At 73.4% G+C, this 55,119-nt stretch carries 54 protein-coding genes, 2 tRNA genes and 1 riboswitch (2 of these 57 cut by a window edge); of the genes, 33 read left to right on the top strand and 23 right to left on the bottom strand.

Going from position 1 to position 55,119, the window contains the following annotated elements:
- Positions 1-1,368, top strand: partial view of a DNA polymerase Y family protein gene (locus J2X49_RS02125; protein ID WP_310121962.1) — the 3' portion only. It extends 189 nt beyond the left edge of the window; only the last 1,368 of its 1,557 coding nucleotides appear in the window; its start codon lies beyond the left edge, outside the window; its stop codon occupies positions 1,366-1,368.
- Positions 1,369-1,546: 178 nt separating this feature from the next.
- Positions 1,547-4,942 carry an error-prone DNA polymerase gene (locus J2X49_RS02120; protein ID WP_310121960.1) on the top strand — a complete coding sequence of 1,132 codons (3,396 nt, stop codon included), beginning with the start codon at positions 1,547-1,549 and terminating at the stop codon, positions 4,940-4,942.
- 131 nt (positions 4,943-5,073) lie between these two features.
- Here J2X49_RS02120 and J2X49_RS02115 read toward each other — a convergent pair whose 3' ends face one another.
- Positions 5,074-7,566, bottom strand: coding sequence for an ExeM/NucH family extracellular endonuclease (locus tag J2X49_RS02115; protein ID WP_310121959.1), 2,493 nt, complete (start codon positions 7,564-7,566; stop codon positions 5,074-5,076).
- Between the two features lie 100 nt (positions 7,567-7,666).
- Positions 7,667-8,518, bottom strand: a complete 852-nt coding sequence (purU, locus tag J2X49_RS02110; protein ID WP_310121956.1) for a formyltetrahydrofolate deformylase — start codon at positions 8,516-8,518, stop codon at positions 7,667-7,669.
- A gap of 197 nt (positions 8,519-8,715) precedes the next feature.
- On the opposite strand from purU, the gene J2X49_RS02105 reads away from it, so the two are divergent.
- Entirely contained in the window at positions 8,716-9,930 is a 1,215-nt protein-coding gene (locus J2X49_RS02105) for an MFS transporter (RefSeq protein ID WP_310121953.1), read from the top strand.
- Positions 9,931-9,936: 6 nt separating this feature from the next.
- Here J2X49_RS02105 and J2X49_RS02100 read toward each other — a convergent pair whose 3' ends face one another.
- On the bottom strand, positions 9,937-10,827 hold the full coding sequence (locus J2X49_RS02100) for a LysR substrate-binding domain-containing protein (RefSeq protein ID WP_310121951.1): 891 nt from the start codon (positions 10,825-10,827) through the stop codon (positions 9,937-9,939).
- Positions 10,828-10,965: 138 nt separating this feature from the next.
- Between J2X49_RS02100 and J2X49_RS02095 the strand changes: the two genes are divergently transcribed.
- Positions 10,966-14,475: a proline dehydrogenase family protein gene (locus J2X49_RS02095; protein ID WP_310121949.1), complete on the top strand. Its 3,510-nt coding sequence runs from the start codon at positions 10,966-10,968 to the stop codon at positions 14,473-14,475.
- A 132-nt stretch (positions 14,476-14,607) separates the two neighbouring features.
- Here J2X49_RS02095 and J2X49_RS02090 read toward each other — a convergent pair whose 3' ends face one another.
- Genes J2X49_RS02090 through J2X49_RS02080 form a run of 3 tightly spaced genes read right to left on the bottom strand, consistent with a single transcriptional unit; the run spans position 14,608 to position 16,291 of the window.
- Positions 14,608-14,967: a DUF5655 domain-containing protein gene (locus J2X49_RS02090; protein WP_310121947.1), complete on the bottom strand. Its 360-nt coding sequence runs from the start codon at positions 14,965-14,967 to the stop codon at positions 14,608-14,610.
- Between the two features lie 11 nt (positions 14,968-14,978).
- Positions 14,979-15,491, bottom strand: a complete 513-nt coding sequence (locus J2X49_RS02085) for a DinB family protein (RefSeq protein ID WP_246990402.1) — start codon at positions 15,489-15,491, stop codon at positions 14,979-14,981.
- A gap of 29 nt (positions 15,492-15,520) precedes the next feature.
- Positions 15,521-16,291, bottom strand: coding sequence for an SDR family oxidoreductase (locus J2X49_RS02080; RefSeq protein ID WP_310121942.1), 771 nt, complete (start codon positions 16,289-16,291; stop codon positions 15,521-15,523).
- Between the two features lie 102 nt (positions 16,292-16,393).
- A riboswitch (ZMP/ZTP riboswitch) is annotated at positions 16,394-16,472 on the top strand.
- A gap of 38 nt (positions 16,473-16,510) precedes the next feature.
- On the opposite strand from J2X49_RS02080, the gene glyA reads away from it, so the two are divergent.
- On the top strand, positions 16,511-17,842 hold the full coding sequence (gene glyA / locus J2X49_RS02075; protein ID WP_310121939.1) for a serine hydroxymethyltransferase: 1,332 nt from the start codon (positions 16,511-16,513) through the stop codon (positions 17,840-17,842).
- Positions 17,839-18,726, top strand: a complete 888-nt coding sequence (locus tag J2X49_RS02070; RefSeq protein WP_310121937.1) for a bifunctional methylenetetrahydrofolate dehydrogenase/methenyltetrahydrofolate cyclohydrolase — start codon at positions 17,839-17,841, stop codon at positions 18,724-18,726. Before glyA ends, J2X49_RS02070 begins: the two co-directional genes overlap by 4 nt.
- On the opposite strand, the gene J2X49_RS02065 is transcribed toward J2X49_RS02070, so the two are convergent.
- Positions 18,723-19,223 (bottom strand): SRPBCC domain-containing protein, encoded by a 501-nt coding sequence (locus J2X49_RS02065; protein ID WP_310121933.1) that lies wholly within the window; start codon positions 19,221-19,223, stop codon positions 18,723-18,725. The genes J2X49_RS02070 and J2X49_RS02065 overlap by 4 nt on opposite strands.
- A gap of 65 nt (positions 19,224-19,288) precedes the next feature.
- Positions 19,289-19,828: a gamma carbonic anhydrase family protein gene (locus J2X49_RS02060; RefSeq protein ID WP_310121931.1), complete on the bottom strand. Its 540-nt coding sequence runs from the start codon at positions 19,826-19,828 to the stop codon at positions 19,289-19,291.
- Between the two features lie 42 nt (positions 19,829-19,870).
- On the opposite strand from J2X49_RS02060, the gene J2X49_RS02055 reads away from it, so the two are divergent.
- The 3 genes from J2X49_RS02055 (at position 19,871) to J2X49_RS02045 (ending at position 22,236) form a co-directional block, all read left to right on the top strand.
- The gene (locus J2X49_RS02055) at positions 19,871-20,242 is read left to right on the top strand and encodes a hypothetical protein (protein ID WP_310121928.1); all 372 of its coding nucleotides are present in this window, start codon (positions 19,871-19,873) and stop codon (positions 20,240-20,242) included.
- Positions 20,243-20,362: 120 nt separating this feature from the next.
- Entirely contained in the window at positions 20,363-21,268 is a 906-nt protein-coding gene (locus tag J2X49_RS02050; protein WP_164877176.1) for a carbohydrate ABC transporter permease, read from the top strand.
- Positions 21,265-22,236: a carbohydrate ABC transporter permease gene (locus tag J2X49_RS02045; protein ID WP_310121922.1), complete on the top strand. Its 972-nt coding sequence runs from the start codon at positions 21,265-21,267 to the stop codon at positions 22,234-22,236. Before J2X49_RS02050 ends, J2X49_RS02045 begins: the two co-directional genes overlap by 4 nt.
- 68 nt (positions 22,237-22,304) lie before the next feature.
- Here the strand turns inward: J2X49_RS02045 and J2X49_RS02040 are convergent, their stop codons facing one another.
- The gene (locus J2X49_RS02040) at positions 22,305-23,663 is read right to left on the bottom strand and encodes an extracellular solute-binding protein (protein WP_146355540.1); all 1,359 of its coding nucleotides are present in this window, start codon (positions 23,661-23,663) and stop codon (positions 22,305-22,307) included.
- 159 nt (positions 23,664-23,822) lie between these two features.
- On the opposite strand from J2X49_RS02040, the gene J2X49_RS02035 reads away from it, so the two are divergent.
- Together J2X49_RS02035 and J2X49_RS02030 are read left to right on the top strand one after the other, a co-directional pair.
- Positions 23,823-23,896, top strand: a tRNA-Leu gene (locus J2X49_RS02035).
- Between the two features lie 104 nt (positions 23,897-24,000).
- Positions 24,001-24,432 (top strand): hypothetical protein, encoded by a 432-nt coding sequence (locus J2X49_RS02030; RefSeq protein ID WP_146355537.1) that lies wholly within the window; start codon positions 24,001-24,003, stop codon positions 24,430-24,432.
- Here the strand turns inward: J2X49_RS02030 and J2X49_RS02025 are convergent.
- Positions 24,429-25,217: a helix-turn-helix transcriptional regulator gene (locus J2X49_RS02025; protein ID WP_310121917.1), complete on the bottom strand. Its 789-nt coding sequence runs from the start codon at positions 25,215-25,217 to the stop codon at positions 24,429-24,431. The two genes, J2X49_RS02030 and J2X49_RS02025, sit on opposite strands and share 4 nt — an antisense overlap.
- Before the next feature lie 108 nt (positions 25,218-25,325).
- On the opposite strand from J2X49_RS02025, the gene J2X49_RS02020 reads away from it, so the two are divergent.
- Together J2X49_RS02020 and J2X49_RS02015 are read left to right on the top strand one after the other, a co-directional pair.
- Entirely contained in the window at positions 25,326-26,258 is a 933-nt protein-coding gene (locus J2X49_RS02020) for an aldose 1-epimerase family protein (protein WP_310121914.1), read from the top strand.
- 112 nt (positions 26,259-26,370) lie between these two features.
- Positions 26,371-26,952: a PepSY domain-containing protein gene (locus J2X49_RS02015; protein WP_310121911.1), complete on the top strand. Its 582-nt coding sequence runs from the start codon at positions 26,371-26,373 to the stop codon at positions 26,950-26,952.
- Between the two features lie 4 nt (positions 26,953-26,956).
- Here the strand turns inward: J2X49_RS02015 and J2X49_RS02010 are convergent, their stop codons facing one another.
- Positions 26,957-27,604 carry a GyrI-like domain-containing protein gene (locus tag J2X49_RS02010; protein ID WP_310121908.1) on the bottom strand — a complete coding sequence of 216 codons (648 nt, stop codon included), beginning with the start codon at positions 27,602-27,604 and terminating at the stop codon, positions 26,957-26,959.
- Between the two features lie 123 nt (positions 27,605-27,727).
- Here J2X49_RS02010 and J2X49_RS02005 point away from each other — a divergent pair, with 123 nt between their 5' ends.
- From J2X49_RS02005 to J2X49_RS01995, 3 genes are all read left to right on the top strand, one after another.
- A complete protein-coding gene (locus J2X49_RS02005; protein WP_310121905.1) occupies positions 27,728-28,501 on the top strand; it encodes an ATP-binding cassette domain-containing protein in 774 nt (257 codons plus the stop codon).
- Complete coding sequence (locus tag J2X49_RS02000; protein WP_310121903.1) at positions 28,498-29,169, top strand: methionine ABC transporter permease; 672 nt, start codon at positions 28,498-28,500, stop codon at positions 29,167-29,169. Before J2X49_RS02005 ends, J2X49_RS02000 begins: the two co-directional genes overlap by 4 nt.
- Positions 29,170-29,250: 81 nt before the next feature.
- Positions 29,251-30,081 (top strand): MetQ/NlpA family ABC transporter substrate-binding protein, encoded by an 831-nt coding sequence (locus tag J2X49_RS01995; protein ID WP_310121901.1) that lies wholly within the window; start codon positions 29,251-29,253, stop codon positions 30,079-30,081.
- Positions 30,082-30,157: 76 nt separating this feature from the next.
- On the opposite strand, the gene J2X49_RS01990 is transcribed toward J2X49_RS01995, so the two are convergent.
- A tRNA-Lys gene (locus J2X49_RS01990) sits at positions 30,158-30,233 on the bottom strand.
- Between the two features lie 121 nt (positions 30,234-30,354).
- Between J2X49_RS01990 and J2X49_RS01985 the strand changes: the two genes are divergently transcribed.
- The 8 genes from J2X49_RS01985 (at position 30,355) to pstB (ending at position 39,273) form a co-directional block, all read left to right on the top strand.
- Positions 30,355-32,904: an HAD-IC family P-type ATPase gene (locus tag J2X49_RS01985; protein ID WP_310121899.1), complete on the top strand. Its 2,550-nt coding sequence runs from the start codon at positions 30,355-30,357 to the stop codon at positions 32,902-32,904.
- Between the two features lie 65 nt (positions 32,905-32,969).
- The gene (locus J2X49_RS01980; protein WP_310121897.1) at positions 32,970-33,554 is read left to right on the top strand and encodes a hypothetical protein; all 585 of its coding nucleotides are present in this window, start codon (positions 32,970-32,972) and stop codon (positions 33,552-33,554) included.
- Between the two features lie 32 nt (positions 33,555-33,586).
- Positions 33,587-34,216 (top strand): DNA-directed RNA polymerase subunit beta, encoded by a 630-nt coding sequence (locus J2X49_RS01975; protein ID WP_310121895.1) that lies wholly within the window; start codon positions 33,587-33,589, stop codon positions 34,214-34,216.
- A 107-nt stretch (positions 34,217-34,323) separates the two neighbouring features.
- Positions 34,324-34,908: a hypothetical protein gene (locus tag J2X49_RS01970; protein WP_310121890.1), complete on the top strand. Its 585-nt coding sequence runs from the start codon at positions 34,324-34,326 to the stop codon at positions 34,906-34,908.
- A 342-nt stretch (positions 34,909-35,250) separates the two neighbouring features.
- Positions 35,251-36,354 carry a phosphate ABC transporter substrate-binding protein PstS gene (locus tag J2X49_RS01965; RefSeq protein ID WP_310121887.1) on the top strand — a complete coding sequence of 368 codons (1,104 nt, stop codon included), beginning with the start codon at positions 35,251-35,253 and terminating at the stop codon, positions 36,352-36,354.
- A 110-nt stretch (positions 36,355-36,464) separates the two neighbouring features.
- Positions 36,465-37,397, top strand: coding sequence for a phosphate ABC transporter permease subunit PstC (gene pstC, locus J2X49_RS01960; protein ID WP_310121884.1), 933 nt, complete (start codon positions 36,465-36,467; stop codon positions 37,395-37,397).
- 3 nt (positions 37,398-37,400) lie between these two features.
- A complete protein-coding gene (gene pstA / locus J2X49_RS01955) occupies positions 37,401-38,486 on the top strand; it encodes a phosphate ABC transporter permease PstA (RefSeq protein WP_310121881.1) in 1,086 nt (361 codons plus the stop codon).
- Positions 38,487-38,493: 7 nt separating this feature from the next.
- Positions 38,494-39,273 (top strand): phosphate ABC transporter ATP-binding protein PstB, encoded by a 780-nt coding sequence (pstB, locus tag J2X49_RS01950; RefSeq protein ID WP_146355510.1) that lies wholly within the window; start codon positions 38,494-38,496, stop codon positions 39,271-39,273.
- 247 nt (positions 39,274-39,520) lie between these two features.
- Here pstB and J2X49_RS01945 read toward each other — a convergent pair whose 3' ends face one another.
- The 5 genes from J2X49_RS01945 to J2X49_RS01925 form a co-directional block, all read right to left on the bottom strand.
- A complete protein-coding gene (locus tag J2X49_RS01945) occupies positions 39,521-39,892 on the bottom strand; it encodes a GIY-YIG nuclease family protein (protein ID WP_310121876.1) in 372 nt (123 codons plus the stop codon).
- A 203-nt stretch (positions 39,893-40,095) separates the two neighbouring features.
- On the bottom strand, positions 40,096-41,043 hold the full coding sequence (locus tag J2X49_RS01940; RefSeq protein ID WP_310121873.1) for an NUDIX domain-containing protein: 948 nt from the start codon (positions 41,041-41,043) through the stop codon (positions 40,096-40,098).
- A complete protein-coding gene (locus J2X49_RS01935) occupies positions 41,040-43,298 on the bottom strand; it encodes an RNA degradosome polyphosphate kinase (protein WP_310121871.1) in 2,259 nt (752 codons plus the stop codon). The genes J2X49_RS01940 and J2X49_RS01935 overlap by 4 nt, the downstream gene beginning before the upstream one ends.
- Before the next feature lie 12 nt (positions 43,299-43,310).
- A complete protein-coding gene (mshD, locus tag J2X49_RS01930; protein WP_310121868.1) occupies positions 43,311-44,114 on the bottom strand; it encodes a mycothiol synthase in 804 nt (267 codons plus the stop codon).
- Positions 44,111-44,752 carry a response regulator transcription factor gene (locus J2X49_RS01925; protein WP_146355498.1) on the bottom strand — a complete coding sequence of 214 codons (642 nt, stop codon included), beginning with the start codon at positions 44,750-44,752 and terminating at the stop codon, positions 44,111-44,113. Before J2X49_RS01925 ends, mshD begins: the two co-directional genes overlap by 4 nt.
- Positions 44,753-44,831: 79 nt before the next feature.
- On the opposite strand from J2X49_RS01925, the gene J2X49_RS01920 reads away from it, so the two are divergent.
- Genes J2X49_RS01920 through J2X49_RS01905 form a run of 4 tightly spaced genes read left to right on the top strand, consistent with a single transcriptional unit; the run spans position 44,832 to position 46,939 of the window.
- Entirely contained in the window at positions 44,832-45,092 is a 261-nt protein-coding gene (locus J2X49_RS01920; protein WP_128190066.1) for a hypothetical protein, read from the top strand.
- Between the two features lie 36 nt (positions 45,093-45,128).
- The gene (locus J2X49_RS01915; protein WP_263970107.1) at positions 45,129-45,251 is read left to right on the top strand and encodes a hypothetical protein; all 123 of its coding nucleotides are present in this window, start codon (positions 45,129-45,131) and stop codon (positions 45,249-45,251) included.
- Positions 45,252-45,254: 3 nt separating this feature from the next.
- On the top strand, positions 45,255-45,875 hold the full coding sequence (locus J2X49_RS01910) for an FABP family protein (RefSeq protein WP_310121859.1): 621 nt from the start codon (positions 45,255-45,257) through the stop codon (positions 45,873-45,875).
- The gene (locus tag J2X49_RS01905; RefSeq protein WP_310121856.1) at positions 45,872-46,939 is read left to right on the top strand and encodes a glycine cleavage T C-terminal barrel domain-containing protein; all 1,068 of its coding nucleotides are present in this window, start codon (positions 45,872-45,874) and stop codon (positions 46,937-46,939) included. Before J2X49_RS01910 ends, J2X49_RS01905 begins: the two co-directional genes overlap by 4 nt.
- A 10-nt stretch (positions 46,940-46,949) precedes the next feature.
- Here the strand turns inward: J2X49_RS01905 and J2X49_RS01900 are convergent, their stop codons facing one another.
- The 4 genes from J2X49_RS01900 to J2X49_RS01885 all read right to left on the bottom strand — a co-directional run bounded on the left by J2X49_RS01900 (position 46,950) and on the right by J2X49_RS01885 (position 49,617).
- Positions 46,950-47,789 (bottom strand): class I SAM-dependent methyltransferase, encoded by an 840-nt coding sequence (locus J2X49_RS01900; protein WP_310121854.1) that lies wholly within the window; start codon positions 47,787-47,789, stop codon positions 46,950-46,952.
- A 30-nt stretch (positions 47,790-47,819) separates the two neighbouring features.
- Positions 47,820-48,317, bottom strand: a complete 498-nt coding sequence (locus J2X49_RS01895) for a DUF305 domain-containing protein (protein ID WP_310121853.1) — start codon at positions 48,315-48,317, stop codon at positions 47,820-47,822.
- A gap of 122 nt (positions 48,318-48,439) precedes the next feature.
- Positions 48,440-49,063 (bottom strand): DUF305 domain-containing protein, encoded by a 624-nt coding sequence (locus J2X49_RS01890; protein ID WP_310121851.1) that lies wholly within the window; start codon positions 49,061-49,063, stop codon positions 48,440-48,442.
- A 77-nt stretch (positions 49,064-49,140) separates the two neighbouring features.
- The gene (locus J2X49_RS01885; protein WP_310121849.1) at positions 49,141-49,617 is read right to left on the bottom strand and encodes a hypothetical protein; all 477 of its coding nucleotides are present in this window, start codon (positions 49,615-49,617) and stop codon (positions 49,141-49,143) included.
- Positions 49,618-49,791: 174 nt separating this feature from the next.
- Between J2X49_RS01885 and J2X49_RS01880 the strand changes: the two genes are divergently transcribed.
- Entirely contained in the window at positions 49,792-50,538 is a 747-nt protein-coding gene (locus J2X49_RS01880) for a phosphoglyceromutase (protein ID WP_128190699.1), read from the top strand.
- A gap of 68 nt (positions 50,539-50,606) precedes the next feature.
- Here J2X49_RS01880 and phoU read toward each other — a convergent pair whose 3' ends face one another.
- Positions 50,607-51,308: a phosphate signaling complex protein PhoU gene (phoU, locus tag J2X49_RS01875; RefSeq protein WP_310121846.1), complete on the bottom strand. Its 702-nt coding sequence runs from the start codon at positions 51,306-51,308 to the stop codon at positions 50,607-50,609.
- Between the two features lie 140 nt (positions 51,309-51,448).
- On the opposite strand from phoU, the gene J2X49_RS01870 reads away from it, so the two are divergent.
- Both J2X49_RS01870 and J2X49_RS01865 read left to right on the top strand, forming a co-directional pair.
- Complete coding sequence (locus tag J2X49_RS01870; protein WP_128190355.1) at positions 51,449-52,594, top strand: cell wall metabolism sensor histidine kinase WalK; 1,146 nt, start codon at positions 51,449-51,451, stop codon at positions 52,592-52,594.
- Positions 52,591-53,271 (top strand): response regulator transcription factor, encoded by a 681-nt coding sequence (locus J2X49_RS01865; protein WP_310121843.1) that lies wholly within the window; start codon positions 52,591-52,593, stop codon positions 53,269-53,271. The genes J2X49_RS01870 and J2X49_RS01865 overlap by 4 nt, the downstream gene beginning before the upstream one ends.
- A gap of 6 nt (positions 53,272-53,277) precedes the next feature.
- Here the strand turns inward: J2X49_RS01865 and J2X49_RS01860 are convergent, their stop codons facing one another.
- Positions 53,278-53,742 (bottom strand): hypothetical protein, encoded by a 465-nt coding sequence (locus J2X49_RS01860; protein WP_310121841.1) that lies wholly within the window; start codon positions 53,740-53,742, stop codon positions 53,278-53,280.
- A 213-nt stretch (positions 53,743-53,955) separates the two neighbouring features.
- On the opposite strand from J2X49_RS01860, the gene J2X49_RS01855 reads away from it, so the two are divergent.
- Positions 53,956-54,444, top strand: coding sequence for a CarD family transcriptional regulator (locus tag J2X49_RS01855; RefSeq protein ID WP_128190352.1), 489 nt, complete (start codon positions 53,956-53,958; stop codon positions 54,442-54,444).
- A 137-nt stretch (positions 54,445-54,581) separates the two neighbouring features.
- Positions 54,582-55,119, top strand: partial view of a 2-C-methyl-D-erythritol 4-phosphate cytidylyltransferase gene (gene ispD / locus J2X49_RS01850; RefSeq protein ID WP_310121837.1) — the 5' end (the start) only. It continues 623 nt past the right edge of the window; only the first 538 of its 1,161 coding nucleotides appear in the window; it begins with the start codon at positions 54,582-54,584; its stop codon lies beyond the right edge, outside the window.

Here is a 55,119-nt window from a genome sequence, read left to right as displayed (position 1 = left end):
CAGGCCCGCGCCGACGGCGTGCGGGTCGGCATGCGGGTGCGCGACGCGCAGGCCGCGTCGCCCATGCTCGCGCTCGCCCCCGCCGACCCGGTGGGCGAGGCGCTCGCGTTCGAGCGGGTGGTGCGCGCGGTGCTCGCCGTCGTGCCGGCGGCCCAGCCGATCGGCGACGGCGCCCTGGCGTTCCGGATGCGGGGGGCCAGCCGGTTCTACGGGTCGGAGTCGCGGGCGCTCGAGGCGGTGCGCGGCGCGCTCGACCCGCTCGGGCTCTCGGCGAGCTTCGGCGTCGCCGACGACCGCTTCACGGCAGAGCTCGCCGCGCAGCTGGACCGCGAGACGATCGTGCCGGCAGGGCGCAGCCGCGACTTCCTCGGCCCGCTGCCGGTGGGCGTGCTCGGCGACGACGAGCTGCCCGGCATGCTGCACCGGCTCGGCGTGCACACGCTCGGCGGCTTCGCGCAGCTGCCCGACGACAGCGTGCGCGACCGGTTCGGCGAGGCCGGGCTCGTCGCCCTCACCCGCGCCCGCGGCGGCGACGACCGCCGCGTCGACGACAGCGGGCTCGGCGAGGAGCGGGCGCTGCGGCTCGTGTTCGAGCCGGGCATCGAGGGCGTGCAGGAGCTCGCGCTCGCCGTGCGCGAGCCGGTCGAGCGCTTCGTGCGGCAGCTGGCCGAGCAGCGGCTCGTGTGCAGCGAGATCCGCATCGTGCTGCGCGGCGAGGAGGGCCGCGTCAGCGAGCGGCTGTGGCGGCAGCCCGGCTTCCTGCGCGCGGGCGACATCGTCGACCGCATGCGCTGGCAGCTGACCGAGGGCGACCTCGGCTCGGCGCTCGTCGAGGTGCAGGCGCTGCCCGAGCGGCTCGACGCCGACGCCGAGCACATGCCGGGGCTGTGGGGCGGCGGCGACATCGACGACCGCACGAAGCACGCGCTCGAGCGGCTGCAGGGCATGCTCGGCCGCGAGGCGGTGCTCACCGCGACCCCCGGCGGCGGCCGGCTGCTCGCCGAGCGCGGCGTGCTCACGCCCTGGGGCGACGCGGCGCCCGCGCAGGCGGCCGGCCCGTGGCCCGGTGCGCTGCCGCCGCCCCGGCCGGCGGTCGTGTTCCGGCCCCCGCTGCCGGTGCGGCTGCTCGACGCGGCGGGCGCGCCGGTCGAGGCTGCGGCGCTCGACGTGCGCGAGGGGGCGCCCGCGGGGTTCTCCCCGCCCGCCGCGCCCCGCCGCCGCGTCGTCGCCTGGGCCGGGCCGTGGCCCATCCGCCGCCGCGACCTCGGCGACGTCGTGCACCGCGTGCAGATCCTCGACGGCGAGGGGGAGGCGTGGGTGCTGCTGCAGGCCGACGGCGCCTGGCTCGCGGAGGGTCGCTATGCGTGACGTCGCGCTGTCGGCCGGCCGCGCTCGTCCGTCGACCGGTCCTGTGCGCGCTCGACCGGACTCTCCGGTCGGGCGCACACGGAGCCGGTCGACGAACGGCGCCTGGGGCCGGGCGGGTGGCCTCGACTCGACCGCTGCGCGGGCGGCTCGATCGGCGGATGAGCGGGGGAGGTGACCGATGGCCGGCTGGAACAACCCCGCGATGCCCTGGCGCGAGCTCGAGGGCATCCTCTCCGACCGCGATGTCGGCGCCGGCAAGGTCGCCCACCCGGCCGAGCTCGACGACGCGCGCCGCGAGCGCATCCGCGTGCCCGCCCCCGGCGCCGCGACCCCGTACGCCGAGCTGCACGCGCACTCGCACTACTCGTTCCTCGACGGCGCCTCGAGCCCTGCCGAGCTCGTGAACGAGGCGCGCAGGCTCGGCCTCGAGGCGCTCGCGCTCGTCGACCACGACGGCCTCTACGGCGCCGTGCGCTTCGCCGAGGCCGCCGCCGAGGCGGGCCTGCCGACCGTCTTCGGCACCGAGTTCACGCTCGGCCTCGAGGCACCGCAGCAGGGCGTGCCCGACCCCGACGGCTCGCACCTCGTGGCGCTCGCGACCGGCCCCGCCGGGTACACGGCGCTCGCCACCGCCCTCACCGACGGCTACCTCGCCACCGACCTGCACGGCCCGGGCGAGAAGGGCAGGCCCATCTTCGAGCTCGAGCGGCTCGCCGAGACCGCGCGCGGCGAGTGGCTCATCCTCTCGGGCTGCCGCAAGGGCGGCGTGCGGCAGGCGCTCGAGCGGCACGGCGCCGGTGCCGACGGGGCGGATGCCGCGGGCCGCGAGCTCGACCGGCTCACGTCGCTGTTCGGCCCGGACCGGGTCGCGGTCGAGCTGAGCGACATCGGCGACCCCCGCGACTTCGAGCGCAACCGGGTGCTCGCGCAGCTCGCCGAGCAGCGCCGCCTGCCCGTGGTCGCGACCACCAACGCGCACATCGCGAGCCCCGCCCGGCAGCGGCTCGGCGATGCCGTCGCCGCGGTGCGCGCCCGCCGCTCGATCGACGAGCTCGACGCATGGCTGCCCGCGGGCGGCGTGCCGTCGCTGCGCGCCGGCAGCGTGATGGCTCGCCGCTTCCGGGCGTTCCCCGGCGCGGTCGGCACCGCGGCCGCGCTCGGCCGGGCCCTCGCCTTCGACCTGCGCGCCGCATCCCCCCGCCTGCCCGTCATCGACGCGCCCGGCGACCACACCCCGATGAGCTGGCTGCGCGAGCTCGTCGCCGAGCGGCTGCCGCGCGTCTACGACACCGTCGACGGGCGCCCGAGCGCCGAGGTCGCCGCCCGGCTCGAGCACGAGCTGGGCCTCATCGAGCAGAAGGGCTTCGCCGGCTACTTCCTCATCGTCTTCGAGATCGCCGAGTTCGCGCACGCGCAGGGCATCCTGTGCCAGGGCCGCGGCAGCGCGGTGGCGAGCGCCGTCTGCTTCATCCTCGGCATCACCGCCGTCGACCCGATCCGCTACCGGCTGCCGTTCGAGCGCTTCATCTCGATGATGCGCGAGGAGGAGCCCGACATCGACATCGACTTCGACGCCGGCCGCCGCGAGGAGGTCATCCAGCACGTCTACGAGCGCTACGGCCGCCGCAACGCCGCCCAGGTCGCCAACGTCATCACCTACCGGCCGAAGTCGGCGGTGCGCGACGCGGCGAAGGCGCTCGGCTACGCCGTCGGCCAGCAGAACGCCTGGTCGAAGTCGGTCGAGTCGTACTCGAAGGTCGACGTCGACACCATCCCCGAGCCGGTCGTGTCGCTCGCGGGCGAGTTCCTGCACGCCCCGCGGCACCTCGGCATCCACTCCGGCGGCATGGTGCTCACCGAGGAGCCGGTCGGCTCGGTCTGCCCGATCGAGCCGGCGCGCATGCCGAACCGCACCGTGCTGCAGTGGGACAAGGACGACTGCGAGTGGATGGGCCTGGTGAAGTTCGACCTGCTGGGCCTGGGCATGCTCGGCGCCCTCTCGCACACGCTGGCGCTCGCGGCCGAGCACACGGGGGAGTCGTGGTCGCTCGCGAGCATGCCCGCCGAGGAGGAGGGCGTCTACGACATGCTCTGCGAGGGGGATGCGGTGGGCGTGTTCCAGGTCGAGTCGCGCGCGCAGATGGCCACCCTCCCTCGCCTGAAGCCGCGCTGCTTCTACGACCTGGTGGTCGAGATCGCGCTCATCCGCCCCGGCCCCATCCAGGGCGACGCGGTGCACCCGTACCTGCGCCGGCGGGTGGGGGCCGAGCCGATCACGTACGCGCACCCGCTGCTGGTGCCGGTGCTCGAGCGCACGCTCGGGGTGCCGCTGTTCCAGGAGCAGCTCATGCAGATGTCGGTCGCGGTGGGCGGCTTCGACGCCGGCGAGGCCGACCAGCTGCGGCGCGCGATCGGCTCGAAGCGGTCGCGCGAGCGCATCGAGGCGCTGAAGGCGAAGCTCTTCGAGGGCATGGCCGCGAACGGCATCCCGCAGGAGGTGGGCGAGACGATCTACCGCAAGATCGAGGCGTTCGCGGGCTTCGGCTTCGCCGAGTCGCACTCGCTCGCGTTCGCGAAGCTCGTCTACGCGTCGTCGTGGCTGAAGCTGCACTACCCGGCAGCGTTCCTCGCGGGGCTGCTGCGCAGCCAGCCGATGGGCTTCTGGTCGTCGGCGTCGCTCGTCGCCGACGCCGCGCGGCACGGCGTCGAGACGCTGCGGCCGGATGCGGTGCGCTCGGGCGTCGACGCGGGCCTCGAGCTGCACGGCGAGCGTCGGGCGGGCGACGACGCGTGCCTCGCGCGCGAGCAGCCGCCGGTGCCGCCCGCGGCGACCGAGTCGAGGCGGATGCGCGAGCGGCACCGGCGCGACGCGGGCCTGGCCGTGCGCATGGGCCTGTCGAGCGTCGCGGGCGTCGGCCGCGCCGCCGCCGAGCGCATCGTGGCGGCGCGCGAGGAGCGCCCGCTCGAGGGCATCCACGACCTCGCCCGGCGCGCGTCGCTCGACCGCGGCGAGCTCGAGGCGCTCGCGACCGCCGGTGCCCTCGAGGGGCTGGGGGTCGGGCGCCGCGAGGGGCTGTGGCTCGCGGGCCCGGCGTCGACGGAGCGCGAGGATCAGCTCGAGGGCACGCAGGTGACGCTCGAGGTGCCGCTGCTGCCGCTGCTGTCGGCCGAGGAGCAGGTGGCGCTCGACGTCTGGTCGACGGGCGTCGCCACCGACGACCACCCGGTGCGGCACGCGCGGGCGATGCTCGAGGCGCGCGGGGTGCTGCCGATCTCGTCGCTCGCCGAGGCGGAGCCGGGCAGGCGGGTGCAGGCGGCCGGCATCGTCACGCACCGCCAGCGGCCGCGCACGGCGCAGGGCGTCACCTTCATGAACCTGGAGGACGAGACGGGCATGCTCAACGTGATCGTCTCGAAGGGCCTGTGGGCGCACTCGCGGCAGGTGGCGCGGCACTCGCCCGCGCTCGTCGTGCGCGGCATGCTGCAGCGCACGGCGGAGGGCGTCATCGCGGTGCTGGCCGATCGGCTCGACCGCTTCGACGTGCCGAGCCCGCGGTCGCGCGACTTCGCGTAGGAGCGCCGGTCGAGGGGAGTCGGGCTGCGGAGCGCGGGCTGAGGGCCGCGGACCGCGCGCCGGGCACGGCGAAGGGGCCCGGCCGCAGCCGAGCCCCTCCGCGTCAGGACGTCAGTCCGTCGCCCCGTCGGTCACACCGCGCGCGGCGCGCCCGGGCCCTTGCCCTTGCCGAAGCCCTGGCCCGGGTGGTCGTCGCCGTGCACCGGGTGCGCGTCGCCGAACACCGGGTGGCCGCCCGTGCCGGGCTCCTCGGGCTCGTCCTCGGGGAACGCGAGGCCGATCACGACGGCGTCGTGGTCGCTCGCCCGGTAGGGGTCGGGCGCGAAGAGCGCATCCTGCGCCGCCTGCTTGAACTGCATCGAGTAGTCGATGAGGCTCGTCTCGTCGGCGTTCGCGTGCCACGCGTCGGCGCCCACCACGTACGGCAGCATCTCGGCGTCGGCGAGGCCGTAGTCGAGGTAGCCGAGCTGGCCGTCGAACACATAGGTGTGCTCCTCCTCGCCCTGGAACTGCGCGAGCAGGTCGGTCCAGCCGGCCGCCGCGAGCGCCGCGATCGGGTCCTCGTGGTCGTACGAGTTCAGGTCGCCGATGATGAGCGAGCCGTCGGACTCGACGCCCGTCGGGCCGGTCGCGAGCCAGTCGGCGAGCGCCTCGGCCGCGGCCGTGCGCACGTCGTTGCAGTTGCCCTGCTCCGGCTCACCGGTGTCGCCCTCGCACGCGGAGCCCTTCGACTTCAGGTGGTTGACCGCGACGGTGAGGATGCGGTCGGTCGCGAGGTCGCGGAACGACTGCGCGAGCGCGGGCCGGTTCTTCGTCGTGTCGAACCGGGGGTCGACGCTCGAGTCGAGCACGGCGTGGGCGCCCTCGGGGCTGACGAGCGCCGGCTGGTAGATGATCGCCGTCGTGATCTCGTCGGTGCCGAGCGTGCCCGTGTCGATGCCCGCCCAGCGCGCCGAGCCGTCGGCGTCCGGGCCGGCCGCCTCGTTGAGCGCCGCGACGAGCGCGTCGAGCGCGGCCCCGTCGTTGTTCTCGATCTCGAGCAGGCCGACGACCGCCGAGTCGAGCTCGGTGATGGCGGCGACGATCTTCGCCTCCTGGCGCGCGAGCTCCTCAGCGGTCTGCGCGCCGCGGCTGCCGAGCGTCGTGAAGTAGTTCAGCACGTTGAACGACGCGACCTCGAGCGTGGCGCCCGCGATCTCGGGCGACGCCTCGCGGGTGTTCACCTCGGCGTAGGTGCCCGCCGCGGTCGGCTGGATCGCCCAGGTGTCGAAGCGCCAGTCGAGCACGCCCGTGATGCCGGTGATCGTGTCGCCGCCGCGGAAGTCGTTCTCGAGCGTGAACTCGGCGAGGTTGCCGGGGTGGATGGCCGGGTCGGGGTTCTGCGTCGACCGGCCGTCGTCGATCGTGATGCGGTTCGCCGCGTTGGCCGCGGCGATCGCGGCCGCCTCGGCCGAGCCGGGGTCGGCGACCGCGGTCGGCTGCATCTGGCGCTCGGTGCCGACGACGACCTGGCCGTAGCGGCCGTAGCTGTAGTACTCGAGGATCGACAGCGTCTGGGGCAGCGTGACGAGCATGCTCTCGGTGGGCTCGTGGTCGGCCACCGGCAGCGTCAGCTCGACGGGCGCGGGCAGCGCGCCGTCGCCGCAGTCGAGCACCGAGGCGTTCGAGAGCTGCGTCATGCCGTAGTGCTCGGCGGCGGTGCCCGTCACCTGCACGAGGTCGCCCGCGGCGACGTCGGGGGAGGAGGGGGCGTAGACGAAGATGCCGTCGCTCGTGGCCGCGTCGCCGTCGCCGGCGTCCTGCAGCGTGAAGCCGTTGAAGCCGCCGCTCTGCCAGTCGCCCGTGACCGTGCCGCGCACCGTCACCGTCGTGCCCTCGACCGGGGTCGAGGAGCCTGCGCCCTGCACGGCGCCGATCGCGGTCGCGTCGGCCTCGCACGTCAGCTCGACCGGCGGCTCCTCGGCCTCGAAGGCCTCGTTCGCCGCGCCCGGGGTGTTGTAGGCCTCGCCCGCCGAGATGGTGCCCGTGTAGCCCGCGAGCCCCGCGCCGTCGTAGTCGTTGCGCACCCAGTCGGACGGCGCATCCGTGTCGGTGCCGTCGGGCACCCGGCTCGCGCCGCCGACCGTGAACGAGCCGCCGTCGAAGGACGGCGCGAGCGCCGTGCCCCAGCCGAGGTCGCCCGAGCCGCCGTCGAGGAGCGCGATCGCGTCGACGACCGTGAAGGCGACGCCCGCGTCGATCGTGCCGTCGAGGTCGGCGTCGACGCTCGAGCCCACCGCGGCGGTGCCGTCGACGAGCAGCAGCGAGACCGAGCCGTTCTGGATGCCGTTCACCGGGTACTGCAGCGTGCCGCGGCCGTCGGCGTCGAGCGCCGGCGCCGGGTTGGACTGCAGCACCAGGCCCTGCTGCGTGCCCGTGTCGCCCTTGACGACGAGCAGCGAGTGGCCGCTGACGTCGGTGCCGGGGTCGGCCAGGATCTCGATGTACTCGATGTCTGTGCCGGTGATGTTGGCAGAGAACTCGTTGATCACCGGGTGGCCGGCGGCGTGTGCCGGGGCGGTGACGATGCCCGTGAGGGCGAGCGCGGCGACCGTTCCGGTGCCGAGCAGGGTGCGTGCGCGCATGGATCTCTCCGTCGAGGTGCAGGGACGCTCCTGAACCTAGCCGGAGGGTGTGACGCGGGACCAGACCCGCCGATGAACATCCGATGACGGATGCGCGCGACTAGCGGAAGATGATGGTGCGCTGCCCGTCGAGCAGCACGCGGTCCTCGGCGAACCACTGCACGGCGCGCGACAGGGTGCGCGACTCGACGTCCTGCCCGATCGCGACGAGCTGCCCGGGCGACTGGGCGTGGTCGACGCGCTCGACGTTCTGCTCGATGATCGGGCCCTCGTCGAGGTCGCTCGTGACGAAGTGCGCCGTCGCGCCGATGAGCTTCACGCCGCGCGCGTGCGCCTGCCGGTAGGGGCTCGCGCCCTTGAAGCCGGGCAGGAACGAGTGGTGGATGTTGATCAGGCGCCCCTCGAGCGCCGCGCACAGCTCGGGGGAGAGGATCTGCATGTAGCGGGCGAGCACGACCAGCTCGATGCCCTCGCGCTCGACCACCTCGAGGATGCGGCGCTCGAACGCGGCCTTCGACTCGGCGTCGACGACCGGCGCGTGCTCGAACGGCACCCCGTAGAACGCGGCGAGCGAGCCGAGGTCGGGGTGGTTGGCGAGCACGAGCGGGATCTCGACCGAGAGCTGGCCGGCGCGCTGGCGGAAGAGCATGTCGTTGAGGCAGTGCGCGGCCTTCGACGCGAGCACGAGCGTCTTCAGCGGCCGGCCGACGTCGTCGAGCTGCCACTGCATGCCGTAGCGCTCGACGACCGGCGCGAGCCGCGCCTCGAAGTCGGCCCGCTCGGCCTCGGCCTCGACCTGCAGCCGCATGAAGAAGCGGTCGGTGTCGGCGGAGGAGAACTGCTGCGACTCGGTGATGTTGCCGCCGCAGTCGACGATGGCGCCCGTGATCGCGTGCACGATGCCGGGCCGGTCGTCGCAGACGAACGACAGGATCCAGTGGTTCGCGCTCACCCGGTCGAGTCTACGAGGCGCGCGGCGCTCACTCGGGCCGCGAGCCCTCCGGCCACTCGGGCTCCGGCAGGGCGCCGGCGACGAGGTCGAGGAGCGCATCGACGTCGGCGACGCGGTAGCGGCCCCCGTGCGGAGCGCAGCGGCAGCGCGACGATCGCCTCGAGGGTCAGCATCCGCCCAGCGTAGGCTTGCCGGTCGTGAGCGAGCAGAGCACGGCCCGGGGCGAGACGACCGGTCGCTTCCCGCTCGCGGCGCTGCTCGTGCTCGCGCTCGCGATCTTCGTGAACATCTCCATCGAGATGCTGCCGATGGGCCTCGTGCTGCCGATGAGCCGCGACCTCGGCGTCTCGGAGAGCGCGATCGGCCTGCTCGTGTCGGTCTTCGCCTTCACCGTCGTGCTCTCGTCGACCACGCTCATCCGCCTCACTCGGCGGCTGCCCCGGCACCGGCTCGTCATCGGCGTGCTGCTCGTCTTCGCCGCGGCCACCGCTGCCGGCGCCGTCGTGCCCTCGTACGAGTGGGTCGTCGCCACGCGCATCGTCGGCGGCCTCGCGCACGGCGTCTTCTGGACGGTGGTGGGCGCGTACGCCGCCTACCTCGTGCCGAAGGAGCAGATCGGGCGGGCGGTCGCGATCACGAGCGCGGGCGGCTCGCTCGCGTTCGTGCTGGGCCTGCCGCTGTCGACGCTGCTCGGCCAGGCGGTCGGGTGGCGCGCGTCGTTCGCGGTGCTGGGCGTCGCGTGCCTCGTCGCCGCCTTCGCGGTGTGGCGGGTGCTGCCCGCCGTCGACCACCTCGCCGACGTGGCGACGACCGAGACGGGCTCGATCGCCGTGCCCGTGGCCGACCCCGACAAGTCGGTGCGCGGCATCGTCGTCGCGGTCGTCTCGACCACCCTCGCGATGACCGGGCAGTACGCCTTCTACACGTTCATCGCCCCGTTCCTCGTGCAGCACGCGGGCCTGCCGGAGGCGTGGCTCAGCCCCGCGCTGCTCGCCTACGGGCTCATGGGCGCGCTCGCGATCGTGGCGCTCACCCTGTGGCTCGGGCGCCGAGCGCTTGCGGGCGTCGTGCTGTGCATGGTGCTGATGCTCGCGACGATGCTCGTGCTCGTGCTCTCGACCGCGCTGCCGCTGACGATCGCCGCCGTGCTCGTCTGGGGGCTCGCGATGGGGGCGCTGCCGCCGCTGCTGCAGACGCGCGTGCTGCACGCCTCGACCGAGCGGCTGCTGCAGCCGGCGATGGCCTGGTACACGACCGGCTTCAACACCGGCATCGGCGGCGGCGCGCTGCTCGGCGCGATCGTCTACGACGCGGCCGGCCCCGGCGCGCTGCCGTGGGTGCTCTTCGCCGCCGTCGCGATCAGCCTCGTGCTCATCGGCTTCACGACGCACCGGCGGCCGCTCGCGGCCTGACCGCGCTCACGCGAGGCCGGCGGGCACCGCCTCCTGCAGCGCTGCCCGCACGGCCGCGATCGCCGGGTTGCCGTCGGAGGCCGCGCGGGCGGCCGTGAACACCTCGCGGCGGGGCGCGCCCGGCAGCTCGACGATGCGGAAGCGCACGGGCGTGCCCGCCCACGTCAGGTCGTTCATGATGCCCACCGCGTGGCCGGTCTCGATGAGCCGCATCTGCGCCTGCAGGTCGGCGGTCGCGAAGCGCACGTCGGGCTCGAAGCCCGCCACTCGGCACTGCTGCTCGCCGAAGTGGCGCGAGGCGGCGCCCACCGGCTCCATCACCCACGGCATCGCGGCGGCGTCGGCGAGGGCGCGGATGCCGCTGCCCGGCGGCACCGCGAGCCGCAGCGCGTCGGTCATGAGCAGCCGCCGGTCGAGCCCCGCGTGCTGCGGTGCCGCGTGCCCGGGGTACTGCTCGGCGACGACGAGGTCGAAGTCGCCCACGAACGTGTCGTAGAGCGCCGTCTCGGGCTCGCGCTGCACCATCTCGACGCGCACCTCGGGCGCCGTGCCGGCGAGGATCCGCAGCATCTGCGGCACGAGCCCGAGCGCCGCCGACTGGAACACCGCCACGCGCACCGTGCCGACTGGGCGGCCGAGCGAGGCGGCGACGGCGCGCTCGGCGGCCTCGAGGGCGGTGAGGATGCCCTCGGCGTGCTGGGCGAGGAGCTCGCCCTGCGGGGTGAGGGCGAGCCGCCGCCCCTGCTTGCGCGTGAGCGGCACGCCCACCTCGCGCTCGAGCGCGGAGAGCTGCTGCGAGACGGCGCTCGGCGCGTAGGCGAGCGCGGTCGCGACGGCGGCGATCGTGCCGCGCAGGCGCAGCTCGCGCAGCAGGCGCAGGCGACGGATGTCGAGCATCGGCCCTCCCTCGAAAGCATCGTCGATCGCGACGGGTATCCGTCGTGAACCGTCACTGTACGCGATGGGTCGGCGGGTGCAGACTTGCCGCGGCGCGCGCTCGCGCGCCCGCAGCACGAGTGAAGAGAGGGCAGCCGCATGGGCGCAGCCGCCACCCCCGCCGAGACCGACCACGCGAGCGAGCTCGCGAGCCTCCGCGCGCTCGCGCCCGCCATCGTCGCGCAGGTGCGCACGTGGCTGGAGGAGGCCGAGCGCATCCCCGCCGACGCGAGCGCCGAGCAGCTCGCCGGCGTGCTGCGCGACCCGAAGGGCCTCGACTTCGCCGTGCGCTTCGTCGACGGCGTCGTGCGCCCGGAGGACGTGCACGTCGCAGCCCTGACGCTCCGCGAGATCGCCGGCGCCGCGCCCGCCTTCCTGCCCTGGCCGATGCGCCAGGCGCTCAAGCTCGGCGGCGGCGTCGCGCCGCTCGCGCCGCAGGTGGTCGTGCCCATCGCACGCCGGGTGCTGCGCGAGATGGTCGGCCACCTCATCATCGACGCGACCGACGCCCGCCTCGGCGCCGCGATCGCGCGCATCCGCGCCACCGGCGCCCGCCTCAACGTCAACCTCCTCGGCGAGGCCGTGCTCGGCGACCGCGAGGCCGCCCGCCGGCTCGAGGGCACGCTCGCGCTCATCGAGCGCCCCGACGTCGACTACGTCTCCATCAAGGTCTCGGCCACCACCGCGCCGCACCAGCCGTGGGCCTTCGACGCCGCCGTCGAGGAGGTCGTCGAGCGCCTGCTGCCGCTCTACCGCCGCGCGCACGCGACCGGCACCTTCATCAACCTCGACATGGAGGAGTACAAGGACCTCGAGATGACCATGGCGGTCTTCACGCGGATCCTCGCCACCGAGGGCCTCGAGTCGTACGAGGGCGGCATCGTGCTGCAGGCCTACCTTCCCGACGCCATGCCCGCGATGGAGCGCCTGCAGACCTGGGCGGCCGAGCGCATCGCCGCCGGCGGCGCACCCGTCAAGGTGCGCCTCGTGAAGGGCGCGAACCTCCCCATGGAGCGCGTCGAGTCGTCGCTCCACGACTGGCCCCTCGCCACCTGGCACACGAAGCAGGACAGCGACACCCACTACAAGCGCGTGCTCGCCTGGGCGCTCACGCCCGAGCGCGTCCGCGCCGTGCGGCTCGGCGTCGCCGGCCACAACCTCTTCGACGTCGCCTTCGCCTGGCTGCTGGCGAAGCAGCGCGGCATCGAGGCGGGCGCCGGCTCGGGCTCCGGCCTCGAGTTCGAGATGCTGCTCGGCATGGCGCAGGGCCAGGCCGAGGTCGTGCGCCGCGACGTCGGCGGGCTGCTCCTCTACACGCCCGTCGTGCACCCGGCCGAGTTCGACGTGGCGATCGCCTACCTGATCCGCCGCCTCGAGGAGGGCGCGAGCCGCGAGAACTTCATGTCGGCCGTGTTCGAGCTCGCGCGCGACGAGCACCTCTTCGAGCGCGAGCGCGACCGCTTCCTCGCATCGCTCGACGCGCTCGCGGCCCCCGCGCCCGCGACGCACCGCGTGCAGGACCGCACGCAGCCGGTCGCCGAGGGCCTCGCCGACGGCTTCCGCAACGCGCCCGACTCCGACCCGTCGCTGCCCGCCAACCAGGCCTGGGCGGCCGGCATCCGCGAGCGCGCCCAGCACTCGCGGCTCGGCGTCGACCTCGTCGCCGAGAGCACCCTGCACGACGCCGCACAGCTCGAGCAGACGATCGAGACGGCCGTCGCCGCGAACGCCGCGTGGCGCGCGCTCTCGGGCGACGAGCGCGCCGAGATCCTGCACCGCGCCGGCCGCGAGCTCGAGGCGCGCCGCGCCGACCTCATGGAGGTCGCGGCGGCCGAGGCGGGCAAGACGCTCGACCAGTCCGACCCCGAGGTCTCCGAGGCGATCGACTTCGCCCACTACTACGCCGAGCGGGCCCGCGACCTCGACCGGGTCGACGGGGCCGTCGCCGTGCCGTCGCGCCTCATCGCGGTCACCCCGCCGTGGAACTTCCCCATCGCGATCCCCGCGGGCTCGACGCTCGCCGCCCTCGCCTCCGGCGCATCCGTCATCATCAAGCCCGCGCGCGTCGCCGCGCGCAGCGGCGCCGTGATGGTCGAGGCGCTCTGGGCGGCCGGGGTGCCGCGCGACGTGCTGCAGCTCGTGCAGCTGGGGGAGCGCAGCCTCGGCGACCGGCTGATCGGCGACCCGCGCGTCGACCGCGTCATCCTCACCGGCGGCTTCGAGACCGCCCAGGCCTTCCGGCGCATCCGCCCCGACCTGCAGCTGCTGGCCGAGACGAGCGGCAAGAACGCCATCATCGTCACGCCCTCGGCCGACTACGACCTCGCCGCGAAGGACATCGTCGCGAGCGCCTTCGGCCACGCGGGCCAGAAGTGCTCGGCGGCGTCACTCGCGATCCTGGTCGGGCAGGCGGGCCGCTCGCACCGCCTGCACAACCAGATCGTCGACGGCGTGCGCTCGCTCACGGTCGGCCAGCCGTGGGATGCGACGACCCAGATGGGCCCGATCATCGCGCCCGCCGAGGGCAAGCTGCTCGAGGGCCTCACGACCCTCGGGGAGGGCGAGCAGTGGGTGATCGAGCCCGAGCGGCTCGACGAGGAGGGGCGCCTGTGGAGCCCCGGCGTGCGCGCGGGCGTGCGCCCGGGCAGCGAGTACCACCGCACCGAGTACTTCGGCCCGATCCTCGGCATCATGCGCGTCGAGACGCTCGAGGAGGCGATCGCGCTCGTGAACGAGATCGACTACGGCCTCACCTCCGGCCTGCACTCGCTCGACCCGGCCGAGATCGGCGCGTGGCTCGAGCGCGTCGAGGCGGGCAACCTCTACGTCAACCGCGGCATCACGGGCGCCATCGTGCAGCGCCAGCCCTTCGGCGGCTGGAAGCGCTCGGTGGTCGGCCCCACGACCAAGGCGGGCGGCCCGAGCTACCTCATGCCGCTCGTCGACTGGCGCCCCTCGCAGGCGCGCGAGCTCGCGCCCCTCGAGCACGAGGGCGTGCGCGTCGTCGTCGAGGCGGCCGAGTCGCTCGCGCGGTCGGCGGATGCGTCGGTGACGGCCGACGAGGCCGCCGCCGTCCGGCGGGCGGCCGGCTCCGACCAGCACGTGTGGTCGCGCGAGCTGGGCGTCGCGCTCGACGTGCAGCGCCTCTCGGCCGAGCGCGACATCCTGCGCCACCTGCCGATGCCCGGCGTCACCATCCGCCTCGCCGAGGGCGGCCGCGTCGCGCAGCTCGCGCGCACGGTCGCCGCGGCGCTGCGCGCCGGCGCCGAGGTGCGGGTCTCGACCGCGGTCGAGCCGGCGCCTGCCATGCGGGCGGCGCTCGCGGCCGCGGGCATCCCCGTGGCGGTCGAGGACGACGCGGCCTTCCGCGTCTCGGCGCAGCGCCTCGCGCAGGGTCGCATCCGCTACCTGGCCGCCGAGGACGCGGTCGCCGAGGGCGTGCGCGCGCTCGCGGAGGCGGTCGACGGCCGCCCCGACCTCGCGATCGTCGCCCACCCGGTGACCGAGTCGGGCCGGCTCGAGCTGCTGCCGTTCCTGCGGGAGCAGGCGGTCGCCATCACGGCGCACCGCTTCGGCACGCCGAACCACCTCACCGACGCGCTCATCTAGCGCGTCCGCCCGCCGATTGGTCACTCGTTGCTGCCTGGAGCCCGCTCCGGCAGCAACGAGTGACCAATCGGGATGGAGCGGGTTCGGGCGCGGAGGAGCCGGCGGCGGCCGCGCGGGCCGGGACGTGGCAGGTCAGGCGGCCGCGCCGTGCGCCTCGCGCAGCCAGGCGTCGACCTCGTCGTCGAGCTCGCTCGCGTCGCGCACCTCGAGGTGGTGCATCCACACGCGCGGGGACGGATGCGCGATCTGCTTCCAGCGCGGCGACGGGTCGGGGCGCGGGAGCGCGATCGACAGCACGACAGGCACGTCGGAGCGCACGACCATCTCTGGCCGCCAGACGATCGCGAACGTGCGCCGGCGCCGGTAGGCGATCTGCGTCCTCGACTCCCGCTCCTCGACCTCGCCGAGCGCCTCGACGCGGGCGGCGATCGCGCGCTGCAGCGCCGCGCCGCGCGGATCGTCGGCGAAGAGCGCTGCCGCCGGTGCCCGCATGCCGCGCCCGGCTACAGCACGAGGTGCTGGCGGCCGTCGAGCAGCTCGCGGGCGGCGTCGAGGTGCCCCGCGTGGGTCGCGGTGTCGACGAGCACGTGCAGCAGCACGGCGCCGAGGTCCCCGAACGCGGCCTCCGGCCAGTCGGGGTCGGGCATGCGCGGTGCCGCGTCGAGCGGGAGCGCGGCGAGGATCCGGTCGGAGCGCGCGATCGCGTCGCGGTACTCCTGCACCACCGCATCCGTCGGCTCGTCGGGCTCGACGCGCCAGTCGGCGGGCCGGCCCTCGTCGAGCGCGGCGTCCTCGACGGGCCAGTAGTCGAGCGGCTCGCCGGCCATGACCGTGTGGAACCAGTAGCGCTCGCAGCCGAGCGTCACGTGCCGCACGAGCCCGATGGGCGACCAGCCCGACGGCAGCGCGGGGGTGCGCAGCTGCGCGTCGTCGAGCCCCTCGATGGCGGCGAGGATGTGGCGGCGCTGGGCGTCGAGCGCCTCGAGCAGCTGGGCGCGGACGCGGTCGTGGCTCACGCGGCGATCCAACCACGCGCCCCTGCGGCTCAGCCCGCCGACCAGCCGCCGTCGTTCGGGATGATCGCGCCCGAGACGTTGCTCGCCGCGTCCGAGACGAGGAACGCCGCGAGGTTCGCCTGCTCGATCGGCTGCGCCACGCGCTGCGCCGACTGGTGCACGGGCGTGAGGGCCGCGAGGCCCTCCTGGTCGATGTGCTGCTGGATGTCGGGCGTCATCACGTTGGTCTCGACGCCGCCGGGGCAGATCGCGTTCGCGCGGATGCCCTGCTTGGCGTAGACGTACGCGGTGTTGCGGGTGAGGCCGATGAGGCCGTGCTTCGAGGCGGTGTAGGCGGCGCCGGCGGCCGCGCCGCGGATGCCCGCCTCGCTCGCGATGTTCACGATCGAGCCCGAGCCCTGCGGCAGCATGACGCGCAGGGCGGCGCGCGTGAGGTAGAACGGCGCCGAGAGGTTGACCCGCAGGATGCGGTCCCACAGCGCGTCGTCGACCGCGGCGGCGCCGGCGAAGCGGTCCATGATCCCCGCGTTGTTGACGAGCGCGTCGAGCCGGCCGTAGCGCTCGACGGCGGCCGCGACGACCGCGTCGGCGACGGCCGGGTCGCCGATGTCGCCGACCATGGCGGATGCGGTCCCGCCGTCGCCCGCGACGGTCGCGACCGTCTCGTCGGCGGTCGCGGCGATGTCGCTCACGACGACGCTCGCGCCGAGGCTCGCGAAGAGCTGGCAGATGCTGCGGCCGATGCCGCTGCCCCCGCCCGTGACGACGGCCACCTTGCCGGTCAGGTCGATGACGCTCATGGACGCTCCTCACACCGGTCGGGGCGGCTCCGCGGCTCGGCGCCGCTCCCGAGGGATCCTCCGCTCAGCGTGCCCCCCGCGTCGGGCCCGCGCAAGTACCATGAGAGCGGCCGTGACTGGCGCAGAGGTGGAGCACCACCGGGGAGCGGCCGACCGTGAGCCGCGCGCCTGGGCGTCCCATCCAGCGACGCGCGCCAGCGCACCAGCGAAGGAGCATCCGTGACCGACCGCCTGCCCAGCACGTTCAACTCGCCTCTCACCGAGGTCGACCCCGAGATCGCCGCGGTGCTCCAGCAGGAGCTCGACCGCCAGCGCGACTACCTGGAGATGATCGCCAGCGAGAACTTCGTGCCGGTCGCGGTGCTCGAGGCCGCCGGCTCGGTGCTCACGAACAAGTACGCCGAGGGCTACCCGGGCCGCCGCTACTACGGCGGCTGCGAGTTCGTCGACGTCGCCGAGTCGCTCGCCATCGAGCGCGCGAAGGCGCTCTTCGGCGCTGCGTTCGCGAACGTGCAGCCCCACTCGGGCGCGACCGCCAACGCGGCCGTGCTGCATGCGATCGCCCGGCCCGGCGACACGATCCTCGGCCTCTCGCTCGACCACGGCGGGCACCTGACGCACGGCATGAAGATCAACTTCTCCGGCCGCCTCTACGACATCGTCGCCTACGGCGTCGACGAGCAGACGAGCCGCGTCGACATGGCCGAGGTGCGCCGCCTCGCCGTCGAGCACCAGCCGAAGGTGATCATCGCCGGCTGGTCGGCGTACCCGCGCCAGCTCGACTTCGCCGAGTTCCGCGCGATCGCCGACGAGGTCGGCGCGCTGCTCTGGGTCGACATGGCGCACTTCGCGGGCCTCGTCGCCGCGGGCCTGCACCCGAACCCCGTGCCGCACGCGCACGTCGTGTCGTCGACCGTGCACAAGACGATCGGCGGCCCGCGCTCCGGCTTCATCCTCACGAACGACGCCGACATCGCCAAGAAGCTGAACTCGGCGGTCTTCCCCGGCCAGCAGGGCGGACCGCTCATGCACGTGATCGCCGCGAAGGCGACCGCGTTCAAGCTCGCCGCGTCGGAGGAGTTCAAGGAGCGCCAGGAGCGCACCCTGCGCGGCGCGCACATCCTCGCCGAGCGGCTGCAGCAGCAGGACGTCAAGGATGCGGGCATCTCGGTGCGCTCCGGCGGCACCGACGTGCACCTCGTGCTGGTCGACCTGCGCGATGCCGCGATCGACGGCAAGCAGGCCGAGGACCTCCTGCACGAGATCCGCATCACCGTGAACCGCAACGCGGTCCCCAACGACCCGCGCCCGCCGATGGTCACGAGCGGCCTCCGCATCGGCACCCCGGCGCTCGCGACCCGCGGCTTCGGCGACGAGGAGTTCACCGAGGTCGCCGACGTCATCGCGCTCGCGCTGCTGCCGGGCGCCGACCTCGAGTCGCTCCGCGCGCGCGTCGCGACGCTCGCCGAGGCCTTCCCGCTCTACCCGGGCGTCGGACCCTCCGGGCAGCCCGAGGTGGTGCACGAGCTCGGATCGAGCGTCGACCGATGACCGCGCAGATCCTCGACGGCAACCGCACCGCATCGGCCATCAAGGCGGAGCTGCGCGAGCGGGTCGACGCGCTGAAGGCGAAGGGCGTCACGCCCGGCCTCGGCACCCTGCTCGTCGGCGACGACCCGGCGAGCCGGTCGTACGTCAAGGGCAAGCACCGCGACTGCGCCGAGGTGGGCATCGAGTCGATCCGCGTCGACCTGCCCGCGAGCGCCTCGAGCGCCGACGTGCGGGCCGCGATCCGCGACCTCAACGAGGCGCGCGAGGTGACCGGCTACATCATCCAGCTGCCGCTGCCGCCGGGCCACGACGAGCACGCGATGCTCACGCTCATGGATCCGGCGAAGGACGCCGACGGGCTGCACCCGATCAACCTCGGCAAGCTCGTGCTCGGCGTCGACGGCCCGATCGACTCGCCGCTGCCGTGCACCCCTGCGGGCATCGTGCAGATGCTGCGCCGGCACGACATCGAGATCGCGGGCGCGACCGTCGCGATCGTCGGCCGCGGGCTGACGGTGGGGCGGCCGCTCGGGCTGCTGCTGACCCGCAAGGGCATCGACGCGACCGTCACGCTGTGCCACTCGCGCACGCCCGACCTGGCGGCGCAGGTGCGCGAGGCGGACATCGTCGTCGCGGCGGTGGGCGTGCCCGGCCTCATCAAGGCCGACTGGGTGAAGCCGGGCGCCGCGGTGCTCGACGTCGGCATCACGCGCGGGCTGTCGGCCGAGACCGGCAAGGTGAAGCTGCTCGGCGACGTCGATCCCGGCGTCAAGGAGGTCGCGGCGTGGGTGTCGCCCGTTCCCGGCGGCGTCGGCCCCATGACGCGCGTCATGCTGCTCGACAACGTCGTGCAGATGGCGGAGCAGGCGGTGCGCTCCCGCTAGTCGGAGCCGCGGTAGGCGTCGCGCAGCGCCGGGTAGTAGTCATCCCAGTCGGGCATCGGCTGCCCGGCGAGCGCGGCGACCAGCCGGTCGAGGTACCACTCCCAGCCGGCCGCGATGTCGGGCACCGAGGCGGCGGGCACATCGTGGTGGGTGAAGCGGATGGTCGTGCCCGAGCCCGTCTCGTGCCCGCCGTCGACGAGCTCGACCTCGAGGCTCCACGAGCCGTGCTCGTCGGTCGTCAGCACCGCGAGGTGCTCCGGGGCGTCGCAGTCGAGGATCTCGACCGCCTGGGTCGCGTCGCCCTCCTCGGCCGTCATCGCGAGCACCACCTCGCCGGAGTCGGGGTCGCCCACGTAGGCGCCGAACCAGGAGCTGAGCTCGCGCGACTCCGCGAGGTACGGCCAGACCGCGATCGCGTCGTGGCCGACCCTGCGCTCGAGCACCAGCTCGGCGGCGTCGCCGTGCCGCACGACCGTGCCGGTCGGTGTGATGGGCATGTGGCTCCCTCCGGTGCGGCCGAGCCTACGCATCCGCAGACCCAGCCCGCTAGGGCGCCGGCGGGTCAGTGCGCGTGGATGGCGTCGACGTAGAGCTGGATGCGCTTGGCGTACGTCTCGGCGTTGCGGGCGATGCCGCGCCGCTCGTCCTCGGTCGTCTCGCGGCGCACCTTGCCCGGCACGCCCGCCACGAGCGAGTGGTCGGGGATGACGATGCCCTCGGTGACGAGCGCGCCGGCCGCGATGATCGACCCGGTGCCGATGACGGCGCCGTTCATCACGGTCGCGTGCATGCCGATGAGCACGTCGTCCTCGACGGTGCAGCCGTGCACGACCGCGTTGTGCCCGATCGACACCCGCGCGCCGATCCTGAGCGGCGAGCCGTGGTCGACGTGCAGCGAGCAGCTGTCCTGCACGTTCGAGTCGTCGCCGATCGTGATCGGCTCCTCCTCGGCGCGGAGGCTCGCACCGGGCCAGACGCCGACGCGCTCGCCCAGCGAGACGGCGCCGGCGATCACGGCGCCCGGCATCACGAGCGCGGACTTCGGCAGGTGGGGCGCGTGCCCCGGCAGCGGGATGATCGTGGCGCGCTCGTGGACGGTCATGGCGTCAGCCTACGCCGGGGCGCGAGGGGCCATGATGGCCGCATGCGCACCTCGCCCGACCGCATCGACGCCCTCCAGCCCAACGAGGTCTTCGTCTTCGGCTCCAACGCCGCAGGCGCCCACCACGGCGGCGCGGCGCGCCTCGCGCACGAGCGCTTCGGCGCCGTGTGGGGCGAGGGGCACGGGCACCACGGGCAGTCGTACGCGGTCGACACGATGAGCGGGCTCGCCACCATCCGCGACGAGGTCGCGACCCTGCTGCGCTATGCCGCCGAGCATCCGGAGCTCGACTTCCTCGTCACCGAGCTCGGCTGCGGCATCGCCGGGCACCGCCCGGAGGAGATCGCGCCGCTCTTCGCCGGCGCGGGCGAGAACGTGCTGCTGCCGAGGCGCTTCCGGGCGCTGCTCGACTGAGGCATGCCGAGAAGCGATTCGTGCGCTTCTCGGAGAAGTGGGGTACACAGAGAGGAGCGGCCCGCCCGGGACGCCCGATCCGAGGGAGGCACGGTGTCGACGACGAGCGCGAAGCCGCGCATGACCAAGCTGCAGCGGCGGGAGGCGATCGCCGGCTACCTGTTCATCTCGCCGTGGATCGTGGGCTTCCTCGTGTTCACGCTCGGCGCGATGGTCTACAGCCTGGTCATCTCGTTCAGCCACTACCAGCTCGCGACCGACACGGCCCGGCCGGCCGGCTTCTCGAACTACCAGGCGCTCGTCGAGGACCCGAAGGTCATGACGGCGCTCGCGAACACGCTGTACTACGCGGTGCTCGCCGTGCCGCTCGAGGTGCTGCTCGCGCTCGGGCTCGCGCTGCTGCTCAACAGCCAGCGGCGCGGCGCGGGGCTCTTCCGCACCATCTTCTACCTGCCGAAGATGACGCCGGTGGTGGCCACGGCATCCGTCTTCCTCCTGCTGCTGAACGGCAGCCAGGGCGCCATCAACCGCGGGCTCGCGGCGATCGGCATCGACGGGCCGCAGTGGCTGCTCGACCCGGCGTGGATCAAGCCCTCGATCGTGCTCATGACGCTGTGGGGCGTCGCGGGCACGATGGTCATCTTCCTCGCCGCGCTGCAGAACGTGCCGACCGACCTCTACGAGGCGGCCTCGCTCGACGGCGCGGGCGCCTTCCGGCGGTTCTGGAACGTGACGCTGCCGATGATCTCGCCGGCGATCTTCTTCAACGTGCTCGTGCTCACGATCGCGGCGTTCCAGATCTTCGACCAGGCGTTCCTGCTCTTCCACCGCGACACGGTGCAGGGCTCCTCCGACGCATCGCTCTTCTACGCCATCTACCTCTTCCAGCAGGCGTTCCGGCAGTTCAACTTCGGCTTCGCGGCGGCCATGGCGTGGCTGCTGTTCCTCATCATCCTCGTCATCTCGCTCATCCAGATGCGGGTCGGCAACCGGTTCGTCTACTACGAGAGCGAGGAGGCGCGATGAGCTCGCCCGTCCAGCCAGGCCAGATCCAGGAGGCGCACGTCGTCGCGCCCGAGCCGGCCGAGCCGGCCGAGCGGGCCGACGCATCGCCCCGCCGGCGCCGTCGCCGGCCCGGTCCCGCGCTCTCGCCGCTCGGCCGCGTGGGGGAGGCGGTGCGATGGGTCCTGCTGCTCGGCTGCAGCGCGCTGTTCCTCTACCCGTTCGCGTGGCTGCTGGCCGCGAGCTTCAAGCCGCGCGGCGAGGTCTTCGACAACCGCCTCATCCCGCAGACCTGGCAGCCCGAGAACTACGTGCAGGTCTTCGACGAGCTGCCGCTCGTGGCGTGGCTCGGCAACAGCCTGCTGATCGCCGTGCTCGCCGCCGCGCTCGTGACGGTGTCGAGCTCGCTCGTCGCCTTCGGCTTCGCCTACTTCCGGTTCCCCGGCCGCAAGGTGCTCTTCGGCGTCGTGCTCGCGACCATGATGCTGCCGGGCGCGGTGACCCTCGTGCCGCAGTTCCTCATCTGGAACCAGCTCGGCTTCGTCGGCACCCACGTGCCGCTGTGGGGCGCCAACCTCTTCGGCTCCGCGTTCTACATCTTCCTGCAGCGCCAGTTCTTCCTCAGCCTGCCGAAGGAGCTGTTCGAGGCGGCGCGCATCGACGGGCTGAGCGCGTGGGGGCAGTTCTGGCGGATCGCCTTCCCGCTCTCGGTGCCCTCGTTCGTGATCGTGTTCCTCTTCGAGTTCCAGGCCAGCTGGAACAACCTGCAGGGCGCGCTCATCTACCTGAACGCCGGATCCCCCGAGGCCTACACGGTGCCGCTCGGCATCGCGAGCGCGATGACGAAGTACAGCCCCACCTCGGGCGGCCACGGCGACTACCAGTACGTGATGGTCGCGGCGCTCATCGTGACGCTGCCGATGCTCATCCTGTTCGCCTTCGGGCAGCGCTCGTTCATCGAGGGCCTCGCGACCTCCGGCCGCAAGGGCTGAGCGGCCCGGGCGCAGACAGCACGACGGGGCGGAGTCGCCTCCGCCCCGTCGCTCCGTCCAGCGCCGCGTCAGCCGCCCGCGACCTGGTCGTACGCGCGCTGCGCGGCCTCCTGGGCCGCGGTCAGCGCCTCCTGCGCCGAGCGCTCGCCGAGGAGCGCCGACTGCATGGCGTTCTCGAGCTCGCCCTGGATCTGCTGACCGGCGGGCGAGCCGCCGAGCGACGCGCCCTCCGCCGCGACCGCGTAGTACGCCTCGATCGCCTCCTCGAAGCCGGGGAAGCCCTCCGCAGAGGCGAACTCGTCGCGGATCTGCATGTCGCTCTCGGGCGAGCCGGTGAAGAGGCCGGTGTTGATGCCGAGCCGCTCGGGCTCCGCCTCGGTCGTCTCGGCACGCGCCTCCGCGGCCGCCTGCCACGCCTCGGGGTCCGTCAGCGCGAGCGCCCACGCGCACGCGGCCGACGGGTTCTCGGCGCTCGCGGGGATGACGAACGACGAGCCGCCGGTCGCCGTGAACGGCTGGCCCTCCTGGTTCCTGATCGGCACCGCGCCGATCTCGATCTGCTCGGCGTACGGCGTGAGCACGTTGACGTACCACTGGTCGAACACGGCGGCGCCGACGCCGTCGGTCACGTACGGGTTGCCGTCGCCGAAGATGTCGAACGACTCGACGAGGCCGGTGACCTCGGCGAAGCCGCCCTGCGCGTCGTAGAGCTCGATGAGGAACTCCGCGGCCGCGACGTTCTCCTCGCGGTCGAGCGTGGGAGCGCCCGACTCGTCGACGATGCCGCCGCCGAACGACAGCATCCACATCGCCGCCTTCGAGACGCCCTGCGGGTCGAAGCCGACGCGGCTGATCGAGCCGCCCTCGGAGACCGTCATCGCCTCGGCGGCCGCGATGAGCGCCTCGGGGTCGCTCGGGTCGAGGTCGTCGGCCGAGACGCCGGCCTCCTCCATGACGCGGGTGTTCGTGAGGATGAGCGGCGGCTGGTAGAACTGCGGCACCGCCCACACCTGGTCCTGCCACGTGACGTCCTGCACGACCTGCGGGTACCAGCGCTGCTGCGCGTCGACCTCGTGCGCCGCGAAGCACTCGTCGAGCGGCATGATGAGGCCCTGCGCCGCGTACGTCGCCACGAACTGCCGGTCGATCTGCACCACGTCCGGCATGTTGCCGGAGGCGGCGAGGGTCGTGAACTTCTGCGCGTCGAACGCGGTCTGGTCGAGCTCGATCTCGACGCCCTCCAGCTGCGAGGCCGCGTGGTCGAGGCGCGCCTGCCCGACGTCGTCGGTGTTCTCGAAGCCCCATCCCGTCATCGCGCCCGTGGGGTCCGCAGTGAAGTCCGCGTCGGCCGCCGCCCCGCCGCCGCCGCACCCGGTCAGCAGCAGTGCTGCTGCGATGGCGCCTGCCGCGCCCGCCCGTGCTCGCATGTCGTTCTCCTTCTGCCAGGGATGGCCGAGCGCGGCCCGCGTCGGCCCTGGCTGGATCGTAACCCGATCCTGTCCCCCAGAGGGAAGCGGTTCTCCCAGGAACCGCTCCGCCGCTCCCGCACGCGAGTGCCGCGTACCGTAGGAGCGGGCAGCGGCCCGGCCCCCGTAGCCCAACCGGCAGAGGCGGCGGACTTAAACTCCGCGCAGTCCGGGTTCGAATCCCGGCGGGGGCACCGCTCGGGACTACGCACCTCTGCGCATTCCCACGCGGCCCCGGCGCGCCGATGATCGAGGGGAACCGGGGCGCCCCAGCTCCCGGCACTGTCGAGGAGGACACATGAACCGCGCCGCATTCGCGCGCCGCGCCACGGCCGCCGTCGCGCTCACCGCCGCCATGAGCATGGTCGGGGCCGCCGCGGCCTCAGCGCACCACTGCTACCGCGACCAGTGGGCGGCCGCCGCCTACCAGCACCACATCCAGGGCGGCACGGCGTGGGTGTCGCTCAGCGACCTCGGCGCCATGTTCATCATCCCGCCCGAGCTGCAGGCCGACTGCGGCTGGGTCGCCGACGAGGTCGTCGCCGACTGGATGGCCGACGAGGGGCTGACGCAGGAGCCGCTCATCCACTCCAAGGCGACCGTCGGCAGCGGCGCCGCCTACCAGGGCAAGGGCAACATGCCCTTCAGCTACCTGAGCGAGGCGCAGTTCGAGGTGCTCGGCATGGCGCTCATGGAGGGCGTGGAGGCCTGCGCCGCCGAGCTGCCCTAGACCCGGCGCGCGCCGCCGGCAGCGACGGGCTCCTCCCCGGCGACGGGGGAGGGGAGGAGACCCGTCCGCTGCCCGACGAGCACCGCGCCGAGCCGGTCGCAGGCGCCGAGCTTGCGGTAGAGGTTCTCCTGGTGCTTGTGCACCGTGCGCGGCGAGACGCCGAGGTGCGTGCCGATGGCCGCCGCGGTGCGGCCCGCGTGCATGAGGTGGAGCACCGTCTGCTCGCGCGGGGTGAGGAGCGGGGCGTCGGCGGCGGGCACGGCGGGCGCGAGGGCGCGCATGCGGGCCAGCAGCTCGATGTGGCTGTCGAGGCCGCGCAGCAGCCGCGCGTGCTCCTCGAGCGGGCGCAGCTGCAGCCGCCGGATCGGGCTGGGTGCGATGAGCGTCCAGCCGTCGTACTCGCGGCCGGGCGCGGTCGTCACCTCCACCTGGTGCGCCGAGATCTGCAGCGTCTCGAACACGCGCCGCGTCGCCTCGCCGAGCAGCCATCCCGCGCGCACCGCGTCCTCGAGGCGCGTGGGGCGGGTGTCGCCCGTGTGCGCCCGATAGCGGTAGAGCGGGTGCGCGCGGATCTCGGCCGCGCACGGCAGCTGCTCGGCCGCCGGCCGGAAGCCGTGGCCGTGGATCCGCAGCACCGCGTCGGGCTGACCCGCCCGCACGCTCACGCGCGTGGCCATCTCGGTGTCGGTGTCGGCGAGCATCGCCTCCGCGAGCAGCGCCCGAGCCATCGCGACGTCCTGCTCGTTGAGGACGTCGGCGACCACGTCCACGATCCGACCGTGCATGGCGCGAAGCCTAGATCCGCGCCGCGCGGCGGGGAAGAGGCCGGTTCCGGCGCCGGTGCCGGCGGTCGGGACGAGCGGGATCGGGACGCCATCTCCTAGGCTCGCCCCATGCGCCCGCCCACAGGACAGCAGTTCACCATCACCCGCGACGTCGACGGGCGCCGCCTGCGCGCCACGATCACCGAGGTGGCGGCGACGCTCCGCGAGCTGACCGTCGACGACGTCGACCTCGTCGAGCCGTTCGCCGAGGAGAAGCGCCCGGCGAAGGGGCAGGGGATCGTGCTCGCGCCGTGGGGCGGCCGGGTCGCCGGCGGCGACTGGCAGCTCGACGGCGAGACGCAGCGGCTGCCCATCACCGAGCGCGACAAGGGCAACGCCAGCCACGGGCTGCTGCGCTTCTCGCCCTACCGGCTGCTCGAGCAGACCGAGTCGAAGGTGCTGCTGCAGGCGACCATCTACCCGCAGACCGGCTGGCCGTTCCTCGTCGACACGTTCGTCGCCTACGAGCTCACCGACGACGGCCTCACCGTCACGCACGAGGCGATCAACAGCGGCACCGAGCGCGCTCCCTGGGCATGCGGCGCGCATCCGTACCTCGCGGTCGGGGCGACGCCCGCCGACCAGCTCACCCTCACGGTGCCCGCGGCGCGGGTCTTCAACGCGGTCGACCTGATCCCGACGGAGGAGACGCTCGTCGATGCGATGGATGCGTCGGCCCCCGACCTGCGGGGCGGCCGTCGCCTGGCGGAGCTCGACGTCGACCACAACTACGCGGGGCTCGAATTCGTCGGCGGGGTGGCGACGGCGTCGCTCGTCGACGACCAGGGGCGGGGCGTCGAGCTCTGGCAGGACGCCGCCTTCCCGTACTCGGTGGTGTTCACGCCGCGCGACTTCCCGGCCGTCGACGGGGCCCGGCACGCCGTCGCGGTCGAGCCGATGAGCGCGCCGGCGAACGCGCTGAACTCCAGGCAGGGGCTCGTCTGGCTCGAGCCCGGCGAGACCTGGCGCGGCCAGTGGGGCATCGCGCCGGTCGGCTTCTGACGGGTCGGCCAGGTCAACTCCTGACAGGTCGGGCCTCTGACGGGTGGGCTCCTGAGCCTCGTCTCACGCTCCTCTCACGGGGTTCTCACGGCCGCTCGTCAGCGTCGGCCGCATGATCACCGACTCGAAGCTGCGCACGCCGTTCCTGCTGACGCTCGCCGCAGCCGCCACCATCGCGCTCGCGTCGTGCGGCTCGGCCACGCCCTCCGCGCCGTCCGGCACGGCTCCGACCGGTGACGCGCTGCCCAGCGCGAGTGCATCGGGGTCGCCCGAGGCGACCCCGGGCGGCGCCGCAGCGAGCATGGAGGGAGCGCTCGCCGCGATCGCCCTCGCCGAGCGCGAGACGGGCGCGGTCGCCTACGAGCTCGACGACGAGGACGACGACGGCTCGTGGGAGGTCGAGCTCGCCGAAGGCACCACGCAGGTGAGCGTGCACGTCAGCGGCGACGGCGCCACCGTGCTGTCGACCGAGCGCGACGACGAGGTCGACGGCGACGATCGCGCCGCGCTCGACGCCGCAGGGATCTCGCTCGCCGACGCGATCGAGGCCGCGGCTGCGGAGGCGGGCGGCGCGCCACTCGACGAAACGACGTTCGAGGACGACGGTGACGGGCAGGCATGGCAGGTGAAGTTCGACGACGAGCTCGAGGTCTACGTCGCGGTCGCCGACGGGTCGATCCTCCGCGTCGACTGACGCGTCAGCGAGCGCCGGCCCCCGCCGCCGTGCCGCGCTCGGCGGCCGCGACCGGCTGCCGCAGGATGGTGCGACGGCGGGCGGGCTCGACCCGGCGGAAGTCGCTCAGGTAGATCTCGTGGTGCCGGCCGGTCATCCGCAGTCCGGCGCCTGCGATGAACTCCTCGTGCATGCGCGCCAGCACGGGTCCCTCGTCGTCGAAGGCGCCCACGTGCAGCGTCTGCACGCAGCGGCCCTCGGCCAGCGTCTCGAGCCGCACGTCATCGAACCGCGCCGGTGCGCCCTTCTTGCGCACCGCATCCATCGCCTGTGCGAGCAGCCCGCGGTCGATCCAGTCGGGCACGAGCATGAGCAGCGTCCAGTCCCACCGCGCCTTGTCGCGGGCCGTCGTGAACGACGCCGGGTCGGCCGCAGACCACAGCCCCTCGAGCGGCATCGCCGCGTAGTCGCGGGCCAGCTCGCGCTTGCTCGCGAACTTCAGGGCGTACGCCAGCGGGTAGAGCGACGCGATCGCCTCGGCGAACGGGGCGCCGTTCGGATCGCCGTGCCCGTCGATCATCAGGTATTGCAGCGGCGGCACGTCGACGGTGCGGAACTCGCCCCGCTTCGCCCGGTAGGCATCGAGCTGCCGCTTGAGATCGATCTTCTCCACGCCCTCACCCTGCCAGGCAGCACGCCTTCGCGGGGACCCGCGCGCCGCCGCTGCGGGTATAGTTGACCTGAGTACAAGAAGTCTGATCGGCGAGTGCCGCGGGGAATGGGAGCGGACGAGCTGATGCATGCGAGCGGCACGGCGATCATCGCGCTCGCGGGCGTCACCAAGCGCTACCGGCGCGGTGACGACGCCCGCCCGGCGCTCGACGCCGTCGATCTCAGCATCGACCGCGGCGAGATCTTCGGCGTCATCGGCGAGAGCGGCGCAGGCAAGTCGACGCTGCTGCAACTGGTCAACGGGCTCACGACCGCTGACGCCGGCACGGTCACCGTCGCCGGCCGAGACGTCGGCGGGCTCGGCCGCCGCGGCCTGCGCGAGCTGCGCCGCGACATCGGCGTGGTGTTCCAGGGCATCCACCTGCTCAGCAACCGCACGGTGGCGGCGAACGTCGCGCTGCCGCTGCAGCTCGCACCGCGGGCGCAGCGCCAGTCGCGGCAGGAGGAGGCGCGGGCGGTCGCGGAGATCCTCGAGTTCGTCGGGCTCGGCCACCGCGCGCACCACTACCCGGCGCAGCTGAGCGGCGGCGAGCGGCAGCGGGTGGGCCTCGCCCGGGCGCTCGTCGGCCGCCCCTCGCTGCTGCTGTGCGACGAGCCCACCTCGTCGCTCGACACGACCACGACCGCCGAGGTGCTGCGCGTGCTCGCGAGGGCGCGCGACGAGCTGGGCACCACCGTCGTCGTCATCACGCACGACCTCGACGTCGTGAAGGCGATCTGCGATCGCGCGGCGCTGCTCGAGCGGGGCGCCCTGCGCGAGGTGCTCACGGTGGCGCGGAGCGACTACCGGTCGCTGCCGAGCTATGCCGAGCAGGTACGACGGGAGCTGCAGGCATGACCTGGCTCGCCGACCTGCTCGCCGAGCACGGCGCCGACCTGCTCGAGTCGCTCGCCGAGACCGGCTACATGATGGTCGTCTCCCTGGCCGCCGCGGTCGTGATCGGCCTGCCGCTCGGGATGACGGTGTTCCTCACGCAGCGCGGCGGCATCGCCGAGCACCGCCCGGTGTGGTCGATCGCCAACCTGTACATCAACGTCGTGCGCTCGTTCCCGTTCCTGCTGCTGGTGGTGTTCCTCATCCCCTTCACGCGTGCCGTCATGGGCACCAGCTTCGGCACGCAGGCGGCCACTTTGCCGCTGTGCTTCGTGGCGGTGGCGATCTACGCTCGCCTGGTCGAGCAGATCCTGCGGGAGATCCCGCCCGGCATCTCGCTGGTGGCGCTCGCGATGGGCGCCACGCTGCCGCAGGCGGTGTTCCGGGTGCTGCTGCCCGAGGCGCGCTCCGGACTGCTCTACGCGCTGACGTCGGCGGCGATCAGCCTGCTGTCGTTCTCGACGGTGCTCGGCGTCGTCGGCGGCGGCGGCATCGGCGACTTCGCGATGCGCTACGGCTACCAGGAGTACGACGACGCGCTCATGTACCTCACGATCGCCGTCATCGTCGTGGTCGTGCTGGCGATCCAGGCCGTCGGCCACCGCATCTCGGTGCGCCTCGACCACCGCTGACCGCGCCTCACACCCCCTCACACCCCGACACCCCTCGACCTCCCCACGACCCAGTCCCTCCCGAAGAAAGAAGACGCATCCATGCGACGCACCTCGACCCGCGCCCTCGCGCCCGCCCTCGCCGCCGCCCTGCTGCTCACCGGCTGCAGCGCCCAGTCGGCACCGGAAGCCGCAGAGTCCGGCGCGCCCGCCGCCGAGACCGTCACGATCCAGGTCGCCGCCGTGCAGAGCCCGATGACCGACGTCGTGCTCGCCGCGGGCGAGGCCATCGAGGAGGGCTACGAGATCGAGCTCGTCGAGGTCTCCGACTACGTGACCGCGAACACGATCGTGGACGCCGGCGACGCCGACGCGAACTTCTCGCAGCACGTGCCCTACATGGAGCTCTTCAACGAGGCCAACGACGGCACCCTCACCGCGGTGCAGCCCGTCTACAACTTCGTCATCGCGTTCTACTCGAAGACGCTCGACGACATCGCCGCGCTCCCGACCGGCGCGACCGTCGCGATCCCCGACGACGCCTCGAACACCGGCCGCGCCCTGGAGCTGCTCGCGAGCGAGGGCGTCATCGCGCTCGACCCGGCGGTCGACCCGTACGCGGCGACGGTCGACGACATCACCGAGAACGCGAAGCAGCTGGAGTTCCTGCAGGTGCCGATCTCGTCGCTGAACGCCGCCTACGAGGAGGCCGACCTGGTCTTCCAGTGGCCGTCGCACATCGCGGCCCTCGGCCTCACCCCCGAGGAGGACGGCCTCATCACCGAGCTCGACGACACCTTCGCGCTGCACCTGGTGGTGCGCGAGGAGGACGCGGACTCGGAGGCGACCGCGGCCCTCATCGACGCCTTCTCGAGCGACGGGGTGCGCGAGGTGATCGAGGCGAACCCGACGATCGAGGTCGCGTTCGGCTGACGACGAGCGGATGCGGTGGGCCCGGTGGGGCTCGAACCCACGACCAGCGGATGAAGAGTCGGACGCTCTGTCGATCTGGTGGGCCCGGTGGGGCTCGAACCCACGACCAGCGGATTAAAAGTCCGACGCTCTACCGACTGAGCTACAGGCCCCTCCCTCCAGCGTACCGAGCGGCGCGGGGGTCGGCCGCGCGGATGATTCCGGTCGCTCCCCCTGGTGAGCATGGCGCGCATCCGTCAGAGTTGGCCCGACCCGCCCCTCCAGGAAGGCCGCATGACCGCCGAGACACCCGCGCGCTCGTCGTCGCCCGACGACGCGACGGCTGCGGCGATCGCCGGCGAGCCCGTGCGCCAGCGGCTGCTCACGACCACCGATCCCGCGGTCGGGCTGACCGCGGCCGAGGTCGCGGCGCGGGTCGCCGACGGGCGCGCGAACCGGCTCGCGCACGCCTCCAGCCGCACGCTCATGTCGATCCTGCGCGCCAACCTGTTCACGCTGTTCAACCTCGTGATCGCCGTCTGCACGGCGGTGCTGCTGCTGCTCGGCCGCTGGCAGGACGCGCTCTTCTCGTTCGCGGCGATCTCGAACGTCGTCATCGGCGTCGTGCAGGAGCACGGCGCGAAGCGCAAGCTCGACTCGCTCGCGCTGCTGCACGTGCAGCGCAGCACGGTGGTGCGCGACGGCGAGCGGCTCGACGTCGCCATGGAGCAGCTCGTGCAGGACGACATCCTGCTGCTGCGCCTCGGCGACCAGGTGCCCGCCGACGGCGTGATCGTCGCGACCGAGGGCATCGACGTCGACGAGTCGCTGCTGACCGGCGAGTCGGAGCCGCAGCTCAAGCACGTCGGCGACGGCGTGCTCTCGGGCTCGGCCGTCTCGGCGGGCTCGGCCGCCGTGCAGCTCACGAGCGTCGGCGGCGACTCCTTCGCGGCTCGCCTCACCGCCGAGGCGCGCCGCTTCTCGCTCGTGCACTCCGAGCTGCGCGCGGCGCTCGACCGGGTGGTGCGCTGGATATCGATCGCGCTCGTGCCGCTCATCGCGATCGTGCTCCACGGCCAGATGCAGGCGCGCGGCGGCTGGGCCGCGGCGATCGAGAGCGGCGCCTGGCAGGACGCGGTCGTGCTCGCGACCGCCGCGATCTCGGCCTCGGTGCCGCAGGGCCTCATCCTCATGACGTCGATCGCCTTCGCCGTCGCCGCCGTGAAGCTCGCCCGCCGGCAGGTGCTCGTGCAGGAGCTCGCCGCCGTCGAGGGGCTCGCGCGCGTCGACGTCATCTGCCTCGACAAGACCGGCACCCTCACCGAGGGCGACGTCGAGCTGCTCTCGGTCGCGCCGGTCGGCGACGACGGGAGCCCCGGGGATGCGCTGACCCCGGACGACCTCGGGCACGCGTCGGGCGCGTGGCTCGACGCGCTCGCCTGGTTCGGGCACGACGAGAGCGCCAACGCCACCGCGAAGGCGATCGCCCCCGCGCTGCCGAGGCCCGCCGATCGCGCGAGCGCCGTCATCGGCTTCTCCTCCGCGCGCCGTCGGAGCGCCGTCGCGTTCGCCGCCGGGCGGATGCGCGGCACCTGGATCCTGGGCGCCCCCGAGTCGGTCGTCGGCGACGAGGCGGCGCACCCGGCCGTCGCCGCGCGCGCGCTCGAGATCGCCGCCGGCGGACGCCGCGCCCTCGTGCTCGCGCACGCACCGCATCCGATCTCCCCCGAGGAGGCGGAGCGGCAGGAGCTGCCCGAGGCGCGGCCGGTCGCGGTGCTCGCGTTCGGCGAGCACGTGCGGCACGACGCAGCCCTGACCCTCGACTACTTCCGCGCGCAGGGGGTGGAGGTGCGCATCCTCTCGGGCGACCACCCGCGCACCGTCGGCGCGGTCGCGCGCCAGGTGGGGGTCGACCTGCCCGGCGACGCCTTCGACGCGCGGCAGCTGCCGGCGGAGCCCGCGGCGCTCGCGGCGGTGCTCGCCGAGCACCGGGTGCTGGGGCGCGTCACGCCGGGGCAGAAGCGCGGCATCGTCGAGGCGCTGCAGTCGATGGGCCGCACGGTCGCCATGACCGGCGACGGCGTCAACGACGCGCTCGCGCTCAAGACCGCCGACCTCGGCATCGCGATGGGATCCGGCGCGCCCGCGACGAAGGCCGTCGCTCGGCTCGTGCTGCTCGACGGGCGCTTCTCGCACCTGCCGCGCGTGGTCGCCGAGGGGCGGCAGGTGATCGCCAACATCGAGCGCGTCTCGCGGATCTTCCTGACGAAGACGACGTACGCGTTCACGATGGCGCTGCTGTTCGGGGCGCTGCTGCTGCAGTACCCGTTCCTGCCGCGGCAGCTGTCGGCGACCGACGGGCTCACCATCGGCATCCCCGCCTTCTTCCTCGCGCTCATGCCGGCCGCGACCCGCTACGTGCCCGGCTTCCTGTTCCGCAGCCTGCGCTTCACCGTGCCGTCGGGGGTGACGGTGGCGCTCGCGATCCTCGCGACGACCCTCCTCGGCCGCGCCGCCGGCGCCGACGAGCGGCAGGTGCAGACCGCGGCGGTGATCACGCTCACCGTCTGCGGGCTGTGGGTGCTCGGCATCGCCTGCCGGCCGTTCACGCCCACGCGGGCGGCGATCGTCGCGGTCATGGCCGCGTCGCTCGTGGTCGCGGTGCTGCTGCCGCCCATCCGCGACTTCTTCGAGTTCCGGCCGCCGGGGCCCGACCTGCTGCTCGGCGCGATCGGCCTCGGCCTCGTCGCGAGCGTGCTCATCGAGCTGTGGCACCGGCTCGCGCCGAAGCTGCCGCCGGCGATCGTCGCGGATGCGCCGCGGGCGGCGGGCGACACGGCCTGAGGGTGCGGCGCGCGTCCAGCCTCGCCGCCTATCGTGCTCGCAGGACCGCCACTCGAGGAGCCGCCATGACCCCGTCCCTCCGCCGCCCCGCGCTCGCGCTGCTCGTCGGCGCCGCCGCCGCCATGCTCACCGTCGGGTGCGTGCCGCAGCCGCCGGCCGCGCCGCCGCAGCCCACCGAGACCCAGGCGCAGCCGGTGCCGAGCGAGTCGCCCGAGGCGACCGAGACCGCGGCGCCGAGCGACACCGCCGCGCCGGCCGAGGGCCCCTACGAGATCACCGCCGAGGGCCAGGACGGCTCGGTCTGGAGCTTCGAGGTGACCGACATCGCGGTCGTCGAGACCGACGCGGCGGGCGACGCGGCGGAGCCGGGCAAGCAGCTCGTCGAGGTGCTCGTGTCGGGCGAGATGCTCGAGGGCGACGAGGCCGACTTCTTCCACGCCTTCCACATCTACATCGTCGACGACGCGACCGGCTCGCAGTACGGGCTGAGCTCCGCATCGAACTACTACGCCGAGGGCGACCTGTTCACCACCGGCACCGAGCCGTCGTTCGTCGACGGCGTCGGCATCTTCCACATCCCCGACACCGTCGAGCTGAACCACGTGCGGGTCACGACCGACCAGGGCGGCGTCTGGGACTTCACCGGCTGACGCCGACCGGCGCATCCGGGATGATGGGGCGGATGGCTGACGACTTCACCCGCCCCACGTTCTTCTCGAACGACTGGTTCGACCGCGTCGAGGGCGACGTCGACCCCGCGGTGCGGCTGCAGCTGGCGAGCGAGACGGCGCAGGCGCTCCTCGCGCGCGTGCGCAGCGGCGCCGACCCGGGCGTCGTCGAGCGCATCCTGCGCGTCGCGCGCGAGGACGGCATCGACACGGTCGCCGAGCTCTGGTCGCAGGCCCGGCCGCACTCGCTGCCGGGGGCGCTGTGGCGGGTGAACCTGCTGCACGCCCTCGTCACGCAGCGCGCGCCCGAGGCGGCCGCGCTCTACCAGGAGGGGGCGGATGCGCTCCACACGGCCGCGCCGGTCGTCGCGGGGGTGCCGGCACCGGCGAGCCCCGCGGAGCTCCGGGCGCTCACCGAGACGATCCTCCGCGGCGTCTTCGCCGGGGACTTCGCGCTCGCGCTCGAGCGCGCCGCCGCGTTCGCGACGGTGACGGCCGCCGGCGCCGTGGAGGCCGCCCACCGGGACGAGGCGATGCATCCGGAGCGCGCGGGCGAGCGCACCCGCATGGCGGCGTCGCTCGCCGACATCGCGGGCGACCTGCAGGTCTGCGCGCGCATGTGGCGCTCGGAGAGCCTCGTCTGAGCCGCGCGGCGCGCCTGTGCACAGCCTCAGCGTCGCCGATGAGGATCCGTCATAGGCTGACGGCCGGGTCGGCGCACGGGCGCCGGCGTCCGACCAAGGAGCACGACATGGCACGCCGCACCCTCGCCGCAGCGATCATCCTCACCGCGGGCGCGCTCGCCCTCACCGGCTGCATCCCGCTGCCGCCGGCCGTCCCCGCCGCGCCCACGGCGCCCGTCGAGCCGGGCGACCCCATGCAGCCGACCGAGTCGACCGAGCCCGGCGCGACCGCCGAGCCCGGCACCGGAGGCCAGGTCGCGGGCGAGGAGTTCACCGTCGACGACGGCCTCGGCGACGTGTGGACCTTCTCGGTCGTCGCGGTCGAGGCCGATCCGCCGATGGAGTTCGCCGAGCCCGAGCCCGGCACCGCGTTCATCGGCATCGTCATCGACGGCGAGCACCTCGAGGGGAGCCTCGACTTCACCGGCTGCTTCGACATCATCGTCGTCGGCAGCGACGGCGAGCAGTACGACTGGGCCGACACGATCGGCACCGCGACCGCCGAGGACGACATCTTCTACGCCGACACGCAGTCGTTCACCGGTGCGCGCGCGGCCGTGCAGCTGCCCGAGGGCGTCACGCCCGCGCAGCTGATCTTCCGGTCCGTCTACGGCGAGCCCGACGTGCCCGACACGGTCATCGACGTGCAGTGACCGACCGCTGAGCGGCAGGGGCGCCCGGGTTCCGGGCGCCCCTGCCGCGTTCGCGGGGAGCGCATCTGCCTGCGTGTCACGCCGAGGCTCGCTACCCTGGTGAGGCCGGGCCGCGTCACCCCGGGCTCCAATATTCGCCGCTGCGAGCGGCCTTTCCGCCGAGAGGCGTTTCGCGGTCCGGCACTCTCATGCCCGGAACCCTGCGGCCGCGTTCACCCGCTGTTCACCTTCGCGGAGCCTCGTCGCCACCCGGTCTGCCTACCGTGGTCCTCGGCGCGCGATCGTGCGCCCAGTCACGGGGAGCCTCAGCCCCCGCACCGACACTTTCCGAAAGGGAACACTGTGAAGTTCACGAAGCTCGGCCGCGCTGCGGTCGTCGCCGCAGCGGGCGCGCTCCTGCTCTCGTCCTGCGCCGCCAACGAGCCCGCCGCCACCGAGCCGACCGCCGGCGAGACCCCCGCCGCCGAGTCGACCCTCTCGGGCGACCTCGCGGGCGCTGGCGCCTCGTCGATGGGTGCTGCGCAGGAGGCTTGGATCGCGGGCTTCCAGACGGCCAACCCCGACGTCAACGTCACGTACGACCCCGCCGGCTCCGGCGCGGGCCGCGAGCAGTTCATCGCCGGTGGCGTCGGCTTCGCCGGCTCCGACGCGATCCTCGGCGACGACGAGCTCGAGGGGACCTTCGGCGCCTGCGTGCCCGACACGCTCCCGGTCGACCTGCCCGTCTACATCTCCCCGATCGCGGTCATCTTCAACGTCGAGGGCGTCGAGTCGCTCAACATGGACGCCGCGACGATCGCCGGCATCTTCTCCGACCAGATCACCAACTGGAACGACCCGGCCATCGCCGAGCTGAACCCCGACGTGACGCTGCCCGACGCCCCGATCACCGCCGTGCACCGCTCGGACGACTCGGGCACCACCGAGAACTTCACCGAGTACCTCGCCGCGACGGCTCCCGACGTCTGGACCGAGGGCGTCTTCGAGACGTGGGCCTACGGCGGCGAGGGTGCCCAGGGCACCTCGGGCGTCGTCGACGCGGTCACCAACGGCACCAACACGATCGGCTACGCCGACGCGTCGCGCGCCGGTGGGCTCGGCACGGTCGCGCTGCAGGTCGGCGAGGAGTTCGTGCCGTTCTCGGCCGAGGCCGCCGCCGCTGCGGTCGACGCGTCGCCGCGCATCGAGGACCGCCACGAGGGCGACATCGCCGTCGAGCTCGACCGCACGACGACCGAGGCGGGCGTCTACCCGCTCGTGCTCATCTCGTACGCGATCGCCTGCACCGACTACGAGGACGACGCGACCGCCGAGCTCGTGAAGGCGTACCTGTCGTACATCGTCTCGGCCGAGGGACAGTCGGCAGCAGAGGCAAACGCCGGCAACTCGCCGATCTCGGACGCGCTGCGCGACGAGGTCCTGGCTGTGATCGACACCATCCAGTAAGACTGGCATCATCACTCCGTAGCCTTCGGGCTGCACCGTCCGGCCGGGGCGCTCGTTCGCCCCGGCCGGATTCCATGCCCTGGTCCGTCCCCGAGCCCGCTGGGAGCCCCATGACCACCGCAGCACCGCCCGCGTCGCGCGCAGCCGCGCCGAACCGGCCGGCTGACGTCATCTTCAAGGCGGTCTCCACCACCGCCGGCGTGCTGATCCTCGTCGCCCTCGCGGGCGTCGCGATCTTCCTCGTCGCGCAGGCGGTCCCGGCGCTCATCGGACCGCTCCCCGAGGACGACAGCTTCCTCGCCTGGGTGTGGCCGCTCACGTTCGGCACCCTCTGGTCGGCGTTCCTCGCGATGCTCATGGCGGTGCCCGTCGCGATCGCGATCGCGCTGTTCATCACGCACTTCGCACCGCGCCGGCTCGCGATGGGCCTCGGCTACCTCGTCGACCTGCTCGCCGCCATCCCCTCGGTCATCTACGGGCTGTGGGGCATCGCCGTGCTCGCGCCGTTCCTGCAGCCGTCCTACGCCTGGCTCGCGCAGAACCTCGGCTGGCTGCCGCTGTTCAGCCCGCCCGCCTCGGGCACCGGCCGCACCGTGCTCACCGCATCCATCGTCCTGGCCGTGATGGTGCTGCCCATCATCACCGCGCTCTGCCGCGAGATCTTCCTGCAGACGCCGCGCCTCAACGAGGAGGCGGCGCTCGCGCTCGGCGCGACGCGCTGGGAGATGATCACGATGGCGGTGCTGCCGCACGGGCGCTCCGGCATCATCGCCTCCTCGATCCTCGGCCTCGGCCGGGCGCTCGGCGAGACGATGGCGGTCGCGATGGTGCTCGCCTCCTCCGGCGCCGTCACGTTCGTGCTCGTCGGCTCGCAGAACCCCTCGACGATCGCCGCGAACATCGCGCTGCGGTTCCCCGAGGCGCACGGGCTCACCGTCAACATGCTCATCGGCTCCGGCCTCGTGCTCTTCGCGATCACGCTGATCGTCAACGCCGTCTCGCGCATCATCATCGCGAAGACGACCGTGGACGGAGGGAGGTAGGCCATGACCACCACCACGACCGCTCCCCGCCGCGAGACGTCGAACCCGCTCACCGCGGGCCAACTGCCCGCGTGGGGCCCGTGGGCGCTGCTCGGCGTCGCGGTGCTCATCGGCGCCGCCGTCTCCGGCCTCGTCGCGGGCGCCTCCGGCACCGACTTCAGCATCGTCTCGACCGTCGTCATCGGCTACGTCATCTACCTCGTCGCGATCACCGTCGTCAGCCAGCTCATCGAGGGCGGCCGGAAGGCCACCGACCGGCTCGTCACCGGCGTCGTCGTGGGCGCGTTCGCGCTCGCGCTCGTGCCGCTCGTGTCGCTCATCGTCACCGTGGTCATCAACGGCGCGGCCCGCTTCGACATGACGTTCTTCACCTGGACGATGCGCAACATCGTCGGCGAGGGCGGCGGCGTGCTGCACGCGATCATCGGCACCCTGCTCGTGACGCTCTGGGCGGCGATCATCTCGGTGCCCGTCGGCATCTTCACCGCGATCTACCTCGTCGAGTACGGCAAGGGCGCGCTGTCGAAGGCGATCACGTTCTTCGTCGACGTCATGACCGGCATCCCCTCGATCGTCGCCGGCCTCTTCGCGTACGCGCTCTTCGCGCTGTTCGCGGGCGAGGGCGTGCGCTCGGGCTTCGGCGGCGCGGTGGCGCTCAGCCTGCTCATGATCCCGACCGTCGTGCGCTCGACCGAGGAGATGCTGAAGCTCGTCCCCAACGACCTGCGCGAGGCGTCGCTCGCGCTCGGCGTGCCGAAGTGGCTCACGATCGCCAAGGTCGTGCTGCCCACCGCGCTCGCCGGCATCGTCACGGGCGTGACGCTCGCCATCGCCCGAGTCATCGGCGAGACCGCGCCGCTGCTCATCATCGCCGGCTTCACCACGAACATGAACTACAACGTGTTCGACGGCCGCATGATGACGCTGCCGGTGTTCGCGTACAACCAGTACGTGAGCCCTGGCGTGCAGGAGCAGGCCTACTTCGACCGCGCCTGGACGGCCGCGCTCGTGCTCATCCTCATCGTCATGGTGCTGAACGTGCTGGCGCGCCTCATCGCCCACTTCTTCGCACCGAAGGCCGGAAGGTAATCCCGACATGTCCAAGCGCATCGAAGTCAACGACCTCGACGTCTACTACGGCAGCTTCAAGGCGGTGGAGGGCGTCTCCGTCGAGATCGAGCCCCGCAGCGTGACCGCCTTCATCGGGCCCTCCGGCTGCGGCAAGTCGACCGTGCTCCGCACGCTCAACCGCATGCACGAGGTCATCGCGGGGGCGTGGGTCGACGGCGAGGTGCTGCTCGACGGCGCCAACCTCTACGGCCCGGGCGTCGACCCGGTCAACGTGCGCCGCCAGATCGGCATGGTCTTCCAGCGCCCGAACCCGTTCCCGACGATGTCGATCCGCGAGAACGTGCTCGCCGGCGTGCTGCTCAACAACCGCCGCATGTCGAGGAGCGACCAGGACGACCTGGTGGAGCGCTCGCTGCGGGGCGCCAACCTCTGGAACGAGGTGAAGGACCGCCTCAACATCCCGGGCTCGGGCCTCTCCGGCGGCCAGCAGCAGCGCCTGTGCATCGCGCGCGCGATCGCCGTCAGCCCCGACGTGCTGCTGATGGACGAGCCGTGCTCGGCGCTCGACCCGATCTCGACGCTCGCGATCGAGGACCTCATCGAGGAGCTCAAGCAGGAGTACACGATCGTGATCGTGACCCACAACATGCAGCAGGCGAGCCGCGTCTCCGACAAGACGGCCTTCTTCAACATCGCGGGGACCGGCAAGCCGGGCAAGCTCATCGAGTTCGGCGAGACCACGAAGATGTTCTCGAACCCGTCCGTGCAGGCCACGGAGGACTACGTCTCGGGCCGCTTCGGCTGATCCGCCGCCGTCGGCGAGTAGGCCGCGCAGCGGCCCTATCGAGACCCCACCCCGTTGGTCGAGTAGGCCGCGCAGCGGCCGTATCGAGACCCCCACCCCCGTTGGTCGAGTAGGCCGCGAAGCGGCCGTATCGAGACCCCCACCCCGTTGGTCGAGTAGGCCGCGCAGCGGCCGTATCGAGACCGGCGCGGGTTCGTCTCGATACGGCGCCTGCGGCGCCTACTCGACGAGCGGGAAGATGCGGCGCCTACTCGACGAGCGGAGGCGATGCGGCGCCCGGCTCATCCGGAGGCGGCCCGTCCACCCGCCCTCCTGCCCGCCGGCGCTCGCGGTAGCCCTCCCAGTCGCGCTTCTTCGCGCTCGCCGAGATCGCTGCGAAGTCGCCCCGGATCAGCGCCTCGCGCTTGGCCCTGCTCCAGCCCTGGAGCTGCTTCTCGAGCGCGAAGCACGCTGCGATGGAGTCGTCGAAGTGCGCGAACGCCAGCTCGACCGGCCGTCGCCGCTTCGTGTACGCAGCGCCCTCGCCGCGCTGATGCTGGTCGAGGCGGCGCTCGACGTCCCAGGTGCTGCCGACGTAGGTGGAGCCGTCGCTGCAGCGGAGGAGGTAGACCCAGGGCATGGGGGTCATCGTGCGGCTCTGGCGGTGGCGCGGGGGCGCGGATGCGTCGGGGCTGTGGAGAAAGTGCGGTTCCGGTTCGTCTCGATACGGCGCCTGCGGCGCCTACTCGACGAGCGGTGGGGTGGCGGGAGTGCGGCGCCTACTCGACGAGCGGGGTGGGGGCGGGCGCCTGCTCGACGAGCGGGGTAGCGGTGGCGAGAGGCTCAGCGCTCGGGGGAGCAGTGCGTCTCGAGCGCCACGAGCGCGGGCTCGTCGCCGGCGCTCACGTGCAGCACGGTGAACTCGGCCGTGTGCAGCATCGACGCGCGGTGCGTGCGCTCCGACTCCAGCGCATCCGTCGCGTGCACGACCGCGGTCACGATCTCGGGGATGATCGGCGCGTGCGAGCAGAGCACCGTGCCGCGCCGCTTGCGCACCGCCTTGCCGATGCGCCGCGCGAGCGCATCGCGCGGGTCGACGGGCGACTCCTGGCTGATGTCGGCCGTCGCCTTGGGCTCGAGCCCCGTGAGCGCCGCGAGCGGCTCGACGGTCTGCCGGCAGCGCACGGCGTCGGAGGTGACGATGCGCTCCGGGCCGAAGGCGGCGATGCCGGGCGCGATCGACCGCGACTGCCGCTCGCCCCGCTCCGTGAGCGTGCGCGACGCATCCGCCCCCTCCCAGGAGAACGGGCTCGCCGCCTTCGCGTGCCGCAGCGCGACGATCGGGAACGTGCGCTCGTGGCCGCGCTCCAGGCGCTCCTCGAACCGCTCGATGATCGCGACGTCGTGCCGGTAGCTGCAGCGCGCCTTCGCGTCGGCGATCGGCAGCCACTCGAGCTCGAGGATCTCGTCGTTCGGCGCGAACGCCGACGCCGCGACGGCCTCCTCGTCGACGGAAGCCTGCCAGTAGTAGACGACCTTGTCGCGGCCGTCGGGCAGCCGGTACTCGCTGTGGCCGAGCGGCGCGCCGAGCACGATCGCGAGGCCGGTCTCCTCCTGCATCTCGCGCGCCGCGCACTCGGGCAGCGTCTCGCCCGGGTCGAGCTTGCCCTTCGGCAGCGAGTGGTCGCGGTGCTGGGTGCGCTCGACGAGCAGCACGAGCACCTCGCCGTCGACGCGCCGCCAGAGCACGGCGCCGGCGGCGAGCACCGGCGTCGCGGGCAGGTCGGTCACCGGTTCGTCCGCTTCCGCCGCTGGATCTGGATCATGCGGTCGCGGTGCAGGTCGTCGAGCGGGGCGCCGTCCTCGGTGTAGAAGCGGCGCGTCCACGTGCCGTCCGACTCGGCGATCCAGGCGGCGGTCTGGGGCGACATCGCCTTGTCGAAGTGCTGCGAGATGTCGCGCATGTGCTCGCTCGAGGTGAGCTGGATGAGCGTCTCGACCCGGCGGTCGAGGTTGCGGTGCATCATGTCGGCCGAGCCGATGAAGACCTCCTCGCTGCCGTCGTTCCAGAACGCGAACACGCGCGAGTGCTCGAGGTAGCGGCCGACGATCGAGCGGACGACGATGTTCTCGCTCAGCCCCGGCACGCCCGGCTTGATCGAGCAGATGCCGCGCACCCAGATCTGCACCTCGACGCCCGCACGGCTCGCGCGGTAGAGCGCGTCGATGACCTGCTCGTCGACGATGGAGTTGAGCTTGAGGCGGATGCGCGCGGTGCGGCCGGCGGTGGCGGCGGCGGTCTCGCGCTCGATGCGCTGCAGCAGCCCCTTCCGCAGGTGCCGGGGCGCGACGAGCAGCCGCTGGAACGACTTCTCCTTCGCGTAGCCCGAGAGCTCGTTGAACAGCCGGGTGATGTCGCGGCCGACCTGGTCGTTGTCGGTGAAGAGCCCGAAGTCCTCGTAGATGCGGCTCGTCTTCGGGTTGTAGTTGCCGGTGCCGATGTGGCAGTAGTGCCGCAGCCGGCCGTTCTCGCGCCGCACGATCATCATGAGCTTGCAGTGCGTCTTGAGCCCGACGATGCCGTAGACGACGTGCACGCCGGCGCGCTCGAGCTGGCGCGCCCAGCGGATGTTGGCCTGCTCGTCGAAGCGCGCCTTCACCTCGACGAGCGCGAGCACCTGCTTGCCGGCGGCGGCCGCGCGGATGAGCGCCGCGACGACGGGGGAGTCGCCGGAGGTGCGGTAGAGCGTCTGCTTGATGGCGAGCACGTCGGGGTCGTCGGCCGCCTGCTCGAGCAGCGCCTGCACGCTCGTCGCGAACGACTCGTACGGGTGGTGCACGAGCACGTCCTTGCGCGTGATCGCCTGGAAGAGGTCGGGCTGGTCGTCCTGCTCGCCGGGGAGGAACGAGGGCGCGGTGACGGGCACGCGCTTCGTGTAGTGCAGGTCGGGCCGGTCGATGCCGGCGAGCTGGAACAGGCCGCTGAGGTCGAGCAGCCCGGGCAGCCGGTACACCTCGCGGTCGGTGATGCCCAGCTCGTCGACGAGCAGGTCGAGCGTGTCGTCGTCCATGTCCTCGGCGACCTCGAGGCGGATGGGCGGGCCGAACTTGCGGCGCGAGAGCTCGTGCTCGAGCGCCTTGATGAGGTTCTCGGTGTCGTCCTCGTCGATCGTGACGTCCTCGTTGCGGGTGACGCGGAAGACGTGGTGCTCGACGATCTCCATGCCCGAGAAGACCTCGTCGAGGTTGTTGGCGATGAGCTCCTCGAGCGGCAGGAAGCGCTGCGAGCCGTCTCCGCCGCGCGAGAGCTCGACGAAGCGGGGCAGCACCGCGGGCACCTTGAGGCGCGCGAACTGCTCCTCCTCCTCGTCGGGCACGCGCACGCGCACGGCGAGGTTGAGCGAGAGTCCCGAGATGTAGGGGAACGGATGCGCGGGGTCGACCGCGAGGGGCATGAGGACGGGGAAGATCTCGGCCTCGAAGCGCGCCGACATGGCCTCGCGCTCGGCGTCGCTCAGCTGCCCCCACGTGACGATGCTGATGCCGGCGGCCTCGAGCTCCGGCGCGAACGACTGCTGCGCCGCGCGCGCGTGCCGCTGCTGCAGCTCGTGCGCGCGGTGCACGATCTGGTCGAGCAGCTCGTGCGGGGCGATGCCGACGTTCGTGGGCACGGCGAGGCCGGTCGTGATGCGGCGCTTCAGGCCCGCCACCCGCACCATGAAGAACTCGTCGAGGTTGGAGGCGAAGATCGCCAGGAAGTTGGCGCGCTCGAGCAGCGGCACGCGCGGGTCCTCGCCCAGCTCGAGCACGCGCTCGTTGAAGGCGAGCCACGACAGCTCGCGGTCGAGGAAGCGGTCGGCGGGCAGCCCGTCGTCGGTGGGCGTGCCCTGCATCTCGGCCGACCAGCTCGACTCGTCGTCGTAGTCGTCGAAGTCGGCCTCGTTGGCGTCGTGGAAGCTCTGCTCCTCCTCGAGCGAGCGCGTGCGGCGCTCGAGGGGCGGCTCGTCGGTCGCGGGGGCCGAGCCGGGGGCGGTGACGTCAGTCATGCCGCCATTGTGTCAACGACGGGTGGACGGCGCGCGGTGCCACCGCACGTCGATGGCCCATTGGTCGAAGCCGGCACCCCGGTAGAGCGCGAGGGCCGCGGCGTTCTCGCCCTCGACGTAGAGGTGGGCCGTGCCCGCGCCGAGCGCGCGCATGCGCACGAACGCGGCCTCGAGCATCCGCGCCCCGAGCCCCGCGCCCTGGCGCGCGGGCGAGACGCCGAGCACGTACAGCTCGGCGACGTCGCCGTCGGGCTTGACCCACGCGAACGCGTCGAGGCCCTGCTCGCCGGGCGCGACGACGAGGTTCGCGTCGTCGTGCCACGGCTCGGCCCTGCGCGCGGCGAGGTCGTCGGCCGACATGCGGCCCTGCTCGGGGTGATCGGCGAAGGCGGCGGCGTTGAGCGCGAGGAGGGCGGATGCGTCGGCGGGCTCGAAGGGACGCACCCCGTCGGGCAGGCGGTCGGCCCCGGCCGGCACGGGCGCGCGCAGCTGCAGGAGCGTGCGCACCTGCGTCATGCCGAGCCGCTCGGCGATGGCGCGCGCGCCGGGCAGGTCGCCGTGCGCCCACGCATCGAACCCGTCGAGCTCGGCGGCGACCCGCTCGGCGAGCGCGCGGCCGAGGCCCCGGCGGCGCAGCCCGGGCGCGACGGCGAGCTCGACCTCGCGCTCGGCGTCGCTCACGACCGCGAGCGCGCCGGCCTCGCCGACGACGCGCCGCTCGCCGCGCTCGAGCTCGACGAGCGCCTGGTCGTTGAACGGCCGGCTGCCGTCGTGCGCCGCGCACGCATCGGCGAGGGCCCGCACCTCGACGATCACTCGTCCACCAGCTCGAACCGGTAGCCGACGCCGCGCACCGTGCCGATGACGCTCTCGAGGTCGCCGAGCTTCGCGCGCAGCCGCCGCACGTGCACGTCGACGGTGCGGGTGCCGCCGAAGTAGTCGTAGCCCCATACCTCGCTCAGCAGCTGCTCGCGGGTGAACACGCGCGCCGGGTGCGAGGCGAGGAACCGCAGCAGCTCGAACTCCTTGTAGGTGAGGTCGATGGGCTTGCCGTCGACCTTCGCCTGGTAGCTGGCCTCGTCGATCGAGAGCCCGCTCGTGACGATCGGGCCGGCCTTGTGGCGGCGCGACGAGGCGAGGCGGATGCGCGCCTCGAGCTCGGCGGGACCGGCGGAGTCGAGCACGATGTCGTCGACGCCCCAGTCGGCGGTGACGGCCGTGAAGCCGCCCTCCGACAGCACGAGCAGCACGGGCGTCGAGTCGCCGTCGAGGAGGCGGCAGATCGCCTTGGCGGCGGCCAGCTCGACCGCGCCGTCGACGATCGTGAGGTCGGCGTCGGGGGCGTGCGCGACGGCGGCCGCGGTGCCAGGGAGCGTGGTGACGCGATGCTCGAGGAGCTCGATGCTCGGCAGCACGCCCTGGTCGCGGCGGGTGAAGATCACGACGTGCGCCATCCAGCCTCCTGCCAGCACGATCCTACCCAGCGCCGCGTGCGGCCTGCGCCGCCGCCCGACCTGCGACACAATGAGCGGCATGACGTGGCGATGGGCGAGCGTGTGGCCGGTGTGGCTGCTCGCTGCCGTGGGCGCCGTGCTCGTGGCACTGCTGCAGCCCGACGACGGCATCGTCTGGCTGCCGATCGTGCTGGGCGTGTGCACGCTCACCGCGTTCGCGATCCAGCTCGGCGGACCGACGGTGCCGGGCCTCGTCGACCGGCTCGCGGCGGCCGTCTTCGGCTCGGTCGTGGTGCTGGCGCTCGCGAGCGCGATCCTGGTGCCGCTCACGGCGCTGTAGGCCGGGCGTCCGCCGGGGGAGGGCTAGGATCGACGCATGGCAGGAATCCCCGTCGTCGCCCTCGAGATCTTCTTCCTCGGTCTGCTCGGCCTTGCGATGGTCGCGATCCTCGGCGTCTCGTTCGTCGTGATCCGCAACCTCTTCAAGGGCCAGCGCTAGCCGGTGCTCGAGCTCGATCCCACGCTCCCGGCGGAGCTCGGCCCGCTGCAGTGGCTGATCGGCAGCTGGGAGGGCACGGGCGTGCTCTCCTTCCCGGTCGGCGACCGCACCGTCGAGCGCGAGTTCGGGCAGCGCGTCTCGTTCGCCCACCACGGCCACCCCTACCTCGCGTACGAGGCGTACGCCTGGATCCTCGACGACCAGCTGACGCCGCTCGCGGCCGAGACGGGCTTCTGGCGGCTCGCCCGGCCCGCGGCCGAGGCCGACGCCGGTCCCGGCATGCTGCCGCCCGAGGGCACCCCGGCCTACGACTCCGCCGAGGCGGTCGAGGCCCTGCGCCGCCCCGACGGCGCCTTCGACCTGCAGGCCCTCATCGCGCATCCGGCCGGCGTCGCCGAGCTCTACCTCGGCACGATCGACGGCCCGCGCATCGACCTCGCGACCGACGCGGTGCTGCGCGGCGCGGGCGCGAAGGAGCACACGGCCTCCACCCGCATGCTCGGCCTCGTCGACCAGCACCTGCTGTGGGCGTGGGATCTCGCGGCGCTCGGCCAGGGGCTCGAGAGCCACGCCTCGGCGAGGCTCGCCCGGGTCACGCCGAGCGAGGCGAACGAGGGCCGATGAGCGCCGCCGCGCTCGCCGCCGCGATCCCGGGCGCCGTGCTCGACGAGGCCACCGGCCTGCCGCTGCACGTCGGCAACCCGATGGCCGAGCAGCGCCGGCTGCGGCAGGGCGCGCTCGTGCTGCTGCCGCGCGACGTGCTGCGCATGAGCGGCCCCGACACGCTGCCGTGGCTCGACTCGATCACGAGCCAGGCGCTCACGGCGCTCGCGCCGGGCGACTCGGCCGAGACGCTCGTGCTCTCGCCCGAGGGGCGCATCGAGCACACGCTGCGGCTGCGGTGGACGGGCGACGAGCTCTGGATCCTCGTCGACGCCGGCACGGGCGACGCGCTCGAGGCGTGGCTGACGCGGATGCGCTTCTTCAAGCAGGTCGAGATCGACCGGCCGGAGGTCGTGGTCGTCGGCACCGCGGGCGAGCCGGCCGTCGGCCTCGCGTGGATCGACGGCTGGCCCGAGGTCGCGCCTGGCGGCGTGCGCTACGGCGAGCCGACGGGGGAGCCGTGGCGCTGGTCGGAGGCGATCCTCGCACCCGACGAGGCCGCCGCGCTCGACCCGGCGCGCTTCGTCGGCACGCTCGCCGCCGACGCGCTGCGCATCGCCGCCGGCCGCCCGGCGCTCGCCGAGGTCGACGAGCGGTCGATCCCGCACGAGCTCGACTGGCTCACCACCGCGGTGCACCTGCAGAAGGGCTGCTACCGCGGGCAGGAGACGGTCGCGAAGGTGCACAACCTCGGCGCCCCGCCGCGCCGCGTGGTGCTGCTGCACCTCGACGGCTCCGAGAACGCGCCGGTGGCGGCGGGGGATGCGGTGGTGCGGCCGGGCGAGGATGCCGCAGAGGTCGGCACGGTCACCTCGGCCGCGATGCACGACGAGCTCGGCCCGATCGCCCTCGCGGTGGTCAAGCGCGGCGCGCCCGCCGACGAGGACCTCGCGGTGCGCACGGCCGACGGCGTGCTCGTCGCCGCCGCCCAGCAGGTGCTCGTGCCGCCGACGGCGGGCCACGCGCACCGGCCGCCGCGCCTGCCGCGGCTCGGCGCGGTGCGCCGGCCGGCGCCGCCGGCGTAGCGCGCGCGGCTCACGCGCGCGGCGCGACCGCCTCCCACGCGACCGTCAGCTCGCCGAGCCGCCACCTCGCCGCCGTGCCGAGCACCGGCCAGCCGGTGTCGCGCATCCGCCGCACCGTCGCCTGCCACCGCTGCACCGCGCCGAAGTCGGCGAGCGGCGCATGCGACGCCCACGCGCGGTCGAGCTCGGCGAGCAGCGCGTGCACGCGCTCGCCCGGCACATTGCGGTGGATGAGCGCCTTCGGCAGCCGCTCCGCGACCACCGACGGCGCCTCCATCGCGTCGGAGCCGAGCTCGTCGACCTTGAGCGCGATCGTGAGCGAGCGGGGGCCGGCGGCGTCGAGCGCCACCCAGGAGCAGACGCGGCCGACCTCGTTCGAGGTGCCCTCGACGAGCAGACCGCCCGCCGCGAGCCGCTCGAGCATCGTCGCCCAGTGGCCGGCGACCTCGGCCTCGTCGTACTGGCGCAGCACGTTCATCGCGCGGATCACGTGCGGCGGCCGCGGCGCGGGCACCTCGAAGCCGCCGAGCGCGAACGACACCCGCGCATCCGCCGCGATCGCGCGGCCGTACCGCGTCGGGCCCGCCTCGCGGGCCGCGGCGAGCTCGGCGGTCGCGCGGGCGACGCGCTCCGGGTCGATCTCGAGCCCCAGCACCTCGAGAGTCGGGTTGCCGCGCGCGAGCCGCTCGTGCAGCTCGAGGCTCGTGGTGGCGCTCGCGCCGTAGCCGAGGTCGACCACGAGACAGCCGGGCACGCGCGCGGCCGGCTGCGCGGCGATCCAGCGGTCGACGCGGCGCAGCCGGTTCACCCCGGTCGTGCCGCGCGTGATGCGCCCAGTCGGCTTCGCCACGCCTCCATTGTCGCGGCGGGCCGGCGCGCGTCACTCCAGCCGGTCGAGGATGCCCTGCATCTGGGCGATCTCCTCCCGCTGCGCCTCGACGATGCTGTCGCACAGGGCGACGACCTCGGGGTCGCTGAGGTCGGCCTCCTGGCAGACGAGGATCGCCCGCGAGTGGTGGGGGATCATCGACTCCAGGAACGCGCGGTCGCCGACGAACGCCTCGCTGCGGCCGAGCGCGAACGCCCCGACGAGCAGCGCCGCGAAGCCGATGAGCAGCGCGATGTTGGCCTTCGCGCTGCGGAACATCGACCACATGCCGACGAGCATCAGGATGCCCATCGCGGCCACCATGATGAGCGCCATGTAGAAGTTGCTGAGGTTGAGGATGAAGTGGCCGGGCTCGCGCACCATCGACATCGACAGCACCCACATGAGCCCGAGGCTCAGCAGGAGCATGATGCCGAACTTCACGTACATGCGGGCGGGGCTGCCGTGGTCGGATGCGCCGTGGCGGGACTGGTCGTGGTGGTGGGACATGCGGTCCTCCTCGAGGGATCGGCGGTGGACGGTTCGCGGTGCGCGGGAGCGCGCAGGAGTGGGCGGCGCTGGGCTGCGGCGCGGGAGGGGCGGGGACGACCCGGAGGCCGTCCCCGCCTGCGTCACAGCTCGGTGAGCAGCTGCCGCATCTCGGCGATCTCGGCGGTCTGGTCGTCGAGCATGCGCTGGGCGAGCTCGCCCACGGCGTCGGCGCGGCCCATGCTCAGCTGCGCCTCGGCCATCATGATCGCGCCCTCGTGGTGCACGATCATCTGCTCGAGGAACAGGCGCGACGCCTCGGCGCCGTCGGCGGCCTCGAGCGCCTCCATGTCGTCCTCGGACATCATCATGCCGCCGCCGGTGCCCATGCCGTGGCCGCCGTGGCCGTTTGAGGCGTCCACCTCGTAGCCCCACTCCTCGAGCAGGGCGGTCATCTCCTCGATCTCGGGCTGCTGCGCAGCCCGGATCCGCTCCGCCAGGTCGGCGACGCGCTCGTCGACGCCGTCCTTCGCGAGCACGATCTCGCTCATGTCGATGGCCTGCTGGTGGTGGGGGATCATGTTCTCGAGGAACGTCACGTCGTGCTGGTTGCCCTCCGACGCATCCGCCCCGCTCGTGGCGGCGGGCGCGGTCTCGGCGGCGGTGGGGGTCGAGGCGGGCTCGGCGTCGGGGCTGCTGCTGCAGCCCGTGAGCACGAGCGCGGTCGTGAGCGCGCTGAGCAGCAGCGCGCGAGTGGTCGTCTTCATCGGGGTTCTCTCTCGGTCGATCGGATGCGGTGGGCTCGGTGCGCGCCGCGGCGATGCCGCAGCGCGCGCGGGCGCCATCAGGTCCGACTGATCGAGAGCTCGACGAGGGTGAGGGCGGGCACCGGGCGCCGCGGCGGCGCGCGCTCGGCGAGGACGCCGCGGGGGAGCCGCAGGAGCGTCGCCGCGACGGAGGGCCGCACGACGAGGACGAGCGCGAGCAGCGCGAGCACGCAGCCCGCGGCCATCGCGGCGAGGCCCTCGCACCCGTCGTCGCTGCAGTCGAGGGCGGCGAGCAGCCCGGCCGGCTCGTCCGGCGCTGCGGCCGGCATCGCGTGCCCGGCGTGGTCGCCGTGGGCGGCGGCCGCAGCGGGTGCGGCGTGCCCGTCGGGGGCGGTGGCCTGCGCGATGCCCGCCTCGTGGGCGGCGTGCCCGCCGCCGGAGAGCGTATGCATCGCGAGCAGCCCCACGAGGATCGCGGTGACGGCGAGCAGCGCGAGCAGCAGCCGCCGCGGGGCCAGCGGCCCTCGCGGAGCGAGCCTGCGCAGCGCTTCCATCGCGTCCCCTCCGTCGGCGTCGATGCTACCCCGGCCGCGCAGCCGGGCCCCAGGCGCCGCCGCCGACGGGGGCCGCTGCGCCCGACGGGGGCGGGCGCGCCGGCCCCGCTCGGGCGCAGCCGCCCCAGCGGCCGCACCCGGCTCCGGCACGCGCCCGCGGGCTAGGCTGGCGGCATGACCGAGCGCACCCTCATCCTGCTCCGCCACGGCCAGTCGACGTGGAACGAGAGCAACCAGTTCACCGGTTGGGTCGACGTGCCGCTGACGCCGAAGGGCGAGGCGGAGGCGAAGCGCGGCGGCGAGCTGCTGCGCGAGCACGGCGTGCTGCCCGACGTGCTCTACACGTCGCTGCTCACCCGCGCGATCAAGACCGCCAACATCGCGCTCGACGCGGCCGAGCGCGACTGGATCCCCGTGCACCGCTCGTGGCGGCTCAACGAGCGCCACTACGGCGACTTGCAGGGCAAGGACAAGGCCGAGACGCTCGAGCAGTACGGCGAGGAGCAGTTCATGCTCTGGCGCCGCTCGTTCGACACCCCGCCGCCGCCCATCGCCGACGACAACCAGTACTCGCAGGCCGACGACCCGCGCTACGCCGACATCGACGGGGAGGTGCCGAAGACGGAGTGCCTGAAGGACGTCATCGAGCGCTTCCTGCCCTACTGGGAGTCGACGATCACGAAGGACCTCGACGCGGGCCGCACCGTGCTCGTCACCGCGCACGGCAACTCGCTGCGCGCGCTCGTGAAGCACCTCGACGGCATCTCCGACGACGACATCGCGGCCCTCAACATCCCCACCGGCATCCCGCTCGTCTACCGCCTCGGCGATGACAACATGCCGCTCGGGCCGGGGGAGTACCTCGACCCGGAGGCCGCGGCCGCCGGTGCCGCCGCCGTGGCGAGCCAGGGCAAGCACTGACCTCGCGCTGACGCGAGCACGCGAAGAGGGCCCCGCGATCGCGGGGCCCTCTCGTCGTGCGGGGCGGCTCAGCCGAGGTCGGCGGGCTGCACCGGCTCCGGCGACAGCGCCGCGTGCGCATCCTCGTCGCCCACCCAGTCGCCGGTCGCGAGGTACTTGACCTTCTTGGCGATGCCGACCGCGTGGTCGGCGAAGCGCTCGTGGTAGCGGCTCGCGAGCGTCGCATCGACGGTCGTGTGCGCTGCGCCCTGCCACTCGGTGCCGAGCACGTGCGAGAAGACGTCGCGGTGCAGCTGGTCGACGTGCTCGTCCGAGGCCTCGATGCGCTCGGCGATCGAGAGGTCCTGGGTCGCGAGCAGGTCGCGCAGCAGCTTGGCGATCTCGATGTCGCTCGCGCCCATCTCGGCGAAGGTCGGCTGCAGCGACTCGGGCACCACCTGCATCGGGAAGCGGTAGCGCGCGAGCATCGCGATGTGCCGGGCGAGGTCGCCCATGCGCTCGAGCGACGCCGAGATGCGCAGCGCCGAGACGACGATGCGCAGGTCGCGGGCGACCGGCGACTGACGGGCGATGATGTCGATCGCGAGCTCGTCGAGGGCGGACGCCTTGTCGTCGATGAGCGGGTCGGCGGCGATCACCTGCTCGGCGAGCTGCACGTTCGAGTCGCCGAACGCCCGCACCGCCGCCTCGATCGAGACGATGACGTGGTTGGCGATGTCGACGAGGCGGTCCTGCACCTCGGCGAGCTCCTGCTGGAAGACGTCGCGCATTGCTCCTGCTCCTTGCTGTGCCGCCCACTGCGTCGCAGCACGGGCATGGTCGGACACCGAGTGTTTCGTCGCCAGGTTACCGGGGGGTGTCCGCAGTCTGAACCCCAGGGGGGTACATCGCGCGCCACTACGCTGGCGGGGTGGACGCCTCCTGGTACGTGCTCCTCGCGCTCCTGCTGGGCTTCGCGATCGGAGCGGCCTCGGTGCATCTGCTCGGCGTGGCCGCGCAGCGCGGCCGCCGGGTGATGGCGATCGCGAGCGAGCCGGTGCCCGACGGCATCGCCGCGATGGTGCACGTGCTCGAGTCGGCGGGCATCGTCATGGACGGCTCGAGCCAGGTCATCCTCTCCTCCCCGGGCGCCGTCGCGCTCGACCTCGTCGACGGGCGCGCGCTGCGCTCGCCCGAGATCCTCGCCGCGGTGCGGCGCGTGTGGCGCACCGGCGAGGCCGAGGTGCTCGACCTCGTGCACCGCCGCGGCCGCATCGGCACGGGCACCGAGATGCACCTGCGGGTGCGCGTCGCGCCGCTCGGCAACCGCTTCATGCTCGTGCTCGCCGCCGACCGCACCGAGGAGCTGCGGCTCGCGGGCGTGCGGCGCGACTTCGTCGCCAACATCAGCCACGAGCTGAAGACCCCCATCGGCGCCGTCGCGGTGCTCGCCGAGGCGATCGAGGCGGCCGCCGAGGATCCCGCCCGCGTGCGCGCCTTCGCCGGCCGCATGCAGCTCGAGGCCGATCGGCTCGCGCGCATGTCGAAGGAGCTCATCGACCTGTCGCGCATCGAGGCCGCCGACCCGCTCGCGCACGCGGAGCGCGTCTCGATCAGCCGCATCGTCGACGTCGCGATCGACCGCAACAAGGTGCAGGCGGCGGCGAAGCGGATGCGCATCATCCCGCGGGTGCTGGACGAGGCGGAGGTGCTGGGCTCGGAGGAGCTCGTCACGATGGCCGTGCAGAACCTCGTCGCGAACGCCGTGCAGTACTCGCCCGAGGCGACGCACGTCGGCGTCGGCGTGCGCGTCGCGGACGGCATCGTCGAGATCGCGGTGACCGACAAGGGCGTCGGCATCGCGCCGGAGGAGCAGGAGCGGGTCTTCGAGCGGTTCTACCGCGTCGACCCCGCGCGCAGCCGGGTGACCGGCGGCACCGGCCTCGGCCTCAGTATCGTGAAGCACGTCGCCGCCAGCCACGGCGGCGAGATCACGCTCTGGTCGCGCCCCGGTCAGGGCTCGACCTTCACCCTGCGGCTGCCGGTCGCCGGCGCCCCCGCGAAGGAGACTGCATGACGCGCATCCTGATCGTCGAGGACGAGCACGCGCTCGCCGAGCCCCTGTCGTACCTGCTCGAGCTCGAGGGCTACGAGACGGCGCACGCCGACGACGGCGACCGCGCGGTGCAGATGTACGAGCAGGACGGCGCCGACCTCATCCTCCTCGACCTGATGCTCCCCGGTCGCAGCGGCACCGAGGTGTGCCGGCACATCCGCCGCACCTCGCAGGTGCCGATCATCATGGTGACCGCGAAGGACAGCGAGGTCGACACGATCGTGGGGCTCGAGCTCGGGGCCGACGACTACGTGACGAAGCCGTACTCGTCCCGCGAGCTCGTCGCGCGCATCCGTGCCGTGCTCCGCCGCCGCGCGGCCGAGGAGGAGGACGACGACTCGGTGGTCGAGGTCGGCCCGGTGCGCCTCGACGCCGACAGCCACACCGTCACCGTCGGCGGCGCCGAGGTGGCGATGCCGCTGCGCGAGTTCGAGCTGCTCGAGTACCTGATGCGCAACGCCGGGCGCGTGCTGACGCGCGGCCAGCTCATCGACCGGGTGTGGGGGAGCGACTACTTCGGCGACACGAAGACGCTCGACGTGCACATCAAGCGGCTGCGGGCGAAGATCGAGGACGACCCCTCGAACCCGACCCGCGTGGTCACGCTGCGGGGGCTCGGCTACCGCTTCGAGCGGTAGCCCGCCTCACTCGCCCGCGACGGGCGCGAAGTCGGCGTAGTCGGGGAACTCGGTCGAGAAGACCTGCACGCCCACGCCCGCCGGCTCGGCGCCGTCGGCCTGGAACGAGACGTTCCGCTGCGCGCCGAACTCGATGTCGCCGCCCGCCTCGAAGACGAGCTGCTGCTCGGGGAAGCCGTAGGTGGTGACGCCGCTCGGGATGCGCACCTGCTGCGCCTCGTCGTCGACGCGCACCTCGACGAAGGTGGCCTCGCCGTCGTTGGTGAAGGTGACCGCGAGGTTGAGCGCGTCGCCCTCGGGCTCGCCGATGAGCATGGCGTTGTGGAACTCGACCGTGCCGGTCTGGCCCGAGATGCCGTCGGATGCGTCGTACTGGATCGTCGTCGCCTGCGGCGTGAGGATGTTGCAGCCGGTCGCGGCGAGCGCGACGACGACGGCTGCGGCTGCTGCGGCGAGGGAGCGGTGACGCACGGGGACCCTTTCGACGAGGCCGGCAGCGCTGCTTCGGATGCGCCGCCGGTCGGGCTTCACTCTAGTACGCCGCCCGCCGCGACGGGCGTCGGGGCGACCGGTCGACGCGGGCCAGGAGCCAGCGCGGAGCGCGATCCAACCACCCTCGGGTACGCGCTCGCGAGCGACACGCTGTGATAAAATCAAGGTTCTGGCTATGACGAGGAGCATTCGATGAACTTTGAGGTCGGAGAGACGGTCGTCTACCCCCACCACGGCGCCGCGACGATCACCGAGGTCAAGGTCCGCAAGATCAAGGGCGTCGAGACGACCTACCTCAAGCTCAACGTCGCACAGGGCGGGCTGACGATCGAGGTCCCCGCGCAGAACGTCGACATGGTGGGCGTGCGCGACGTGATCGGCGAGGAGGGCCTCGGCCGCGTGTTCGAGGTGCTGCGCGCCGACTTCACCGAGGAGCCGACCAACTGGGCCCGCCGCTACAAGGCGAACGTCGAGAAGCTCGCCTCGGGCGACGTGATCAAGGTGAGCGAGGTCGTGCGCGACCTGTCGCGCCGCGACCAGGACCGCGGCCTGTCGGCGGGCGAGAAGCGCATGCTCGCGAAGGCGCGCCAGATCCTCGTGTCCGAGCTGGCGCTCGCCGAGCACACCGATGAGGACGCGGCCGCGTCGCGCCTCGACGAGGCCCTCGCCCCCGCGAGCTGAGCCGCACCGCAGACCGAGGCGCCCTGTCCCCAAGGCAGGGCGCCTCTTCTGCTGTCGCCCCGCCCGAGGTTCGAGGAGGCGGACCGCAGGGCCGCCGTCTCGAGACCATGGCGCCGCGCGCGCCCTAGGCTGACCGGGTGACCGACACCGCCCTCATCGTCGTCGCCGCCGGCAGCGGCACGCGCCTCGGCCGCGGCGTGCCGAAGGCCTTCGCCGAGGTCGCGGGCGCGACCATCCTCGAGCACGCGCTGCGCGGCCTCGCGGGCGTCGACGCGCGGCTCGTCGTCGTGGCGCCGACCGGGCTCGAGGCGGATGCGTCGGCGATCGCCGAGCGCGCGGGGGTCGTCGCGTCGGTGGTGGCGGGCGGCGCGACGCGCGCCGACTCGGTGGCCGCGGGCCTCGCCGCCGTCGGCGACGCGCGCCGCGTGCTCGTGCACGACGCGGCCCGGGCGCTGACCCCGCGCGAGGTCGTGCAGCGGGTGATCGACGCGCTCGCGGCGGGCGCCGCGGCGGTGGTGCCGGTGCTGCCGGTGATCGACACGATCCGCGAGGCGCACGATGGTGAGCTCGGCGGGATCGTCGACCGCTCGCGGCTGCGCGCGATGCAGACCCCGCAGGGCTTCGACGCCGCGGTGCTGCGCCGCGCCTACGCCGAGGCGCCCGACCGAGCCGCCT

Origin of the sequence: Agrococcus sp. BE272, assembly GCF_031457935.1 — a bacterium.
GTDB lineage: Bacteria > Actinomycetota > Actinomycetes > Actinomycetales > Microbacteriaceae > Agrococcus > Agrococcus sediminis.
The sequence above is the reverse complement of the archived record's forward strand: the minus strand, read 5'-3'. Positions and strand labels throughout refer to the sequence as shown.

Bases quoted from the DNA above. Each gene is read 5' to 3' on its own strand.
- J2X49_RS02120 (WP_310121960.1), top strand. From the start codon at position 1,547: ATGGCCGGCTGGAACAACCCCGCGATGCCCTGGCGCGAGCTCGAGGGC.
- J2X49_RS01920 (WP_128190066.1), top strand. From the start codon at position 44,832: ATGACGTGGCGATGGGCGAGCGTGTGGCCGGTGTGGCTGCTCGCTGCC.
- J2X49_RS01915 (WP_263970107.1), top strand. From the start codon at position 45,129: ATGGCAGGAATCCCCGTCGTCGCCCTCGAGATCTTCTTCCTCGGTCTG.
- J2X49_RS02005 (WP_310121905.1), top strand. From the start codon at position 27,728: ATGCATGCGAGCGGCACGGCGATCATCGCGCTCGCGGGCGTCACCAAG.
- J2X49_RS02030 (WP_146355537.1), top strand. From the start codon at position 24,001: ATGAACCGCGCCGCATTCGCGCGCCGCGCCACGGCCGCCGTCGCGCTC.
- J2X49_RS01895 (WP_310121853.1), bottom strand. From the start codon at position 48,317: ATGTCCCACCACCACGACCAGTCCCGCCACGGCGCATCCGACCACGGC.
- J2X49_RS01980 (WP_310121897.1), top strand. From the start codon at position 32,970: ATGACCCCGTCCCTCCGCCGCCCCGCGCTCGCGCTGCTCGTCGGCGCC.
- J2X49_RS01885 (WP_310121849.1), bottom strand. From the start codon at position 49,617: ATGGAAGCGCTGCGCAGGCTCGCTCCGCGAGGGCCGCTGGCCCCGCGG.
- J2X49_RS01995 (WP_310121901.1), top strand. From the start codon at position 29,251: ATGCGACGCACCTCGACCCGCGCCCTCGCGCCCGCCCTCGCCGCCGCC.
- J2X49_RS02070 (WP_310121937.1), top strand. From the start codon at position 17,839: ATGACCGCGCAGATCCTCGACGGCAACCGCACCGCATCGGCCATCAAG.
- J2X49_RS01945 (WP_310121876.1), bottom strand. From the start codon at position 39,892: ATGCCCTGGGTCTACCTCCTCCGCTGCAGCGACGGCTCCACCTACGTC.
- J2X49_RS02020 (WP_310121914.1), top strand. From the start codon at position 25,326: ATGCGCCCGCCCACAGGACAGCAGTTCACCATCACCCGCGACGTCGAC.
- J2X49_RS02055 (WP_310121928.1), top strand. From the start codon at position 19,871: ATGCGCACCTCGCCCGACCGCATCGACGCCCTCCAGCCCAACGAGGTC.
- J2X49_RS02050 (WP_164877176.1), top strand. From the start codon at position 20,363: ATGACCAAGCTGCAGCGGCGGGAGGCGATCGCCGGCTACCTGTTCATC.
- J2X49_RS01905 (WP_310121856.1), top strand. From the start codon at position 45,872: ATGAGCGCCGCCGCGCTCGCCGCCGCGATCCCGGGCGCCGTGCTCGAC.
- J2X49_RS02025 (WP_310121917.1), bottom strand. From the start codon at position 25,217: ATGCACGGTCGGATCGTGGACGTGGTCGCCGACGTCCTCAACGAGCAG.
- J2X49_RS02100 (WP_310121951.1), bottom strand. From the start codon at position 10,827: ATGCTCGACATCCGTCGCCTGCGCCTGCTGCGCGAGCTGCGCCTGCGC.
- J2X49_RS02090 (WP_310121947.1), bottom strand. From the start codon at position 14,967: ATGCGGGCACCGGCGGCAGCGCTCTTCGCCGACGATCCGCGCGGCGCG.
- J2X49_RS02060 (WP_310121931.1), bottom strand. From the start codon at position 19,828: ATGACCGTCCACGAGCGCGCCACGATCATCCCGCTGCCGGGGCACGCG.
- J2X49_RS02045 (WP_310121922.1), top strand. From the start codon at position 21,265: ATGAGCTCGCCCGTCCAGCCAGGCCAGATCCAGGAGGCGCACGTCGTC.
- J2X49_RS02000 (WP_310121903.1), top strand. From the start codon at position 28,498: ATGACCTGGCTCGCCGACCTGCTCGCCGAGCACGGCGCCGACCTGCTC.
- J2X49_RS02080 (WP_310121942.1), bottom strand. From the start codon at position 16,291: ATGAGCGTCATCGACCTGACCGGCAAGGTGGCCGTCGTCACGGGCGGG.
- pstA (WP_310121881.1), top strand. From the start codon at position 37,401: ATGACCACCACCACGACCGCTCCCCGCCGCGAGACGTCGAACCCGCTC.
- J2X49_RS01970 (WP_310121890.1), top strand. From the start codon at position 34,324: ATGGCACGCCGCACCCTCGCCGCAGCGATCATCCTCACCGCGGGCGCG.
- J2X49_RS02065 (WP_310121933.1), bottom strand. From the start codon at position 19,223: ATGCCCATCACACCGACCGGCACGGTCGTGCGGCACGGCGACGCCGCC.
- J2X49_RS02040 (WP_146355540.1), bottom strand. From the start codon at position 23,663: ATGCGAGCACGGGCGGGCGCGGCAGGCGCCATCGCAGCAGCACTGCTG.
- J2X49_RS01985 (WP_310121899.1), top strand. From the start codon at position 30,355: ATGACCGCCGAGACACCCGCGCGCTCGTCGTCGCCCGACGACGCGACG.
- J2X49_RS02115 (WP_310121959.1), bottom strand. From the start codon at position 7,566: ATGCGCGCACGCACCCTGCTCGGCACCGGAACGGTCGCCGCGCTCGCC.
- J2X49_RS01880 (WP_128190699.1), top strand. From the start codon at position 49,792: ATGACCGAGCGCACCCTCATCCTGCTCCGCCACGGCCAGTCGACGTGG.
- J2X49_RS01975 (WP_310121895.1), top strand. From the start codon at position 33,587: ATGGCTGACGACTTCACCCGCCCCACGTTCTTCTCGAACGACTGGTTC.
- pstB (WP_146355510.1), top strand. From the start codon at position 38,494: ATGTCCAAGCGCATCGAAGTCAACGACCTCGACGTCTACTACGGCAGC.
- J2X49_RS01890 (WP_310121851.1), bottom strand. From the start codon at position 49,063: ATGAAGACGACCACTCGCGCGCTGCTGCTCAGCGCGCTCACGACCGCG.
- J2X49_RS01925 (WP_146355498.1), bottom strand. From the start codon at position 44,752: ATGGCGCACGTCGTGATCTTCACCCGCCGCGACCAGGGCGTGCTGCCG.
- J2X49_RS01935 (WP_310121871.1), bottom strand. From the start codon at position 43,298: ATGACTGACGTCACCGCCCCCGGCTCGGCCCCCGCGACCGACGAGCCG.
- pstC (WP_310121884.1), top strand. From the start codon at position 36,465: ATGACCACCGCAGCACCGCCCGCGTCGCGCGCAGCCGCGCCGAACCGG.
- J2X49_RS02095 (WP_310121949.1), top strand. From the start codon at position 10,966: ATGGGCGCAGCCGCCACCCCCGCCGAGACCGACCACGCGAGCGAGCTC.
- J2X49_RS01865 (WP_310121843.1), top strand. From the start codon at position 52,591: ATGACGCGCATCCTGATCGTCGAGGACGAGCACGCGCTCGCCGAGCCC.
- phoU (WP_310121846.1), bottom strand. From the start codon at position 51,308: ATGCGCGACGTCTTCCAGCAGGAGCTCGCCGAGGTGCAGGACCGCCTC.
- J2X49_RS01855 (WP_128190352.1), top strand. From the start codon at position 53,956: ATGAACTTTGAGGTCGGAGAGACGGTCGTCTACCCCCACCACGGCGCC.
- J2X49_RS02015 (WP_310121911.1), top strand. From the start codon at position 26,371: ATGATCACCGACTCGAAGCTGCGCACGCCGTTCCTGCTGACGCTCGCC.